The 43,811-nt window shown below is 65.7% G+C and carries 45 protein-coding genes (1 of these 45 cut by a window edge); 17 read left to right on the top strand and 28 right to left on the bottom strand.

Features of this window, described 5'->3' with window-relative positions:
* The 3 genes from FMZ75_RS11775 to htpG form a co-directional block, all read right to left on the bottom strand.
* Positions 1-805, bottom strand: partial view of a DUF4167 domain-containing protein gene (locus tag FMZ75_RS11775; protein WP_166142978.1) — the 5' portion only. 155 nt of this gene lie to the left of the window's left edge; the window shows 805 of its 960 coding nt (coding positions 1-805); it begins with the start codon at positions 803-805; its stop codon lies beyond the left edge, outside the window.
* 747 nt (positions 806-1,552) lie between these two features.
* On the bottom strand, positions 1,553-2,437 hold the full coding sequence (gene prmC / locus FMZ75_RS11780) for a peptide chain release factor N(5)-glutamine methyltransferase (protein ID WP_343219792.1): 885 nt from the start codon (positions 2,435-2,437) through the stop codon (positions 1,553-1,555).
* A complete protein-coding gene (htpG, locus tag FMZ75_RS11785) occupies positions 2,434-4,353 on the bottom strand; it encodes a molecular chaperone HtpG (RefSeq protein ID WP_142863039.1) in 1,920 nt (639 codons plus the stop codon). The genes prmC and htpG overlap by 4 nt, the downstream gene beginning before the upstream one ends.
* Positions 4,354-4,887: 534 nt before the next feature.
* Between htpG and FMZ75_RS11790 the strand changes: the two genes are divergently transcribed.
* Positions 4,888-5,301 carry a DUF2794 domain-containing protein gene (locus FMZ75_RS11790; protein ID WP_166142980.1) on the top strand — a complete coding sequence of 138 codons (414 nt, stop codon included), beginning with the start codon at positions 4,888-4,890 and terminating at the stop codon, positions 5,299-5,301.
* A 72-nt stretch (positions 5,302-5,373) separates the two neighbouring features.
* On the opposite strand, the gene FMZ75_RS11795 is transcribed toward FMZ75_RS11790, so the two are convergent.
* A complete protein-coding gene (locus FMZ75_RS11795; protein WP_142863037.1) occupies positions 5,374-6,147 on the bottom strand; it encodes a Bax inhibitor-1/YccA family protein in 774 nt (257 codons plus the stop codon).
* 374 nt (positions 6,148-6,521) lie between these two features.
* Between FMZ75_RS11795 and FMZ75_RS11800 the strand changes: the two genes are divergently transcribed.
* Positions 6,522-7,196: a hypothetical protein gene (locus FMZ75_RS11800; RefSeq protein WP_246659854.1), complete on the top strand. Its 675-nt coding sequence runs from the start codon at positions 6,522-6,524 to the stop codon at positions 7,194-7,196.
* A gap of 22 nt (positions 7,197-7,218) precedes the next feature.
* Here the strand turns inward: FMZ75_RS11800 and FMZ75_RS11805 are convergent, their stop codons facing one another.
* Positions 7,219-8,079 carry a lytic transglycosylase domain-containing protein gene (locus FMZ75_RS11805; protein ID WP_246728914.1) on the bottom strand — a complete coding sequence of 287 codons (861 nt, stop codon included), beginning with the start codon at positions 8,077-8,079 and terminating at the stop codon, positions 7,219-7,221.
* A gap of 257 nt (positions 8,080-8,336) precedes the next feature.
* On the opposite strand from FMZ75_RS11805, the gene FMZ75_RS11810 reads away from it, so the two are divergent.
* From FMZ75_RS11810 to FMZ75_RS11825, 4 genes are all read left to right on the top strand, one after another.
* Positions 8,337-9,875 carry a YifB family Mg chelatase-like AAA ATPase gene (locus tag FMZ75_RS11810; RefSeq protein ID WP_166142982.1) on the top strand — a complete coding sequence of 513 codons (1,539 nt, stop codon included), beginning with the start codon at positions 8,337-8,339 and terminating at the stop codon, positions 9,873-9,875.
* 149 nt (positions 9,876-10,024) lie between these two features.
* Positions 10,025-11,785: an ATP-binding protein gene (locus FMZ75_RS11815; RefSeq protein ID WP_166142985.1), complete on the top strand. Its 1,761-nt coding sequence runs from the start codon at positions 10,025-10,027 to the stop codon at positions 11,783-11,785.
* A gap of 166 nt (positions 11,786-11,951) precedes the next feature.
* A complete protein-coding gene (locus tag FMZ75_RS11820; protein ID WP_166142987.1) occupies positions 11,952-13,988 on the top strand; it encodes an OmpA family protein in 2,037 nt (678 codons plus the stop codon).
* Positions 13,989-14,176: 188 nt separating this feature from the next.
* Entirely contained in the window at positions 14,177-15,094 is a 918-nt protein-coding gene (locus FMZ75_RS11825) for a GNAT family N-acetyltransferase (protein ID WP_166142989.1), read from the top strand.
* Positions 15,095-15,135: 41 nt separating this feature from the next.
* Here the strand turns inward: FMZ75_RS11825 and FMZ75_RS11830 are convergent, their stop codons facing one another.
* On the bottom strand, positions 15,136-15,927 hold the full coding sequence (locus FMZ75_RS11830; RefSeq protein WP_166142991.1) for a class III extradiol ring-cleavage dioxygenase: 792 nt from the start codon (positions 15,925-15,927) through the stop codon (positions 15,136-15,138).
* Positions 15,928-16,052: 125 nt separating this feature from the next.
* Here FMZ75_RS11830 and FMZ75_RS11835 point away from each other — a divergent pair, with 125 nt between their 5' ends.
* The 5 genes from FMZ75_RS11835 to lpdA all read left to right on the top strand — a co-directional run bounded on the left by FMZ75_RS11835 (position 16,053) and on the right by lpdA (position 19,888).
* Positions 16,053-16,259 (top strand): hypothetical protein, encoded by a 207-nt coding sequence (locus FMZ75_RS11835; protein ID WP_246728916.1) that lies wholly within the window; start codon positions 16,053-16,055, stop codon positions 16,257-16,259.
* 190 nt (positions 16,260-16,449) lie between these two features.
* Positions 16,450-16,650, top strand: coding sequence for a 50S ribosomal protein L35 (gene rpmI, locus FMZ75_RS11840; RefSeq protein ID WP_018264712.1), 201 nt, complete (start codon positions 16,450-16,452; stop codon positions 16,648-16,650).
* Positions 16,651-16,696: 46 nt separating this feature from the next.
* Positions 16,697-17,062: a 50S ribosomal protein L20 gene (gene rplT / locus FMZ75_RS11845; RefSeq protein ID WP_018264711.1), complete on the top strand. Its 366-nt coding sequence runs from the start codon at positions 16,697-16,699 to the stop codon at positions 17,060-17,062.
* Between the two features lie 39 nt (positions 17,063-17,101).
* Positions 17,102-18,349 (top strand): hypothetical protein, encoded by a 1,248-nt coding sequence (locus FMZ75_RS11850; RefSeq protein ID WP_166142993.1) that lies wholly within the window; start codon positions 17,102-17,104, stop codon positions 18,347-18,349.
* 102 nt (positions 18,350-18,451) lie between these two features.
* Positions 18,452-19,888: a dihydrolipoyl dehydrogenase gene (gene lpdA / locus FMZ75_RS11855; protein WP_166142995.1), complete on the top strand. Its 1,437-nt coding sequence runs from the start codon at positions 18,452-18,454 to the stop codon at positions 19,886-19,888.
* Between the two features lie 261 nt (positions 19,889-20,149).
* On the opposite strand, the gene FMZ75_RS11860 is transcribed toward lpdA, so the two are convergent.
* The 4 genes from FMZ75_RS11860 to FMZ75_RS11875 form a co-directional block, all read right to left on the bottom strand.
* Positions 20,150-20,518 carry a PRC-barrel domain-containing protein gene (locus tag FMZ75_RS11860; RefSeq protein ID WP_166142997.1) on the bottom strand — a complete coding sequence of 123 codons (369 nt, stop codon included), beginning with the start codon at positions 20,516-20,518 and terminating at the stop codon, positions 20,150-20,152.
* A 74-nt stretch (positions 20,519-20,592) separates the two neighbouring features.
* Positions 20,593-21,951, bottom strand: a complete 1,359-nt coding sequence (locus FMZ75_RS11865) for an anion transporter (protein WP_246728917.1) — start codon at positions 21,949-21,951, stop codon at positions 20,593-20,595.
* A gap of 83 nt (positions 21,952-22,034) precedes the next feature.
* Complete coding sequence (locus FMZ75_RS11870; RefSeq protein ID WP_166142999.1) at positions 22,035-22,496, bottom strand: carboxymuconolactone decarboxylase family protein; 462 nt, start codon at positions 22,494-22,496, stop codon at positions 22,035-22,037.
* Positions 22,493-22,918, bottom strand: a complete 426-nt coding sequence (locus tag FMZ75_RS11875) for a cupin domain-containing protein (protein ID WP_166143001.1) — start codon at positions 22,916-22,918, stop codon at positions 22,493-22,495. Before FMZ75_RS11875 ends, FMZ75_RS11870 begins: the two co-directional genes overlap by 4 nt.
* 96 nt (positions 22,919-23,014) lie before the next feature.
* Between FMZ75_RS11875 and FMZ75_RS11880 the strand changes: the two genes are divergently transcribed.
* Positions 23,015-24,421 carry a PLP-dependent aminotransferase family protein gene (locus tag FMZ75_RS11880; protein WP_166143047.1) on the top strand — a complete coding sequence of 469 codons (1,407 nt, stop codon included), beginning with the start codon at positions 23,015-23,017 and terminating at the stop codon, positions 24,419-24,421.
* A gap of 6 nt (positions 24,422-24,427) precedes the next feature.
* Here FMZ75_RS11880 and coaA read toward each other — a convergent pair whose 3' ends face one another.
* The 11 genes from coaA to FMZ75_RS11935 all read right to left on the bottom strand — a co-directional run bounded on the left by coaA (position 24,428) and on the right by FMZ75_RS11935 (position 32,572).
* On the bottom strand, positions 24,428-25,393 hold the full coding sequence (gene coaA, locus FMZ75_RS11885) for a type I pantothenate kinase (RefSeq protein WP_166143003.1): 966 nt from the start codon (positions 25,391-25,393) through the stop codon (positions 24,428-24,430).
* A complete protein-coding gene (locus FMZ75_RS11890; protein ID WP_166143005.1) occupies positions 25,390-25,716 on the bottom strand; it encodes a phosphoribosyl-ATP diphosphatase in 327 nt (108 codons plus the stop codon). Before FMZ75_RS11890 ends, coaA begins: the two co-directional genes overlap by 4 nt.
* The gene (gene hisF, locus FMZ75_RS11895; RefSeq protein WP_018264699.1) at positions 25,713-26,486 is read right to left on the bottom strand and encodes an imidazole glycerol phosphate synthase subunit HisF; all 774 of its coding nucleotides are present in this window, start codon (positions 26,484-26,486) and stop codon (positions 25,713-25,715) included. The genes FMZ75_RS11890 and hisF overlap by 4 nt, the downstream gene beginning before the upstream one ends.
* A 368-nt stretch (positions 26,487-26,854) precedes the next feature.
* The gene (hisA, locus tag FMZ75_RS11900; protein ID WP_166143007.1) at positions 26,855-27,604 is read right to left on the bottom strand and encodes a 1-(5-phosphoribosyl)-5-[(5-phosphoribosylamino)methylideneamino]imidazole-4-carboxamide isomerase; all 750 of its coding nucleotides are present in this window, start codon (positions 27,602-27,604) and stop codon (positions 26,855-26,857) included.
* Positions 27,592-28,239 carry an imidazole glycerol phosphate synthase subunit HisH gene (gene hisH, locus FMZ75_RS11905; protein ID WP_166143009.1) on the bottom strand — a complete coding sequence of 216 codons (648 nt, stop codon included), beginning with the start codon at positions 28,237-28,239 and terminating at the stop codon, positions 27,592-27,594. The genes hisA and hisH overlap by 13 nt, the downstream gene beginning before the upstream one ends.
* Positions 28,236-28,709 (bottom strand): DUF2628 domain-containing protein, encoded by a 474-nt coding sequence (locus FMZ75_RS11910; protein ID WP_024880713.1) that lies wholly within the window; start codon positions 28,707-28,709, stop codon positions 28,236-28,238. The genes hisH and FMZ75_RS11910 overlap by 4 nt, the downstream gene beginning before the upstream one ends.
* A gap of 15 nt (positions 28,710-28,724) precedes the next feature.
* Positions 28,725-29,318 carry an imidazoleglycerol-phosphate dehydratase HisB gene (gene hisB / locus FMZ75_RS11915; RefSeq protein WP_142863019.1) on the bottom strand — a complete coding sequence of 198 codons (594 nt, stop codon included), beginning with the start codon at positions 29,316-29,318 and terminating at the stop codon, positions 28,725-28,727.
* A 123-nt stretch (positions 29,319-29,441) separates the two neighbouring features.
* Positions 29,442-29,885 carry a very short patch repair endonuclease gene (locus FMZ75_RS11920; protein ID WP_166143011.1) on the bottom strand — a complete coding sequence of 148 codons (444 nt, stop codon included), beginning with the start codon at positions 29,883-29,885 and terminating at the stop codon, positions 29,442-29,444.
* Entirely contained in the window at positions 29,882-31,057 is a 1,176-nt protein-coding gene (locus FMZ75_RS11925; protein ID WP_246728918.1) for a DNA cytosine methyltransferase, read from the bottom strand. Before FMZ75_RS11925 ends, FMZ75_RS11920 begins: the two co-directional genes overlap by 4 nt.
* A 104-nt stretch (positions 31,058-31,161) precedes the next feature.
* Positions 31,162-31,677: a hypothetical protein gene (locus FMZ75_RS11930; protein ID WP_166143013.1), complete on the bottom strand. Its 516-nt coding sequence runs from the start codon at positions 31,675-31,677 to the stop codon at positions 31,162-31,164.
* 301 nt (positions 31,678-31,978) lie between these two features.
* Positions 31,979-32,572, bottom strand: coding sequence for a prepilin peptidase (locus FMZ75_RS11935; RefSeq protein WP_370464708.1), 594 nt, complete (start codon positions 32,570-32,572; stop codon positions 31,979-31,981).
* 527 nt (positions 32,573-33,099) lie between these two features.
* Here FMZ75_RS11935 and FMZ75_RS11940 point away from each other — a divergent pair.
* Positions 33,100-33,906 carry an ABC transporter permease gene (locus FMZ75_RS11940; protein ID WP_166143017.1) on the top strand — a complete coding sequence of 269 codons (807 nt, stop codon included), beginning with the start codon at positions 33,100-33,102 and terminating at the stop codon, positions 33,904-33,906.
* Positions 33,907-34,166: 260 nt separating this feature from the next.
* On the opposite strand, the gene FMZ75_RS11945 is transcribed toward FMZ75_RS11940, so the two are convergent.
* From FMZ75_RS11945 to minC, 4 genes are all read right to left on the bottom strand, one after another.
* Positions 34,167-35,330: an SGNH/GDSL hydrolase family protein gene (locus FMZ75_RS11945; RefSeq protein ID WP_166143019.1), complete on the bottom strand. Its 1,164-nt coding sequence runs from the start codon at positions 35,328-35,330 to the stop codon at positions 34,167-34,169.
* Positions 35,331-35,506: 176 nt separating this feature from the next.
* Positions 35,507-35,788, bottom strand: coding sequence for a cell division topological specificity factor MinE (minE, locus tag FMZ75_RS11950; protein WP_108916740.1), 282 nt, complete (start codon positions 35,786-35,788; stop codon positions 35,507-35,509).
* Positions 35,785-36,600 carry a septum site-determining protein MinD gene (gene minD, locus FMZ75_RS11955; protein ID WP_108916739.1) on the bottom strand — a complete coding sequence of 272 codons (816 nt, stop codon included), beginning with the start codon at positions 36,598-36,600 and terminating at the stop codon, positions 35,785-35,787. The genes minE and minD overlap by 4 nt, the downstream gene beginning before the upstream one ends.
* A gap of 15 nt (positions 36,601-36,615) precedes the next feature.
* Positions 36,616-37,395: a septum site-determining protein MinC gene (gene minC / locus FMZ75_RS11960; protein ID WP_244594628.1), complete on the bottom strand. Its 780-nt coding sequence runs from the start codon at positions 37,393-37,395 to the stop codon at positions 36,616-36,618.
* Positions 37,396-37,882: 487 nt separating this feature from the next.
* Between minC and FMZ75_RS11965 the strand changes: the two genes are divergently transcribed.
* From FMZ75_RS11965 to FMZ75_RS11980, 4 genes are all read left to right on the top strand, one after another.
* Positions 37,883-38,350 (top strand): hypothetical protein, encoded by a 468-nt coding sequence (locus FMZ75_RS11965; RefSeq protein ID WP_146188359.1) that lies wholly within the window; start codon positions 37,883-37,885, stop codon positions 38,348-38,350.
* A gap of 236 nt (positions 38,351-38,586) precedes the next feature.
* On the top strand, positions 38,587-39,585 hold the full coding sequence (locus FMZ75_RS11970) for a glycosyltransferase (RefSeq protein WP_166143021.1): 999 nt from the start codon (positions 38,587-38,589) through the stop codon (positions 39,583-39,585).
* On the top strand, positions 39,582-41,171 hold the full coding sequence (locus FMZ75_RS11975) for a glycosyltransferase family 1 protein (RefSeq protein WP_166143023.1): 1,590 nt from the start codon (positions 39,582-39,584) through the stop codon (positions 41,169-41,171). Before FMZ75_RS11970 ends, FMZ75_RS11975 begins: the two co-directional genes overlap by 4 nt.
* Positions 41,168-42,496 (top strand): glycosyltransferase, encoded by a 1,329-nt coding sequence (locus FMZ75_RS11980; protein WP_166143025.1) that lies wholly within the window; start codon positions 41,168-41,170, stop codon positions 42,494-42,496. The genes FMZ75_RS11975 and FMZ75_RS11980 overlap by 4 nt, the downstream gene beginning before the upstream one ends.
* A 162-nt stretch (positions 42,497-42,658) precedes the next feature.
* Here FMZ75_RS11980 and FMZ75_RS11985 read toward each other — a convergent pair whose 3' ends face one another.
* From FMZ75_RS11985 to FMZ75_RS21325, 3 genes are all read right to left on the bottom strand, one after another.
* Positions 42,659-43,042, bottom strand: coding sequence for a biopolymer transporter ExbD (locus FMZ75_RS11985; protein WP_108916733.1), 384 nt, complete (start codon positions 43,040-43,042; stop codon positions 42,659-42,661).
* Positions 43,035-43,463: a TonB-system energizer ExbB gene (gene exbB / locus FMZ75_RS11990; RefSeq protein ID WP_142863008.1), complete on the bottom strand. Its 429-nt coding sequence runs from the start codon at positions 43,461-43,463 to the stop codon at positions 43,035-43,037. The genes FMZ75_RS11985 and exbB overlap by 8 nt, the downstream gene beginning before the upstream one ends.
* Positions 43,464-43,568: 105 nt before the next feature.
* Positions 43,569-43,811 (bottom strand): hypothetical protein (locus tag FMZ75_RS21325; protein ID WP_207783409.1); only part of this gene is annotated, 243 nt, incomplete at its 5' end.

Genomic DNA, 43,811 nt, shown 5'->3' on the forward strand with positions numbered 1-43,811 from the left:
GCTCGGTGCGCGCGAAGGCCTCGCTCTCATCAGCGCCGGCCGTGCGAATCGGCGCGGCGGTGATGAAGGACGGCAGCGCCGCGGCCGGCGCCTCGTCCTGCGCGGCCGGTTGCGCGCGCGGCGGGAAGCGACGCTCGCGATTGCGATCGAAATTCTGCCGATGCGGCCGCTCGCCGCCGCTCTCGGCGTTCTGCTCGCCGACATTGCGGTCGCGCTCGCGGCGATCGCGGAAGCCCCCACGATCCCCGCGATCCATCCCGCCACGATCCTGACGCGGCTGACGCTCATAGCGCGGCTGCTCATTGACCGGACGATCGCCGATCGGGCGTTCCTCGAAAGGCTGCGGCTGCGGCGCGAATTGCGGCTGCGGCGTCGGCTGCGCATAGGGCGCGGCCGCATAGGGCTGCTGCTGCGGCGGCTGATAGCCGGCGGTCTGCGGCAGGCGCTCGGAGAGCGGCGCGAAACGGTCCGAGACGCCGCTGAAATCGTCATCGTCGTCGACGTCGGAATCGGCGGCCTCATAAGGACGACCGCCATAGCCGCCCTGCGCCTGCTGCTGCGCGGCCTGAGCGGCCGCGATCAGACGGAAATAGTGCTCGGCGTGCTGAAGCAGGCTCTCGGCCATGATCGTGTCGCCGGAGGATTGCGCGTCTCGGGCGAGCTGAAGATATTTTTCGGCGACATGCTGAGCGGTGCCGCGAATCTTTACGTCGGGACCGTTCGATTCGTAGGAGCGTGTGAGGGGATTGGGTCCTTTTCGGCCGCCATTGCGGCCGCGGATGCGTTTATTCTGTCCTGGTCTCATCGAATATCCCCAGAGAAGGTCCTTACGCTTTGCCGGCTCGGCGCGTCGTGCTTCGGCCGAACGCGCCGAAAGAGACAAACGCTCGAAACTGCGTCAGAGGCGGAAGCCGGGCGCGGCCATCGTCGCAAAGCCCGATCCAACGGAGCCGATCCGCTCGGTCTCGAGCGGCGTTTGTCCGTTCTGTCGCTTGCACGATCCCGGCATGGATCGCACGCACGGCGCCGCGTCCTATGGACGAACCGCGCCGAATTCATAATTTCGCTCGAGCGCCGCCAACGCTCGAAAGCTTCGCCGAACGAGAGCACGCTCGGCTGCTCGTCTCGGCCCGTAGCAAGACAGGCTCGAAGTCGTCGACTCGACGCGAGCGCCGCCTGCGCTTCGCCTCACGCCATTAACCACAGCCGAACGAAATCGCCGTCGGTCGAACCGAGGCCCAGTGGCCGAAACCGCCGCTCACGCTCGCCCGTCGATTGCTCGCATCTCGCGGGACGAGCCCGACCATGCAACGTCTTTTCGGGTTCGAACGGCGGCGCCGGACGCCGGCCCTTGCGGCGCGGGATGCGCGCCATCGGCAAAAATTCGGGGACCGGCCGTATCCCCCTACATCCGCGCTCGGCGTCGCTCACGACGATCAGCGTGTTTTCGCAGGCGACTATAGTCTACCCGGGCAGGCTCGCCAAGGGCGCGGTTGTTACGTCGCTCATATAAATAGGAGGTGTAGCCAATATGTCACGACCGGAGCGCGCGTCAGTCTCGGCGCCGCGCGGCGACGGCGCGCTCGCGTCCGCCGGCGTCCTTGCGAATTCCGGCCGGAGCGAGGCCTTTCTCGGCCAAGAGCGCGACGAGGCTGCGCGCCTGGCCGTCGCCCGCCTCGAGCACAGCGGCGCCCGATGGCGCGAGCAGACGCGGCAATTGCTCGGCGATCTCGCGATAGCAGTCCAATCCATCCGCGCCGCCGTCGAGCGCGAGGCGCGGATCGTGAAGACGCACCTCCGGCTCGAGCCCATCCAGTTCGCCGCTGGCGATATAGGGCGGATTGGAGACGATGAGATCGAAACGCGCCGCGAGCGCATCCGCCCAACGTCCGCGCAGAATCGAAGCGCGCCGCGCGAAGCCGCAGCGCGACAGATTGACCGCGGCGGCGGCGCAGGCCGCGGCGGAAAGATCGACGCCGATCGCGCCCGCCTCGGGGAGCTCGGCGAGCAGAGCGCAGAGAATGGCGCCCGAGCCGACGCCGAGATCGAGAATGCGCAAAGGCTCGCGCCGCCGCTCGCCTATGAGCTCGAGCGAAAGCTCGATCAGCGTTTCCGTATCGGGGCGCGGATCGAGCACGCGCGGCGCGACGAGGAGATCCTGCGTCCAGAAGCCGCGCTCGCCGAGAATACGCGACACCGGCTCGCGCGCCGCGCGGCGCTGCGCATAATCGCGCAGCCGCGCGCAGGCCGCCGCGCCGAGCTTCGCCGCAGGATCGAGCAGCAGCTCCGCCGCAGTGAAGCCGCCGGCGGCGAGCAAAAGCGCGCGCGCGTCGCGGCGCGCATCCTCGACGCCGCAGCGCGCGAGCAAAGCCGCGACCGCGTCGAGCGCCGCGGCGCGCGTCGCGTCCTCGAGCGCGAGAGCCGCGATCTGCGTCACGCTCTGGCGAGCAGAGCGGCGACGCGCTTGGCGAAAGCAGCCGCATCGAGCGGCGCCTCGCCATCGGCGATGCGGGCGGTGTCGAACAGCAGCCAGAAGCCGTCCTCCGCGCCGGCGCGATCGGCCTTGGCCTTTTGCGCGAGCGCGAGCACCGCCTCGTGACGCGGATTGATCTCCAGCACGGGCTTGCCGAAGACGCCCTTATTGCCGCTCTCCTGCAACATGCGCGCGAGCTGGAGATCGAAGCCGTGATCGGCGGCGATGAGACAGGCGGGGCTCTCGCGAAGACGCGTCGAGACGCGCACATCCTCGACCTCTCCGCCGAGCGTCTCCTTCAACATTGCGGTGAGCAGCGCGACCTCCGCGCTCGCTTCCGCCGGCGGCGTGTCGGCGGCGCCTTCCGGCGTCGGCACGGCGTCGATGTCGGCTGCGCCCTGCGTCACCGATTTGAACGGCTTGCCGTCATAGCCGACGGCGCTCGTCACCCAGAAGGAGTCGACCGGATCGTCGAGCAGCAGCACGTCTATGCCCTTGGCGCGATAGCCCTCGAGCTGCGGGCTGGCGGCGAGCCGCTTCTTGTCGTCGCCGGCGATGTAATAGATCGCGGTCTGATTGGGCCGCAGATTTTCGACATAGTCCTTCAGGCTGCGCCCGCCGTCCGGATGCTGCGCCGTCGAAAATCGCGCAATGGCGAAAATCTCGTCGCGGCGCACGGGGTCCTCGTGCAGGCCCTCCTTGATGACGGCTCCGAAATTCTTCCACAGGGCGGCGAACTTCTCCGAATCATTGGCGGCGAGATCGGAAAGCTCCTTGAGCACGCGCGTGCCGATCGCCTTGCGGATGGCGCCAATGATCGGATTGTTCTGCACCATCTCGCGCGAGACGTTGAGCGGCAGATCGGCGCTGTCGACGACGATGCGCATGAAGCGCAGCCATGGCGGCAGAAGATCGGCCTCGCGCGAGATCAGCACGCGGCGCACATAGAGCTTGGAGCGGCTCTTGCGCTGCGGATCGAAGAGATCATAGGGCCGCGAGCCGGGCGCGAAGGCGAGCACCGTATACTCGGTGCGCCCCTCGGCGCGCCAATGAATGGTGAGCGCCGGCTCATCGAACTGGCCGGAAATCTGCTGATAGAAATCCTTATAGTCTTGTTCGCTGATCTCCGATTTCGGCCGCGTCCACAGCGCCGAGCCGTCGGTGAGGCGGCGCGGCTCCTTGCCCTTCTCCTCGACGAGGTCGATCGGTATCGCTATGGCGCCCGAATGCTCGCGCAAGATCTGCTCGATGCGATAAGGCTCGAGGAACTCCTCGGATTCCGCATTGAGATGCAGCGTCACCTTCGTGCCGACCGCGGGCGCGTCCGCCACGGCGAGCGGCGCGATCTGAAACGAGCCCTTTCCTTCCGACGTCCAGAGAAATGCGTCCGCAGAGCCGGCGCGGCGGGTCGCCACTTCGATGCGATCTGCGACCATGAAGGCGGAATAAAAGCCGATGCCGAAACGTCCGATCAGAGTTCCGCCCTTCTCGCCGCCCTGCTCATCGCCGCCCTTGGCCGCGAGCTCATCGAGAAAGGCGCGCGTGCCGGAACTCGCTATGGTGCCGAGCGCGGCGACGAGATCCTCGCGCGACATGCCGACGCCATTATCGGCGACGCTCAGCGTGCGGGCCTCCTTGTCGAGCGCAATGGTGACGAGCGGCGCGCCGGCCTGCGCCGCCAGCGCTTCGTTCGCCACCGATTCGAAGCGCAGCTTCTCGATCGCATCCGCCGCATTGGACACGAGCTCGCGCAGAAAAATGTCGCGCTCCGAATAGACCGAATGAGTCATCAGCTCCAGGAGCCGCGCGACATCGGCCTGGAAGCCGTAATCGCTGCGCTCGGCTGCGTCGATCGTATGTGTTTCGGCGTGATCGTTCACGGGCGTCGTCTCCGCTTGTCTGTCGGCCTCGCCCCGCGCCGCTTCCCGCAAAATGGAAGCATGGCCGACGGCGCGCGGGCGCTGGCCGGGATATAGAGATCGTCATTGATCGGCAATGCCCCTGCCCGAGCCGCCTCGAGCGGAGCGCGCGGCTGATATCGGGGATCGTCGGCGAAGTTGCAAGATCGCTCGCCGCGATGAGCGGCGCGCGAGAACGAAAGGCGCGCGCGCAAAACAAGACGGGCCGCCCGAGCGTGCTCGGCCGGCCCGTCCATCGCCACGAACTCACGCTGCTCGAAAAGCGCCCTTCCGGGGGGCTGGGGGGCTGACGAAATCCGGAAAAACCACTTCTCGAGCCTGTCGAGGCAATAGGCTAGATATTGGTCGCCTCCTTTGGCGGACAAGGGGCTCGATATTGGCGAAAATGTGAAATCTCGTCTTTTGCGCGCAGGACCGATCGTCGCCGGATTGTCATCTTTGTCTTGCCCTCCCGCATTTGCCGCGCGATCATGCGCGAGAAATGGGGACAGCGGCATGAGCGAGACGGAGACGACCGAACCCAGCAGGCGGCGCGGCCTGCTCGCCGTCGTGGCAGGCCGCGGGACCAACGACAAGGATCGCCCGAAAGCCGCGCCCGAGAAAAGCGCTCCGCTCGTGTCCTTCGACCGGCGCGAATTGCGGCTCTTGCTCGATCTCTACGGCGCCAAGGTCGCCGCCGGCGAATGGCGCGATTATGCGATCGATTTTTCTCCCGGCAAGGCCATGTTCTCGATCTTTCGCCGCGCCAGCGAGGCGCCGCTCTATCGCATCGAGAAAAACCCCGAGCTCGCCCGCCGCCAGGGCGCCTTCTGCGTCGTCGCCGCCGGCGGGCTGGTGATGCGCCGCGGCCACGATCTCGCGCGCGTCGTCGCCGTGCTGCAGAAAAAGCTGGAATTGGTGCGCGATTGAACTTTCGCCGAAGCAAAAAAGGCCCCGCCGGAGCGGGGCCTTCTCATTCTCTGTCGCTCGCGCGTCGCGCGATCAGTCGTTGCGCTCGCCGAAGAGGTAGAGCAGCGACTGGAACATGTTGATGAAGTCGAGATAGAGCGACAGCGCGCCGAAGATGCTCTGCTTCGCCACCACCTCGTGACCATAGCCGGCGCTCTGATAATAGCCGTCCTTGATCGACTGCGTGTCCCAGGCGGTGAGGCCCGCGAAGATGAGCACCGACAGGATCGACAGAGCGAACTGCATCACGGTGCTCTGGAAGAACAGATTGACGAGGCTCGCGAGCACCAAGCCGATCAGGCCCATCACCAGGAAAGAGCCGAAGGCCGAGAGATCGCGCTTCGTGGTGTAGCCATAAAGGCTGAGACCGCCGAAGGCCGCAGCAGTGATGAAGAACACCTTGGCGATCGACGCGCCGGTGAACACGATCATGATCGACGACATCGACAGGCCCATCACCGCCGAGAAGGCGAGGAACAGGTTGCGAGCCGTCGCAGCGGAGACGCGGTCGGCGCGAAAGCCGAGAAAGAACACGAACGCCAAGGGCGCGAGCATCACCGCCCATTTCAGCGGGCTCGTGTAGAGCATCTGGCCGAAGGGGGTGAGCGCGATCTGCCGGCCGCCTTCCTTGGCGACGGCGAGCATATGCGTGCCGAGCGCCACCAGGCCGGTGACGCCGAGACCCAGCACCATGTAATTGTAGACGCCGAGCATGTAGGCGCGCAGGCCCTGGTCGATCTCGGCCGTGCCGGCTCGGGAGACGCCGCCCCGATAGCCGAAGCTCGTGTTGCGGTCGAAATTGGACATAGCATCCTCTCGTAAAAGGCCGCGCGGCCGGTCATCCGGCCAATCGGCGCGGTCCTCGCCGCCGAATATGGCGTGCGAGCGGAGGAAAAACAAGAGTCCGCGCGGCAAATCCGGCGAAGTCCGCGCCTCGTCCAACAAGCTTCAAGAAAAACATGCAGTATTGATCGCCCGCCGCGTTCGAAAACTATCGCGGGCGATGGGAAGAGCGCAGATCGCTCCACTCGCCGCTCGCGCCGCCCGCTCGCGCTCTTGCCGCTCCCGGAGAATGCGCTAACATGCCGCATTGTCGCGGGCGGCGAGCGACCGGGTCTCGCGATCCGGCTCTCGTTTCGTCGTCGGAGCGAGCCTGTCCGGGGAAACGAGGCGCGCACAAAATGCTCCATGGGGGAATCATCATGCCCGACAGCGGTCTTGCCCCGTTCTGGCGGTCGATCGATGGGTTTCTACGCTCTGCGACTCGTTTCTCTCCGCCCGCTCTCCTCGTCCTGCTGCTGACGCTGCTCGCCGCGGCGTCGCCCGCCTCGGCGCATGGCCGGCTCGGCTCCGCCGAAGGGCGATGCCGCCTGTTCGTCGGCCCCGACATCATGAATTTCACCGGCTATCTTCCCGACGCCTCGAAAAACGAGTTCTGCGAGGATATTCCGGCGACCGGCCACACCATCATCGCGCTCGACGCCGAGCAGGACGAGCTGCGCGACATGGCGGTGGAGATCCGAATCGTCAAAGACGTCGGCGGCGAGGAGAAGGAGAATGCCGATATCGACGCGGTCACTGTCGCCTATCGCGGTCCGCGCCTCTATCCGACCGGCACGATCAATTTCGAGCACTATTTTCCCGACGCGGGCTATTTCGTCGGCATCGTCACCGTGACCGGCGAGCATGGCGAGCGATGGGTGTCGCGCTTTCCCTTCTCTGTGGGAATGAGCTTCATGCGCACGCTCCCCCTCTATCTGCTGATGGGCATAGGCGTCGTCGCCATGTTCTTCGTCTATCTGCGGCATCGGCCGATACATCCGCTGAAGACGGCGGACGCCGAGCCGGCGGAATAATCCGCCGAGCCGCGAAGGCCGCTCAGTCGCCGGCGCCTCCGATCTTCTCGGCGAGCAGCGCGATGGTCTTGGAATAGACCTTCGCCTTGTTCCATTCGAGCAGCGCGGGGAAATTGGGCTCGCCCTCGTTCCAGCCGGCGCCCGGCTTCCAGCCGGAGCCCTGCAGGAAATTGGCGGTGGAGGCGAGCACATCCGCCGTGTTGTGAACGAGATCGCGCTTGCCGTCGCCGTCGAAATCGACGGCGAATTTCAAATAGGACGAGGGCATGAACTGCGTCTGGCCGATTTCGCCGGCCCAGGCGCCGCGCATTTGCGCGGGATCGAGATCGCCGCGCTGGACGATGCGCAGAGCGTCGAGCAATTCGCCGCGGAATTTTTCCGAACGCCGGCAATCATAAGCGAGCGTCGCCAGCGCCCGAATCGTCGCGAAATCGCCGAGATAAGCGCCGAAATCCGTCTCCAGCCCCCATATGGCGACGAGAACCGGCCCCGGCACGCCATATTTCTGCTCGATGCGCTTGAACAGCGCCGCATGTTTCTGCAGCAGCGAGCGCCCCTTGCGGACGCGAAACGAATTGGCCATGCGCGCCGAAAATTGCTCGAAAGTCTGGCGAAACACCTTCTGCCCGCGGTCGTGCGAGATCACCGAGCGATCATAGAAGACGTCGCCGAGCGCCGCATCGATCGTCGGCTTTGAAATTCCCGCCGCCGCGGCCTCTCGCTCGAAGCCGCCGAGCCAAGCCTCGAACCCCTCGCCATTGCGCCCGCATTCGGCCGCTCGCGCGCTCGCCGCGCCCAAGCCCGGCGCGAAGCCCAAAACCGAGGCGCAGGCCACGACAGCCGCAACGCCAAAGACCGACGTCTTTCGTTTTTTCCGAGCCATTTCGCCTACCCGCGTTCAGGGAAATTCGCGCTCTTTAGGTCACGCGAGCGCGGCCGCACGATGGCGTCGTTTCGCAAATCCTCAAAAAACCCATCCTGCTCGTCCGGCCGGCGAGACTAGCTCTCGCCGGTTAGCGGGCCGTTGCCGAAGCGCGGCAAAATTTCGTTCTCATATTGTTCTTGCCGAGGCGGGGCGGCGCGTCTACTATGGCGACGTTTGCGTCTGAGCGATTGGAAAACGGGTTCGGAGCTGTCGCCATGGTGGTCAGGGTCTCGACGGTCGCCTTCGAAGGGATCGAAGCCAAGCCGGTCGACGTTCAAGTGCAGATCGCCAGCGGCAATGTGGTGTTCACGCTCGTCGGCCTCGCCGACAAGGCCGTCGCCGAATCGCGGGAGCGGGTGCGGGCGGCGCTCGTCGCCTCCGGACTCGCGCTGCCGGCCAAGCGTATCACCGTCAATCTCGCGCCGGCGGACATGCCCAAGGAAGGCAGCCATTACGATCTGCCGATCGCGCTCGGCGTGATGGCGGCGATCGGCGCCATTCCGTCGGACGCGCTGGACGGCTTCACCGTGCTCGGGGAATTGGGACTCGACGGCGCCATCGCGCCGGTCGCCGGCGTTCTGCCCGCCGCGGTCGCCGCCAATATGCGCGGCCAAGGGCTCATCTGCCCGCGTCAATGCGGGCCGGAGGCCGCCTGGGCGTCCAACGAAATGGAAGTGGTCGCGCCGCGGTCGCTGATCCAGCTCGTCAATCATCTGAAAGGAACGCAGGTTCTCTCCCGGCCCGCGCCGGCGGTGCGCGCCATTGCGGCGGGCCTGCCGGACCTCGCCGACATCAAGGGCCAGGAGAGCGCCAAGCGGGCGCTGGAAATCGCGGCGGCCGGCGGCCACAATCTGCTGATGAACGGCCCGCCCGGCGCCGGCAAATCCATGCTGGCGGCGCGGCTTCCGTCCATATTGCCGCCGCTGTCGCCGCGGGAGCTGCTGGAAGTCTCGATGATCCATTCCGTCGCCGGCGAGATCGCCGGCGGCGAGCTCACCGATCGGCGGCCGTTTCGCGCGCCGCATCATTCGGCCTCCATGGCGGCGCTCGCCGGCGGCGGCTCCCATGCGCGGCCGGGCGAGATATCGCTCGCCCATAATGGCGTTCTGTTCCTCGACGAATTGCCGGAGTTTCAGGCGCAGGCGCTCGACAGCCTGCGGCAGCCGCTGGAGACCGGCGAAATCCTCGTCTCGCGGGCCAATCACCGCGCCGTCTATCCGGCCCGTTTCCAACTCGTCGCGGCGATGAATCCGTGCCGCTGCGGCCATGCGCTCGACCCCGGCTTCGCCTGCCGCCGCCAGCCCAATGAGCGCTGCGTCGCGCAATATCAGGCGCGGCTCTCGGGCCCGCTGATCGACCGTTTCGATCTTCGGATCGAGGTTCCGGCGGTCTCGGCGGCCGATCTCGTGCTGCCGCCTCCGGCCGAGGGCTCGGCCGAGGTCGCGGCCCGCGTCGCCGCCGCGCGCGACCGCCAGCGACGACGTTACGAGAAGCTCGGCCTTCCGGGCGACGCCACCAACGCCAGCGCTCCGGCGAGCGCGATCGAGAAAATCGCGGCGCTCGACGCCTCTGGGACGGCGCTGATCCGCGATGCGGCCGAACGTCTGGCGCTCTCGGCGCGCGGCTTCCATCGCGCGCTGAAGCTCGCCCGCACCATCGCCGATCTCGACGGCTCCGAGGCCGTGACGCGTCGCCATCTCGCCGAAGCGCTCGCCTATCGCGGCGGCTCCGCCCGCGCACGGGTCGCCGCCTGAGCCGGAAAAAGTCCGGCTTTTTCGAGAGCCTGCGCAAGCCTTCATTAGCGAAGCGCCGAGGTTCGGCTCGCGCTTCCCCCGCCAATTCATACTTTCTCTCGATTGTCGTGAAACAACGAGGTCGATCGAAAAGGTTCTGGACCGCCCGAATGCCTGCTGTTCCCTCTTGCGTTCTCATCGCGCTCGCTTCTCTCGCGGCCTTCGCCGCGGCGGGCTGGCTGTGGCTCGCGCGCGCGCGCCGAACGCGCCGGCGCCGAGCGGTGGAGACCGAGCTCGAGGGATTGCGCGACGAAATCTGGGAGCTGCGCGCCGCCGCCGCCGCGCGCGACCGCGCCGAAGCCGCGAGCCAGGCCAAATCGCGCTTCCTCGCCACGGTGAGCCATGAAATCCGCACGCCGCTCAATGGCGTGCTCGGCCTCGCGCAATTGCTGGCGGCGACGCGGCTCGACGCCGAACAGGCGAGCTATGTGGAGGCGATCGCCGCCTCCGGCCGCTCGCTCGCCCAGCTCATCGACGATATTCTCGACTTCTCCAAAATCGAGGCCGGCAAGATCGAGCTCGAGGTCGAGCCTTTCGCGCTCGCGCCGCTGGTCGAGGGCGTCGTCGAGCTGCTGGCGCCGCGCGCCCAGGCCAAGCATCTCGAAATCGCGAGCTATATCGCGCCGGACGCGCCGGAGACGGTCGCCGGCGACGCCGCGCGCGTGCGCCAGGTGCTGGTCAATCTCGCCGGCAACGCCGTCAATTTCACCGCGAGCGGCGGCGTCGGCCTGCGTGTCGAGCGCGACGCCGAGGGCGCGCTCGTGTTCCGCGTCGCCGACACCGGCCCCGGGGTCGCGCCGGCGGCGCGCGACATTATTTTCGAGGAGTTCGAGCAGGGCGACGGCTCCTCGACGCGCCGGCACGGCGGCACCGGCCTCGGCCTCGCCATTTCGCGCCATCTCGCCGCGCTGATGGGCGGCCGACTGGAGATAGAAGAAAGTTCGGGCCGCGGCGCCGTCTTCGCCTTCACTTTGCCGCGCGGCCCGCACGCGCTCTTCGACGACCGCGCGCGCGAGCGCAAGCGGCCGCTCGCCGGAGCGCGCGCATTGATCGTCTCGCCGACGATTTTCGAAGGGCCCTTCATGGCCGAGATTTTGCGCGGCGCCGGCGCGCAGGCCGAGATCGCCGACGACGAGACGCGAGCCGCGCGCCGCCTCGGCGAGGAGCCGGATGGCCGCTTCGACACGGTCGTCGTCGATTGCGCCTTCGGCGAGGCGGCGACCGAACGTCTCGCCGACGAGGCGCGACGCGCTGGCGCCGGCCGCGTCTTCCTGATGTTCTCGCCCATGGAGCGGCGCGCCTTCGGCGAGGCGGCGCTGCGCCATTTCGACGGATGGCTGGTGAAGCCGGTGCGCGCGGCCTCGCTCGTCGAGCGCCTGTCCACAGCGCCGCCGCCGACCCGCAACGACGCGGATTTCGTCGCGCCGCCGCCGACGCTCTCGGGACGCCGGGTGCTCGTCGCCGAGGACAATGACGTCAATGCGCTGATCGTCTGCCGCCATCTCGAGAAGCTCGGCGCGCTGGTCACGCGCGCGGAAGACGGCGCCCGCGCCGTCGAGCTGGCGCGATCGGCGATCGGCGGACGCATCCGGCCTTTCGACGTCATTTTGATGGATGTGTTCATGCCCGAGCTCGACGGCCTCGAGGCGACGCGCCTGATTCGCGCGGAGGAAGCCCGCATGGGCGCGCGGCGCCGCCCGATCGTCGCGCTCACCGCCAGCGCGCTCGAGGAGGACGAGCGCGCCGCGCGCGGGGCCGGAGTCGATTTCCTGCTGACCAAGCCCGTCGAATTCGACGCGCTGTCGGCGGCGATCCTCCAGGCGATCGAGGACGCGCGCCGCCCGTCGGCCGGCGCGCGCGAGGCGATCTGACTTTCCCGCCCCACGCTTCGCCGCAGCCACAAAAAAGAAAAAATTTCGCCCTGCGCCCGCGCCACAACCACAGCGCGGGGATTGCGACGACGGACGCCCGACTCGTCGAGAACGACGATCGTGGCGCACGGCAAATCGTGGAGAATGGCGAATCTTGGAGAACCGAATGTCGAAACGAAAAAATTTGCTGCTCGCGGGGCTGATGACGCCGTCATTGGCGCTCGGCCCGCAGGCCGGCGTCGCGCCGGCCGCGGCGGCGCAAGGCCTCGTGCTCGCGCAGGCCGCGCCGCAAGGCTTCGATCCCGCTCACGAGAAGCGCTCGCCGCCGCAATCGCCTCGGCCGCCGGCAGCCCGGCCTGCCCCCACGGCTCCGCCGGCGGCGCCGTTCCATCCCGCGCCGATCCAGCATTCTCCCGCCGCGCCGCCGCCCGAACCGCGCCCGGCGCCGCAGCCCGCCCCCTATCCGGGAGCCGGCGTCCCGCCGATGGCGCATCCGCAAATGCGGGCGGCGCCCCCACGAGAGCCGCGCGCGCCGGCGATCATCCAGGCGCCGCAGCAGGCCGCGCCGATCCAGCGAGCTCCGCCGCCTCATGCGGCGCCCATGCCGGCCGTCGTCCCGACGCCGCGTCCTTCCGCAGAGCGCCCTCCCGCGCCCGTGGTCGCGCCACCCGCCGCGCAGCGGCCCTCTGTTTCGCCATCGGCGCCCCCTGCCCCCAGGGCGCCGTCCCATCCCACGGCCCCGCCCGCCAATGGCGCCGATAACCTCCCTCCGACCGGACCCGCCGGCGCGCCGGCGCATCTCGGCGGACCGCATTCGGCGGCCCCGCCCGTAGGAAACCAGGGCGGCAATTTCCTGCCCTCCGCCGCTCCGCCCGGCGGAGGCGCGCCGCAGCCCAACGGCCCGCCGCCCGGAGGCCCGGCCGATCATGCGGGCGCCGGCGGACGCTTCCTGCCCCCGGGGGGCTCCGGCGCCGTTCCGCCCGCCACACCATCCGCCGCAGCCCCGACCGGCATGGTTCCCAGTGCGGCAGTCCCCGGCGCCGCGGGCGCGGCTCATATTCCGCCCCAGGCCGGCGGCGCTCATGGAGCCGCCGCCCCGGCTCCGCCTCTCGTCTCACAACCGACTCCGCCTCTCGTCTCACAACCGACTCCGCCTCTCGCCTCACAACCGGCTCCGCCTCTCGGCCCACCGCCGGCTCCGCCTCACGGCGGCGGGCCACGCGTGTCGCCGGCGGCTGCGGCGGCGATCGGCGCGGCGGCCGGCCTCGTCGGCGGCTTCGTGTTGAGCCAGCCCGGCGCGCATCGGCTCGACGATGTCCATGCCCGTCGCCAGCAATTCGAGCGTGACGGCGTGCTCGTCGTGCAGGAGCCCGGCCGCACCATCGTGCGCGAAGGCGGCGGCGCCTTCATCCGTCACGACGAGAACGAGCGCTTCCGCGAGCTCGGCGGCAATTTGCGCAGCGAGCGTCACGGCGAGGAGTTTGTGAGCGTCTACGCCCGCCGCGATGGCGGCGAGGTGCTGACCTACACCGACGCCAATGGCGTGCTGCTGCGCCGCCTGCGCCGCTTCCCCGACGGCCGCGAGATCATTCTCATCGACAATGGCTTCCGCGGTCCGCCGCGCGGCTTTGCGGAGGAGGTGGTCGTGCTGCCGCCGCCGCCGGTGGAAATCGCGCCGGACGCCTATGTCGTCGATTACGGCGCCGCCGACGAGCGTCTGATCTATGAGACGCTGACGGCGCCGCCGCTCGCGCCCATGCCGCGCCGCTACACGCTGGACGAGATTCGCTACAGCCCGTCCGTGCGCGCCTATACGCGCAGCGTCGATATAGACACGATCAATTTCGACACGGGCTCCTGGGCGATCACGCCGGATCAGGCGCAACGTCTCGTATTGGTCGCGGAGGCGCTCAACGAGGCGATCAAGCGCAATCCCGCCGAAGTGTTCCTGATCGAAGGCCATACGGATGCGGTGGGCTCGGACGTCGACAATCTGTCGCTCTCCGATCGCCGAGCGCAGGCGGTGGCGACGATATTGTCGCGCGACTTCGGCGTGCCGCCGGAAAATCTGACGACGCAAGGCTATGGCGAGCAATATCTCAAAGTGCGGACGCGAGGCCCCTCGCGCGAGAATCGCCGCGTGACCGTGCGTCGAATCACGCCGCTGCTCTCCGGCCCGCAGGCCGAGACGCACCGACGCTGAGGAAAGACGAAAGAGACGGCGCGCATCTTTGCGCGCCGTCTCGATGAGCCGCCCGCGCGATGCGAGCCCGAAGGCTCGCGGTCCAAACGCCGCACGTCGTCACAAAAGCTTCGCCCGCTCGTGATCTAACGCGCTGATCCGAAGCGCTCGAAAGCGCGAGCGCGACACGAGCGGAGACGATACGCGAAATGTGGGCGATCCACGCCGACGCCGGCCGCAAGATCATCGCCGGCGCTTTTCCCCTGCTGCAGCCGCAAAATCTCCTGAAGCCGAAAAAGAACAAGCATGACGGACTCGACGGCGCGCTCGCGCGGCTCGGCTCGCTCGAGGTGCGGCTCGCCAACGGAAAAAAAGAAATCCGCAAGGCGCAGCGGCTGCGCTTCAAAGTGTTCTTTCGCAAGGGCGGCGCAATTCCCGACGCCAAAGCCGCGATCACGCGGCGCGACGCCGATCGCTTCGACAAATTCTGCGATCATCTCATCGTCATCGATCATGCGGCGCGCACGCGCTTCGGCAAGATCAAGCCCAAAGTGGTCGGGGCCTATCGGCTGCTACGCGACGATGTCGCGCAGAAGAAGAGCGGCTTCTATTCCGCTGGCGAATACGACATTGCGCCGCTCCTCGCCCGCCACGGCGGAACGCGTTTTCTCGAGCTCGGCCGCTCCTGCGTGCTCGAGCAATATCGCAGCAAGCGCACGATCGAGCTCTTGTGGCGCGGCATTCTCGCTTATGTGCGGCATCATCGCATCGATGCGATGATCGGCTGCGCGAGTCTCGAGGGCGCCAATCCGCTCGCTCATGCGGCGGCGCTGAGCTTTCTCGCGCATCATGCGCGCGCCGACGAGGATTGGCGCGTGAGCGCGCGGCGCGAAATGCATGTGCCGATGGAGATTCTGGCGAAAGAGGCCGTCGATCCGCGCAAGGCGATGAGCGCGCTGCCGCCGCTGATAAAGGGCTATCTGCGCTGCGGGGCCAAATTCGGCGACGGCGCCGTCGTCGATCGCAAGTTCAACACGACGGATGTGTTCGTCGTCTTGCGCGTCGCCGAGATCGATGCGCGCTATCTCGATCATTTCGGACCGGCGGAAGCGCGCGACGCGGCGTGAACGGTCAGCGGCCCTTCCCGACGCGCGATCGGGAATGGCTCTCAGCCGAAGGCGAAGCCGGAAATCGCCTTGCTCATGACCGCGTCGCGAAAGACGCGGCGTCCGGCGTCCGCTCCAGCGGAGCCGGCGACGACCATCAGCGGCAGAAGATGCTCCTCGCGCGGATGGCACGCGCGCGCAAAAGGCGCCGCGCTCCACTGCGCGAGCAGCGCATTGCGCGCCTCCGCGCTCGGCTTCGTCGCGGCCTCGGTCAGCCAGGCGTCGAAGCCGGCGGCGGCCTTCGCCTCGCCGTCGAAGAAAGTGTGCAGATTGTGGAAGCTGTTGCCGCTACCGAGAATGAGAACGCCCTCATCGCGCAGAGGCTCTAGCGCCGCGCCGACGCCGATGTGAAAGGCGGGATCGAGATCGTCGCGCAAAGACAGAGTGAGAATCGGGATCGTCGCGCCGGGATCGACGATCAGCATGGGCACGAAGACGCCATGGTCGAAGCCGCGCGCGGCGTCCAGCGCCGTCTCGACGCCGGCCGCGGCCAGCAGACCTCGCGCCCGCTCGGTGAGTTCCGGCGCGCCGGGCGCGGGATAGCTCAGGCGATAGGTGTGCTCGGGAAAGCCGTAGTAATCGAAGATCATGTTGGGCGCTCTCGCCGCGCCAAGAGTGACCCGCTTCTCCTCCCAATGCGCCGAGACGATGAGAATGGCGCGCGGACGCTCCGGCAGAGAGGCGAGCAGGCCGCTGAGATAGGCCTTCAGCCCCTCGAAAGCGCTAGCGATGGGGCCGTCGAGCCAGAAGCAGGGGCCGCCCCCGTGAGAGATGAAAATCGTCGGCTGCCGCATCCAAGCCTCCGCTGCATGTGACCTGCAGATAGGCCGAGCGAGGCGCCGCCGCAATGCGGCGCGCCCTTTTCCCCGCCGCGCACGCTTTTATATGAGCGCACCGAGGATTTCTGGAGGACGAAGCGATGCATTCACAGATCACCGGATTGAAAGTGGCGGCGGTCATCTTCGGCCTTATGGCGCTCGGACAGGCGGGGCGGCTGGCGACGCAGCCGGACATTCAGGTCGGCGGCGCCTCCATGCCGCTATGGCCGAGCGCGGTGGCGCTGATCGTTCTGCTCGGCTTGTGCCTGTGGCTGTGGCGGCTGGCCAAGCCGCAGCGCGGGGCGTAGACCGTCTCAGAACAGCCACGCCGAAGGGCTTTGGCGCGCGGGCTTGCCAACCTCCTGTCTTTCCGCTTATAAGCCGCGCTTCCGAACCGCCCGGCCAGTGATGGGCTGCCGTGGCGGTTCTTTTCGCTCGCGCGAATAAAGCGCCGGGAGACCGGCGCGCAGAACAGGGCCTCGAGCCCAGGAGAGCAAAATGCCCAAGCTGAAGACCAAATCGGGCGCCAAAAAGCGCTTCAAGATCACCGGCACCGGCAAGGTGGTCTACGCCCAGAAGGGCAAGCGCCACGGCATGATCAAGCGCACCAACAAGCAGATCCGAAATCTGCGCGGGACCTCCGTCCTGTTCAAGACGGACGGCGACAACGTCAAGAAGTATTTCCTGCCCAACGGCTGAGCTTCTCCCCTTCCCCCGATTTCGGATTTCCTGAAAGGATCATGTCATGGCTCGCGTCAAACGCGGCGTCACCTCGCACGCCAAGCACAAGAAGACCCTGGATGCCGCCAAAGGCTTCTACGGCCGTCGCAAGAACACCATCCGCGCCGCCAAGGCCGCGGTCGATCGCTCGATGCAATATGCGACGCGCGACCGCAAGGCCAAGAAGCGCGTCTTCCGCGCCCTGTGGATTCAGCGCCTCAACGCCGCCGTGCGTGAGCTGGGCCTGACCTACAGCCGCTTCATCGACGGCCTCGCCAAGGCCGGCGTCACGGTGGACCGCAAGGTTCTGTCGGAGCTCGCCATCACCCAGCCGGAAGCCTTCAAGGCCATCGTCGAGAAGGCCAAGGCCGCGCTGCCGCAGACGGCCTGATCCGTCGGCGCCGACGCTTCGACGCGGGAATCCTTTCGGATGAAATGGTATTCCTGCCTGAATGCGTCGGCTCTCGACCGCTACGCCGAGCATTTGCGCGTCGCCGCCCGCACGGCGATCGACATAGCGGGGCTCGAGCCGCATCTCGTCTTCGATGGCGAAGCGGACCGGCTCCGCGCCAGTCTCGGCCATGACGCGCCCGTCCATATCCATAGCCGGCGCTCCGGCCTCATCGAGGCCATAGAGGCGACGCCGGAGACGCCGGACTGGAGCCGCTCCATCGCCGCCGGCGCCTTTCTGCGGCTCGAAATTCCCCTTATCGAGACGAAGGACGAATTCGTCCTCTACACCGATTGCGACGTGCTGTTCGCCCGGCCGGTCGAGCTGTCGCCGCTGCGGCCGCGCTATTTCGCCGCCGCGCCCCAGCACGAGCCGCATGAGTGGTCGCAATTCTGCTCGGGCGTGCTGCTCCTCAACATCCCGGCCATGCGCGCCGAATATGACGCGCTGCTGCGGCGGGCGCGGGATTTTCTCGGTCTCCCGCATCATTACGATCAAGAAGTCCTCAATGCGCATTTCGCCGGGCGCTGGGACCATCTGCCGCTCGCAATGCATTGGAAGCCCTATTGGGGCGTCGAATGGAGCGCATCCATCGTGCATTTCCACGGCCCCAAGGCGAAGGATGCGCGCCGTCTCGCGGCGGCGCCGCCCGGCGACGATCTTCTCGGCCAGCTCTATCGGCGCGATCCGCGCGGCTATGCGCATTTTCTGCGCTTTCACGACATGGCCGCGCGCGCCCATGAGCACGGCGAGCGCATTGGCCCCGCGACGCTGGCGCCCTTGCGGCTCGAAGCGGCCATCGATTCCGGCGGCCGCGCTCTGCGCCGGCTCTGGTCCGGCCTGCGCGCTCTGGCGTCCGTAGCGCCGCACCACGGGGAGCCCACCCACAGGCTGCCTCCCGAAGCGACCTGCGCCGAAGTCGCGACGCTCGAGAATTTCGACGAGCGCGCCTATCTCTACGCCAATCCCGATGTGGCCGAATCGGTGCGGCGCGGCCGCATCCTCTCCGGTCGCGCGCATTTTGCGCGCTATGGCCGCATTGAAGGACGCGTGCAGATGATTCCGCACGACATCCTCGCGACGCCGGCGAATTTCGACGCCGAAGCCTATGTCGCGCGCAATCCCGATGTCGCTTTTCTGATCGCGCGCGGCCGCTATTCTTCCGCCCGCGCGCATTTCGAGCGGCGCGGGCGCGCCGAGCGGCGCCGGCAGCTGACGCGGCCCTGACGCCTCGCGCCTATGGCGCCCGGCGCGCGCATCGGCCACATATGAGAGCGCAGCGGCTCGAAGGGAATCATTCGAGCGGCGCTGGCGGTCGCGAGGGCTTCCATGGCCAACTCTTATGATCTCATCGTCATCGGCGGCGGACCGGGCGGCTATGTCGCCGCCATCCGCGCCGCGCAGCTCGGGCTGAGGACGGCCATTGTCGAGCGCGAGCATTTGGGCGGCATTTGCCTCAATTGGGGCTGCATTCCCACCAAGGCGCTGCTGCGCTCGGCCGATGTCTTTCGTCTCGCGAAACATGCGAAGGATTTCGGGTTGCGCATAGGCGGCGAGGTCTCCTTCGACGCCGAAGCGCTGGTGAAACGCTCGCGCGCGGTCGCCGGGCGGCTCAACGCCGGCGTCGAGTTCCTGTGCAAGAAGAACAAGATCGATGTGATCTGGGGCGAGGCCGCTCTCACCGCGCCGGGCGAGATTCGCGTCGCCGCGCCCAAGGGAACCGCGCGGCCTCAACTCCCCAAGCCGAAGAATATCCTCGGCGAAGGCGTCTATTCGGCCAAGCACATCATCGTCGCGACCGGCGCGCGGCCGCGCGCTCTGCCGGGCCTCGAGCCGGACGGCGAGCGTATCTGGACCTATTTCGAGGCGCTGCTGCCGCCCGCGATGCCGAAATCTCTGCTCGTCGTCGGCGGCGGCGCGATCGGCGTCGAATTCGCGTCCTTTTATTCGACCTTCGGGGCGCAGGTGACGCTGGTGGAGGCGCTGCCGCAAATCCTGCCCGCGGAGGACGCGGAGATCGCCGCGCTGGCGCGCAAATCATTCGAGAAGCAGGGGATAAAAATCATCACCAGCGCCAAGCTCGCGAAGCTCGACAAGAGCGACAATGGCGTCGTCGCGACGATCGCGGCCGAGAGCGGAGAGCAGCGCATAGAGGCCGAGCGCGTCATCTCGGCCGTCGGCGTCGTTCCCAATAGCGAAGGGCTGGGGCTGGAGGCTCTGGGCGTGAAGACCGATCGCGGAATCATTCTCACCGACGGTCTCGGCCGCACCAATATCGCGGGCGTCTATGCGATCGGCGATGTCGCCGGCCCGCCCATGCTCGCCCATAAGGCGGAGCATGAGGGCGTCGTCTGTGTGGAGGCGATCGCCGGCCTGTCGCCGCATCCGATCGAGCGCACGCGCATTCCCGCCTGCACCTATTGCCATCCGCAGATCGCCTCGGTCGGCCTCACGGAAGCGGCGGCGAAAGCGGCCGGACGTGAGCTGAAGATCGGACGCTTTCCCTATATCGCCAATGGCAAGGCCATCGCCATGGGCGAGACGGAGGGCCTGGTAAAGACCATTTTCGACGCCAAGAGCGGACGCCTGCTCGGCGCGCATCTCATCGGCGCGGAGGTGACGGAACTGATTCAAGGCTTCGTGATCGCGATGAATCTGGAGACGACAGAGGCGGAGCTGATGGAGACCATTTTCCCGCATCCGACGCTATCGGAGACGATGCATGAGAGCGCGCTCGACGCCTTCGGGCGGGCGATTCATATTTGATGAGAGCGTGTCATCGTTTCGAGCTGAAAATAAAACCCTCCTCGAACAAGCGTTTCAACCGAGGATGCAATCGAGGGGGACCCTCGAGCGCCGACATGAGCGCGTCCCGGCCTGCCGCATCCAAAAGGATGACCTGGCAATCCGGGACGGGTTCGCGATTCTCCGTCGAACGCTGCTTCTTCGTACAGGAGCGTTTAGCCGTTTTGCTCGGCTAACCCCGAAGACCGATATTGTCGAGGGTAGCGCCTGTGCGGCGCCTCGCTACCGCCCCGCGCCCTCCCAATAGGGCGCCGCGCCGTAATGAGCGTGGATGCGCGTCTCCCAGTCGCGATCGGCCCAGCTCGACTCGTCATATTCGGGCGCGTCCTCGAGCAGATGCTCGGTCACCGAGGTGACATAGCGGCGCTGATCGACGTCATAGCAGAGCGCATTCCAGGGCACGGCGTGATGACCCTTGCGCAGGCACATGAAGCCGCAGAAGTTGACGATGGCGTAGCGCGCCTGGCCGGTCGCAGGATCGATCATCAGATGATCGATTTCGCCGATCTCCTTGCCGCTCTGATCGAAGACCTTCGCGCCGACGATATGCTCGCTCGAGATCATGTGGAGCTTCGGGATTGCGGTCGCCATTTTCGACCTCCCCTCGTGAGCCCCCGGCCCGCTCTGCATAAAAAACGCGGCGCGAGACGAAAAGTTGCCTCGCGTCACAGAAACCATGCGCCGAAGGCGATGGTGACGAGCGTGAGCGGCGCGCCGATCCTGAAATAGGCCCAGAAGCCGATGGAGACGCCGGCGGCGCGGGCGCGCTCGGCGACGATGAGATTGGCGACCGAGCCGATGAGCGTCAGATTGCCGGCCAGAGTCGAGGCCATGGCGACGACGAGCCAGGCGTGCTGCGGATCGGCCGCGCCGGCGAGGAAAGGCTTCAGCGCCAGCACCGCCGGCACATTGCTGACGAGATTGGAGAGAACCGCCGACACCACCGCCAGAACGCCGGCGTTGGCGAGATCGAAGCGGCCGACGGAAGCGACCGCCTCCGGCGTCAGCACAGTGGTCTCGAGTCCCTCGACGACGATGAACAGGCCGACGAACATCAAGAGCAGCGGCCAGTCGATCTCGCGATAGACCTTCTCCGCCTTCACATGGCGCGTGACCAGCAGCAGCGCGCCGCCGACGATAGCGACCTTCGCCACCGGCTGGCCGGCGAAGAAAAGCGCCATCATGGCGAGCGTCACCAGCACCGATTTGACGACGAGAAAGCCGCGCGCACGCGCAGGCGCAGGCGCCGCAACGGGCAGTCTCTCGCGCGTGAGAAACTCGCCGCGGTAGAACAGCGCCACCAGCGCGAAAGTGGCGAGCAGGCCGAAGGCGGCGACCGGCCACAGCGCCGCGGCGAAGGCGCCATAGGGAATATGCGACAGGCCGCCGATAATCATGTTCTGCGGATTGCCGGTGATCGTCGCCACGCTGCCGACATTGGAGGCCATGGGCACGGCGAGGAGATAGGGCAGCGGATCGCGTTTCAGCCGGCGCGTCAGCTCGAGCGTCAGCGGCGTCATCACCAGGCAGATGGCGTCATTGACGAGAAAGGCCGAGAAGGCGCCCGTCACCAGCACGATGGCGGCGAGCAGAGCGAGCGGCGTCTTCGCGCGCGCGACGACGAAATTGCTCGCCAAGCGAAAAAATCCGGAGAGGCGCAGATTGGCGACGACGATCATCATGCCGAGCAGCAGCGTGATCGTGTCGAAATCAATGGCGCGATAGGCCTCGTCCAGCGGCAGCACGCCGAGCCCGACCATCAGGCTGGCGCCGAGCAGCGCAGCGCCGGCGCGATCGAGCCGCAGCCCCGGCGCCTCGCCGAGCGCGATGACGAAATAGGTCGCCGCGAAGACGATGACGGCGGCGACATGCGTCCCATCCGGCGCAGCCGCGAAGAACAGCACGGCGAGCCGGGCGAGCAGCGTCACGCCCGCGGCGGCCAAGAGCGCGCCGAGGAAGACGAGCGCCACCGCGACGAGCGCGGCGGTGAAGGACGAGCTTTTTTCGTCGCCTGAATCGAGCATGATATCGCAAGGCCGGAACGGAACGCCTCGCTGGGCTTAGCGCGTTGCTCCGTTCCGGGCCAGAGCGTATGTCGGCCGCGCCGTCACCCCTGCGCGGCGCGCTTCACCGCGGCGGGCGTCGCGCGAAAAGCGATGGCCATGCGGTTGTAGGCGTTCATCAGGCTGATCGCGAGAGTGAGATCGGCTAGCTCCTTCCCGGAGAATTGCGCCGAGACCGCCACGAATTCCGCGTCCGGCACGGTGGTCTCGGCGACCTTCGTCACCGTCTCCGCCCAGGCGAGAGCGGCCCGCTCACGCTCCGAGAACAGCGCCTCCGCCTCGCGCCAGACCGAGACCAGCGCGAGCTTTTCCACGGAAAAGCCTTCAGCCACGAGCGCGCGCGTATGCAGATCGAGACAATAGGCGCAGCCGTTGATCTGCGAGACGCGCAGATAGACGAGCTCGGCGAGCGCCTTGCCGAGGCTCGCGCCGACATAGCTATGCACGGCGCCGAGCGCCTTCATGCCCTCGGGCGCAGCGTGATTGTAATCGAGGCGGCTGGTCATTCTCTCTCTCCTGCATCGGGAAGGGTCAGAAGCGTCTCACTCGAATCGACCACGAAGATAGCGAGCAATCGCGCCGGCTCTGTGTCGCTCGCGTTCTCGCTCACCACATGGACCGCGCCCGGCGGCTCGAACCAACTCTGGCCGGCGCGGAAAAGTTCCGCCGCGCCCGCGCCCGCGCCCGTGGCGCTGCGCATCGCGCCAGAGAGCACATAGGCGTAGATGAACCCGGAAGCGGCGTGGCGATGCGGCGGCGATTTGCCGCCGGGCGGATAGACGACCAGCACGCTGACGAGGCTCTTGCCGGGCAGATTTGGAATTTCCGCGCGCGACAGAAGAGTGACCTGCGGGCCGGAGGCGTCATGCGCCGCGGCGGGCGGCGCGAGGGCGAGCAGACCGAAGAGAAAAAATGCGATATGGCGCATGGCCGGGCTCCATACATTCGGGGCGAGCGGACCATGCGCGCCAGTCGAGCCAGAAAAAAGCATCGAGACTTGCGCGAATTCTTGTACCATTCGCTCATGCAGCCGCTGCCGATCGACATAGACCGCGAGGCGAAGACGCCTCTCTCCGAACAGATATACGCCGCCATTCGCGCGGCCATCGTCGAGCGGCGGCTCGCGGCCGGCGCGCGCCTACCCTCCTGGACCGATCTCTCCGCTCAGCTCGGCGTCGCGCGCGGCACGACGCGAGCGGCCTATGAGCGGCTCGTCGACGAGCAATTGGCGGAGGCCGACGGAGCGCGCGGCACCCGCGTCGCCGAGCGCCCGCCTCTGGACCCGAGGCAGGCCGAGGCGCCCGCTGCGCCGCCCCAGTCATGGCCGTTTCAGGATTACGAGCGCGCGCCGCTGCTCTTCCGTCCCTGCCTTCCGGCGCATGACGCCTTTCCACATGCGCAGTGGTCGCGGCTCTCGGCGCAGGCCGCCCGCGCCGCCGCCGCCGCGCCGCTCGCCTATCCAGATCCGCGCGGCGAGATGGAACTGCGCCGCACGATCTGCGCCTATCTCGCCGTAGCGCGCGGACTCCATTGCGCGCCGGCGCAGGTGATCGTGACGACGGGCTATTTCGGCGCGCTCGGCCTCGCGCTGCGCGCTCTGCCGATCTCAGGGCGCGAGGCCTGGCTCGAGGATCCGGCCTTTCCCGTCACGCGCGAGGCGCTGCGTTTCGCCGGATTGAAGATCGTCCCCGTCCGGGTCGACGCGCAGGGCCTCGATGTCGCCGAGGCCGTCCGGCGAGCGCCGCGCGCCGCTCTCGCCGCGGTGACGCCGAGCCAGCAGGCGCCGCTCGGCATGGCCATGTCGCTTCCGCGCCGGCTCGCGCTGCTGCGCTGGGCGAGCAAGACGGGCGCTCATGTGATCGAGGACGACTATCTCGGCGAATTGCAGCTCGACGGCCGCGCCGCGCCGGCGCTCGCCTCGCTCGACCGCGACGGCCGCGTCGTCTACGCCGGCACATTCAGCAAGACGATGAGCCCCGCGCTGCGGCTCGGCTTCCTCGTCGCGCCGCCGGCGCTCGCCGCCCGCTTCGCGCAGATCGCCGCCTGCCTCGCGCCGGCGCCAGCCCCTGCGACGCAGCGCGCGGTCGCAGCCTTCATCGCCGAGGGGCATTTCCTGCGCCATTTGCGGCGCATGAAACGCCTCTATGCAGCGCGACGACATGCGTTGACGATCATGCTACGCGAAGCTGCGGGCGAAGACGCGAAGATTTCCGCCTGCGCCCTCTCATTGAAGCTCGATCTGCCGGAGGACGCCGACGATCTCGCCATCGCCGCGCGCGCCGTCGTCGCCGGATTGGCGCCGGCTCCGCTGTCGCCATGGTATGCGGAAGAGCCGCGGCCGCGCGGCCTGCTGCTCGGCGTCGCCAATATTCGCGAGGCCCGCCTCGCGGAAGATTGCCGACGGCTGCTCGCGCTCGCGCGCGACGGCTGACGCGCGTCACAGCTTGCGCAGCGCGACTTCCTCTATGCGATGGTCCGCGCCCTTGGTCAGCACCAGGCTGGCGCGCGGGCGCGTCGGCGAAATGTTGCGGCGCAGATTTTCGAGATTGATGCGCGTCCAAATATCCTTGGCGACGCGCATGGTCTCGTCATCGCCGAGATCCGCGTATTTCTTGAAATAGGAGAGTGGATCGCGGAAAGCCGTCTCGCGCAGGCGCTGGAAGCGCTCCACATACCATTGCTCGAGCACATTCTCCTCGGCGTGCAGATAGACCGAGAAGTCGAAGAAATCCGAGACGAAGGGAATTTCGCGCCCATCCTCGCGCGGACGGCTGGCGAGCAGGACGTTCACGCCTTCTACGATGAGAATGTCCGGCCGATCGACATAGAAGAATTCATCGGGCACGACGTCATAGGTCAGATGCGAATAGACCGGCGCCGCGACATTGCGCTGGCCGGCCTTCACATCGGAGAGAAAGCGCAGCAGCGCGCGATTGTCGTAGCTCTCGGGAAAGCCCTTCTTATCCATGAGGCCGTCGCGCTCGAGCACGGCGTTGGGATAGAGAAAGCCGTCGGTGGTGACGAGCTCGACCTTCGGCGTGTTGGGCCAGCGCGACAGCAGCGCCTTGAGAATGCGCGCCGTCGTCGATTTGCCGACAGCGACCGAGCCGGCGACGCCGATGATATAGGGCATCTTGCCGTCCTCGGCCCCCAGAAATCGCTGCGTCGCTTTGAACAGTCCCTGCGTCGCCGCGACATAGAGCGCGAGCAGGCGCGAAAGCGGCAAATAGATCTCGATGACCTCTTCCAGCGAAATCGGATCGTCGAGCGATTTGAGCCGCGTGAGATCGTCGATCGTGAGCGTGAGCGGCGTGTCGGCGCGCAGGCTCGCCCATTCGGCGCGGGTAAAGCGCCGATAGGGCGACAACGCGACGCCGGCCCCCAGATAAGCATCGGCGTTCATTTCCGCTCTCCGCGCGACGCTTTTTCCGCATGGCCGGATTGGACGGTGCGCGTCTCCAGCTCGGCGAGAACTTCCGCGAGCGAGACGCCGCCGGCCTCCAGCAGCACGAGCAGATGATAGAGCGTGTCGGCGGCCTCGCTCGTCAGATTCTTTCGGTCGCCCTCCATGGCGGCGATGACGGTCTCCACCGCCTCCTCGCCGAATTTCTTGGCGATGCGGTGCGTTCCGGCCTCGAACAAGCTCTTGGTGTAGGATTGCGCGGCGTCTGCGCCCCGCTTCGATGCGATGATCTTCGCGAGATCGGCGAGGGTGAAGTCGCTCATGAGGGCTCCAGGCCGTCGAGACGCATCGGTATGCCCGCTTTCGCCATATATCGCTTCGCCTGCGGGATGGTGAACTCGCCGAAGTGGAAAATAGACGCCGCGAGAACGGCGGAAGCATGGCCTTCGCGCACGCCTTCGACGAGATGATCCAGCGTCCCGACTCCGCCCGAGGCGATGACCGGCACATCGACGGCGTCCGCCACGGCGCGCGTCAGCTCTATGTCGAAGCCGATTTTCGCGCCGTCGCGGTCCATTGAGGTGAGCAATATCTCGCCGGCGCCGAGGCTCGTGACCTCCTTGGCGTATTCGACCGCGTCTATGCCCGTCGGGCGGCGGCCGCCATGAGTGAAGATTTCCCAATGATCGCCGACGCGCTTGGCGTCTATGGCGACGACGATGCATTGCGAGCCGAATTTCTCGGCCGCCTCGCGCACGAATTGCCGATCCGCCACGGCGGCGGAATTGATCGAGGCCTTGTCGGCGCCGGCGAGCAGGAGATTGCGAATATCGTCCTCGACGCGCACGCCGCCGCCGACGGTGAGCGGCATGAAGCAGGCCTCCGCCGTGCGCCGCACGACGTCGAGCATGATGCCGCGATTCTCGTGGCTCGCGGTGATGTCGAGAAAGCAGAGCTCGTCGGCGCCGGCGGCGTCATAGGCGATGGCGCATTCGACCGGATCGCCGGCGTCGCGCAGATCGACGAAATTGACGCCTTTGACGACGCGGCCCTCTTTCACGTCGAGGCAGGGGATGACGCGGGATTTGAGCATCAGGCGGCCGAGGATTCAGTGCATTCGAATTGAACGATGCGAAAAACCACGCGCAGTCGTCGTAGCCCGCCATCACCAGCGAATTTCATCGCGATACTCCTCGTGCGATCTAGGCGTCTACCATATCGTATGAAGACGATCTGGGTCACGGACTAGGAAGTACAGGTAAGACAGGAGCATGGCCAGAACGGGAAGCGCTCCCGCTGCGACGAGGACGTATTTCAGTATTACGTCATCTCGGAACAGATAGGCCGCGAACCAATGGGTGGGAGTCGCAATGGCGACAGCCCAAAGCAGCGGCTCCACTGCGCTGCGAACGCGCACCCGCTCAGCGCGCCGTTTCCAAGCCATTCGCTCCGCGTCCGGCCTCATGCCGCCTCCGTCGCCGCCCGGATCAGCGCCAGCGCTTCCGCCGGATCGAGCCGTCCGTCATAGAGCGCGCGGCCGGTGATCGCGCCTGCGAGCTTCTTGCAGTCGGGTTGCAGCAGCCGCTCTATGTCGGCGAGCGAGGCGAGGCCGCCCGAGGCGATGACCGGAATGCTCAGCGCATCGGCGAGCGCCAGCGTCGCCTCTATGTTGAGGCCCTTCAGCACGCCGTCGCGGGAGATGTCAGTGTAGACGATGGCGGCGACGCCGGCGTCCTCGAAGCTGCGGCCCAAATCCTGCGCCGAGACATGGGTGCGGCGCGCCCAGCCCTCGACGGCGACAAAGCCGTCCTTGGCGTCTATGCCCACCGCTATGCGGCCTGGATAGAGCCGCGCCGCCTCGCGTACCAGCGTCGGATCCCGCACCGCCGCCGTGCCGATGATGACGCGCGAAATCCCCTTGTCGAGCCAGCGCGCGATGGTGCGCATCTCGCGAATGCCGCCGCCGAGCTGCACCGGAATCTTTATGTTGGCGAGAATGCCCTCCACGGCGAGCGCGTTCATCGGCGCGCCGGCGAAAGCGCCGTCGAGATCGACGACATGCAGATATTCGAAGCCTTGGGCGGCGAAGGCCTGCGCCTGCGCGGTCGGATCGTCGTTGAACACGGTCGCCGAGGACATTTCGCCTTCGACGAGGCGCACGCATTGACCCTCTTTGAGATCGATCGCAGGAAACAGGATCACGGACGCCACCTCAGAAAATTCGCGATGAGCGCGAGGCCGAGCCTCTGGCTCTTCTCGGGATGGAATTGCGTGCCGACGAGATTGTCACGCGCCACCGCCGCGGTCAGCGGAGCGCCGTAATCGGTCGTCGCCACGATATGGTCGGGCGATGTAGGCAGGAATTGGTAGGAGTGCACGAAATAGGCGTGCAGCCCGTCCTTTCCGGTGGGGATGCCGGAAAAGAGCGCATGCGGGCGCGTCAGCTCCAGCGTGTTCCAGCCCATATGGGGGATTTTCAGACTCTTGTCCGCGGGCTCGATGACCGCGACATCGCCGGCGATCCAGCCGAGGCCGGCCGCCTCGCCATGCTCGAGGCCGCGCGTCGCCATCAGCTGCATGCCGACGCATATGCCGAGGAACGGCCGGCCGCGCTCGATCACCGCCTCGCGCAGCGCCTCGTCCAGCCCGGCGAGGGCGGAGAGGCCGCTGCGGCAATCGCGAAAGGCGCCGACGCCCGGCAGGCAGACGCGCTCGGCCCGGCGCACGACATCTGGATCATTGGTGACGGTGATCTCCGCCCCCTCCCCTTCCCGCGCGGCGCGCTCGAAGGCCTTGGCGGCGGAGTGCAGATTGCCCGACCCGTAATCGATGATCGCCGTCGTCACGCGCGCGGCTCCTCGAACAGGCCGCCGATGACGGAGCGCATCGCCGCCCGGCCGCCGCGCGGCGCCTTCGCTGTCGTCGGGAGGACGCCGGAGGGGCGCCAATTGGCGAAAAACACGTCCTCGGCCTCATCGATCCTAGCCGCGACCATTACGGCGCTCTCCGTGTAACCCTTGCGCTCGAGCGACCAGGCGACGAGACGCGGCCCCTCGAGGCCGAGCAGCAGGCCGAGCGCCAGCTGCAAGACCGAGGCCGCCGCGGGATTGATCCCCAGAGCCGCGCCGCCGCCGAGGATCAGCGCGAGCGCGGCTGTCCATAGGACGGCCGGCAGCCACGCACGCCGCCACAGCAGCCACAAAGGCCCGAAGAGAAAGGCCGGCGTCGAGAAGCCGTCGCGCAGAAAGACGATTCGCTCCGGCGGCGGAGCCTCGCCCGGCGCGGCCTTGGGTATAAGGACGGTGTAGACGGCCATAGGCCCGCCTCCCTTTCAGCCGGTGAGCGTGCCTTTGGTGGAGGGCACCACGCCGCCGCGGCGCGGATCGGGCGCTGTCGCCTTGCCCAAGGCGCGGGCGAAGCCCTTGAAGCAGCACTCCGCGATATGATGCGAATTGACGCCGCGCAGCGCCTCCACATGCAGGCCGATGCGCGCATTGGTGGCGAAAGCCTGGAAGAACTCGCGTACAAGCTCTGTGTCGAACTCGCCGATCTTGGCCGCGGGAAAGGCGACGTCGAAGACGAGGAAAGGCCGGCCGGAGACGTCCACCACGACGCGGGAGAGCGCCTCGTCCAGCGGCACATGGGCGTCGCCATAGCGGGCGATGCCCTTGCGGTCGCCGAGCGCCTGATCCACCGCCTTGCCGAGCGCAATGCCCACATCCTCGACCGTATGATGGCCGTCTATGTGCAGATCGCCCTTGGCGGCGACGGTGAGGTCGAGCGGCGCGTGGCGGGCGATCTGGTCGAGCATATGGTCGAAAAAGCCGATCCCGGTCGAAATATCGGATTTGCCCTCGCCGTCGAGATCGACGGCGACGGCGATACGGGTCTCTTTCGTGTCGCGCTCGTATTTGGCGCTGCGCATGGCTCGACTGGCTCGCGGTGAATCTCGAGGGGCTGGAACGGAATATAGACCGCTCCCTGCGCGGCTTGTAGCAATTCGACGGGCGCATGGCCAGAAGCGTGGGCGATCGGCGTGAACCGCCCTCTACCGCTTCTCGTCCAATTGTCCCCGCCCCCACAGACCGGCGAGCCGGGCGACGCGCGCTTTCAGGCGGGGCGGGTCCAGCGCCTCGCACTCCCACAGGATCGCGACGCGAAACCCGAGCGCCCTCAGAGCCTTGGCCTTGCGGGCGTCGCGGGCGCGATTGGCGGCGAATTTCTCCAGCCAGAAGCCGTTGTTTTGTTTCGGGATCGTGCCGCGGCGGCAATTCTTGTGATGGTGCCAGAAGCAGCCATTGACGAAGAGCGCCCAGCGCCGGCTGCGATTGGCGAAATCCGGCGCGCCGGGCAGGCCCTTGGCGTTGCGCCGATAATGGAGCCCGGCCAGCCGCAGCGCCGCGGCGACCGCCTCCTCCGCCCCGGTGCGGGCCTGCCGCACCCGCTTCATCAGCGCCGAGCGCGCCGGATCGCTGGCCGGCGGCGTCCTCATTGGGCGGCGGCGAGGCCGGGGCGGACGCGCATCGCCTCGAGATGGGCGGCCACCGCCTCCCGAAAGCCGGGCTCGAATCGCAGCTTCGCCCGCATGGCGCGGGCGAGGAAGCCGGCGCTGGCGCGCTCGGATAGCGGCTTGCCCTCATGCTTCAAGAATAGATGCAGAGGCTCGCGCTCGCGCCAGACGGGAAAGGCCGAAATTTCGACGCCGAGGCGCCGCTCGCCGTCATAGCGCGCGGCGCGGGGCCAGCGGGCGCCCTCCTCCAGAACCGGGCCGTCGCGGGCCGGATCATAGCGTCCCGGCGCCTCGAGCCGGCCGCCGACCCATTCGGCCACCGGCGCGCTCACCGCATTGCCGACGAGCGACCAGCGCCAGCCGGGACGGCCCAGCGCCTCGGCCGGCGCGGTCCAGTCCACCGGAAAACCCTGCAGCCGCTCGGCGTCACGAATATCGGGCGTCACCACCTCTCCTGAAGGCAGCAGAATCGCCGGCGGCGAGGCGATGCCGAGCGTCGAGCCGTTCTTCAATGTCGGCACGCAATCTTGCCCCCAGCCGAGGCCGCGCACGCCCTCCGTCCAATAAAAGCCATGGGCGTGCGTCGCCAGCGCCGTCGCGCGCGGGCGCGGCGTCGCCTCGTCCACCAGCAGAATATCGGCCGGGTCGGCGAGGCGCGAGGCCAGAAACAGCACGCGCTCGCGCCGCTGCGGCAGAAAGGCGAGCGTGTTGACGACGCGATAGGCCCAAAGATAGCCGCGCTCCTCGAAGGCGGAGACCAGCCGCGCCATGGCGCGTCCGCGATCGAGGCTCAACATGAAGGAGACATTCTCGAGCAGCGCATGGGGCGCGCGCGTCGCGTCGAGCAGACGGAACACGTGGCTTACCAGCGAGGACTTGCGCCCGCCGATGCCCTGCGTGCGGCCGGCCTGGCTCAAATCCTGGCAAGGGAAGCCGGCGGTGACGAGTTCCGTCTCGCCCGGCAGAGCGCGCAGCGCGGCGACGTCGCCCACATTGGGCGTCTCCGAAAAATGCGTCGCGAGCACGCGCGCGGCGAGCGGCCAATTTTCGGAGACCATGACGCATTCATGTCCGGCGCGGGCGAGACCGAGCTCGAGCCCGCCGACGCCGGCGAAGAGGCCGACGATTTTCATGGGCGGCGGAAGACGCGACAAATGGCGATTCGTCTGTGCATGAAACGGAGTTGACCGCCGAGGGCGAAGCGCTGTCAAGCCGTCCTCCGTCGCGACGGAAAGCCTGCCTCTCCTGTTTTTGCGCGTCACTCGACGAATGGCGCCGCACGCAGACGTCGGCGCCGCTCCGCCGACGACTCGCGCGTCATCGGCGGCGCCGGCGCGCGCATCGCCGCCGCATCGACGTCGACGATCGCCTCGTCGCGAGAGTGCGAAACTTCCGCCGGTCGCTCGGCCTTCGCCCGGAAGCGGCCGACCGGACCGATCGGCGCGAAGCCTTCTGAAACAGGCTTCGCCGGCTCGATCGCGCGGGAAATCGGCAGCGCCGCGAACATGCGCGGCGGCGTCTCGACCGCGAGTATGGGCGTGGCCGACGGCTCGCGGCCGCCGACGGCGATTTCGACGCCGAGCAATGTCGGCCGATAGGACTCCCCGGCGTCGGCGTCCTTCTCGCAGAGACGATATTTCGACTGGCATTTCCGACGCGTCGCGAAGCTTTGGACCTTCTCGCGCAATTCGGCCTGCGAATTGGCGAAAGCGTTCTTGCAGCCGTCTCGCGAGAAGCGCCCCGAAGCAATGCAGGCCCCCGGCGTGGCGAACAAATAGGACGCTCCCGCATTTGCCGCCGACGCGACGAGGTAAGCCGGCGCGACCGCTGCGAAAACGCATAAAATACGCGACCTGCGCCCCGCCCTCCCGAAGAGGCGGCGCCCCGGCCGGAACGACGCCGATGACATCACCGCTCGCTCATTCGCTATTCGGCGCCATCGCGCCCGGAACGACGCGAGGCTACCATTCGCCCCGGCGCTGCGCCAGAGCCTCGTTCGACTTCGCGGGGCCTTCGGCGCCGATGACGTTCTCCCGCTCGCCACGCATGGCGAGAGCAAGCATGGTGAGAGCATGTCAAAACCCGCTCTGAGCCGCCTCGAGCGGCCCGAGGCTCCAATCGAGCCAGAAGCCGAGCGCGAGATGCGGGCCGAAGGGAATTGGCTGCGCCATTTGCGCGAGCCCGCCGTTCCGCGCCGCGATGAGGGCCGAGAGGAACGCTGAAACGACCGCAATGAGCAGACATCCGGGCAGAGCCGCCGGCCCGAGCCACAAGCCGGCGAGGCCTAGCAGATGCGCATCGGCGAGGCCGAGCCCGGCGCGTCCTCGCAGCAGTCGATAGGCGGCGTCGATCGCCCGCAATGTCCCATAGCCGCCGGCCGCAGCCGCGAGACGCAGCGCGGCCTCGCCGCCATCGTAGGGCAGGATGGCGAGGCCCAGCAGCAGCAGGACGATCAGCGGCCCATCGGGAATGATGAGAAAACGCGCATCGAAAACGGCGGCGAGCGCCAGGGCGCCGAACAAGACCAGCGTCGGCGCCGCCCACCATCCGAGCTGCGCGAAATCGAAACAGGCGACGGCGAGACCGGCGAGCGCGAGCCAGCCGACATGCGTCAGCGCGCCCCCCTCTCCGCGCGCGATGACGATGGAGACCGCTGTTTCGGCGAGCACGGCGCGGCGACGCGCCGAAATATTCAAATATCGACGAATATCTCGCAGCCGAAGGCCGAGACCGGATGACGCGCTTGGTCGAGAATCTTGCTCCAGCATCGTCCGCGAGACAGGGCGCCGAAAGAGAGGGCGCAGCGCGACGTCATGCTCGCGGAGCGGCGCATCGAAACGACCCGTTCCGAGTCGATGTCGCCGACGCCGCGACGCCAGCGCGCAGCGAATTCTTTTTAAGAGAAAGCCGCCGCCCGATCAACGACGCTCTATCGACACGACGCTCTCTCGACAAAAAGCGCGCCATTCTGCGCCTCGCGGCCGGGCAATCGGCGATTTCGCCGCGCGACGAAGTCCCGCGGCGGAATTCGGGGCGCCGGAATCCGGGAGCGAAAGTCGAAGCTCGGCCCCGCACGATTTGCGCCGCACGAGCGCCACAATCGGAACCTATTCGAGGCCGAATCCAATTCGGGGCCAAGTCCTCGCCCCGGTCCGCCCGACCAGGGACATCGCCGAAACCGAGTGGAGCCTAGCCCATGTACGCCACGCAAAGCGCGACATCGGAGCTCATGGACGCCTTTCAGCGCCAGCGCCGCGTCATGTTCGCTGTCATTCTGCGCAATATTCGCACCCGGTTTTTCGGTCACGGCCTCGGCTATCTGATCGCGCTCGCCTGGCCGCTCGCGCATACTCTGCTGATCATTGCTTTATTCATATTCAACAGCCGCATGGCCCCTGTCGGAGAGAGCACGCTGCTGTTCATCGCGACCGGCGCCGTCCCATTCCAAGCGCAGGCCTATCTATCGACCTTCATGATGACTTCTGTCCTTCAGAATCGCGCCCTCTTCAGCCTGCCGGAAGTCAAGGTGATGGACGTCCTGCTCGCGAGCATCGTGCTGGAGGTTCTCTCCTCCTGCGCCGTCGTCCTGATCCTCCTCATCATCGGATGGTCCGTCGGCGAGAATCTGACGCCGCGCGACATTGAGCAAGCGGCTTACGCCTACGCCGCCTCTATCCTCCTCGGCATCGGCGTCGGCTTCTTCAACGGCACGCTGGCACTGGCCGTGCCCATGTGGTCGCTGGTCTATTCGCTCTTCCGTATCCTGCTATGGTTCGCTTCTGGAACCGTCTTTCTGCCGGACAATCTCCCGGAGCCCTATCGCACGATGCAATCCTATAATCCGATCGCGCAGTCGATCGAATGGATGCGTTTCGCCTATTACGACGGCGTGGGCGTAGGATTCTTGGACCGAGCCTATGTCATGGAGTTCGCGATCGGCGCGATCTTCATGAGCCTCTTGGTCGAGCGCATGACGCGCGGCCATCTTCTGGCCCTGCGCTGAGACCCCGGGGAAAAAAACAGCCGGCGCCGATCGTCATCGAACCGCATCAAAAGCCGCGATAAAAAAAGAATTGGCGTTTCGCGGCCTCGCGGTTCCGGCGCGACGGAAGCGGGAACGAAACTGGCGGGGCGATTTGGGTTGGGCGGCGCGAACGTTCAAACCGCGCATTCGGAAAGCTCGGCGCCGCGCGCGAAGCTGTTTGGATGGCGGATTTGGCCTCGGCGTCTCGCCCGAGGCCTCGCGTTCCGACGTCCGGGGTCTCATCGGCGGTATTGCGCGACGAGGTCATCCGCGAGGAGGCTGTTTCCACGATCGTTGAAATGCACGTCGGCCCAAAAGAACAGATCCCGCACATAGTCGGGATGCGTGTCCTTATATTGGAAAAAAGCCGGGAAATGATCGAAGAACCGGCGGCATTTTCCCGCGCACCAATCGCGCCAGATTTGCGCCTGGCGTGAATTTTCGACATCATAGAGCAGCTGGTGCGGCCAGGGATAGACGCCGACCGAAAGCGCGACGCCCTGCGCCGACAAAAGCGCGTGGAGACGGTCCATCTGCCGCAGCGCTTTGCGAACGCCGCCGGCGACGCCCGCCTCGCCATAACAGCTCGCCTGATCGTCGAAGGTCCAGACCGCGCGGCTCCAGTCGCGACTATACACGCGCCCCGGCTGCATCAGCTCTCGCAGGCTGGCGCCGGCGTTCGCCGCATTGGCCTTTTTCACGAATATGAGATTGGAAACGAATTCTGCGACGAAAGACCTTTTCTCGAGCCAGCCCGGCGGCGAGCGCGTCAGCAGCTGATAGGCGCTCGGCAGGCATTGCTCCGGATTTGGCGTGAAAACCCCGATTTCCAGCGCGCCATTCTGATCATAGCGATAGGAAATGCTCTCGTCTTGAATGTCCGAAATGTCGATGTAGACGATCGCCTCGTCGAACTTCAGGCCTTTGTCCAGATAGAATTTCAGCTTCTCGTAATAGACGGATGGCGCATAGCTCGAGACTCCGGCGTTCAGCACGTCGATCTCGGAAAACGCCTGCGCGAAGCGGCCGACGAAGGTCTGCTCATAGGGCAGCCCGACGCCTTCGGTGAAGGAATCGCCGATGAAGACGATCCGCTTACGATCCGAAATCGCGGGAACGCTGCGCGTCGCGCCATCCTTGAAGCCCAGCGAATTGGTAAAAATCCGCGGCGTGACCGGCCCCCAGACGTCATAGCCGTCGAAATTGGGCCGCAGCGTATGGGTGAACACGGGATCGCGCGACCGCAGCGCATTCTCGCCGTGATCGAGGAACGGATTGGTCCAATTATAGAGACGATGGAGGACGAATTCCGTCGCGGCGAGCAGAGCGATCGCGAGCGCCACATTGACGAGAATGACGCGTGCGAGACGCAACGCGCGCGCATTTCCGGCCGAGACCGCCATCGCTTCCTCCGCTCGACGAGGACGCCTTTTGACGTCGATGACGAGGAGGCTTAGGCGACGACGACGGCGAGCGTCAATCTGCGTAGATTACGCGAGGGCCATCGGGGGAAGGCCGCTGTCGCGGTCGAAGCGAGCGAGCGGCCGACGACCGCTCGCTCCAAATCACGCGGCCTGTCTCAAGCAGCGACTCCCGCGGGCGCGTCGCGCGCCGGCGCATTGGCCGATATCTCTATGTCGATCTCCAGCAGCGACACTGCGTCGCCTTCGCGCAGCTTGATCTCCACCTTGTCCGGATCGATCTCTATATGCTTCGAGACGGCCGCGAGCACTTCTTTGTGCAGCAGCGCGACGAGGTTGGAATTGGACACCGACGCGCGCTCATGCGCGAGAAGAATTTGCAGGCGCTCGCGGGCGACCGGCGCGGATGTGCGGCGATTGAAGAAATTGAACAGCTTCATGCCGCCCTCCGTCCAAAGAGTCTGACGAGAAGTCCCTTCTTGTCGGAAGGAATGTCCATCGGCACTTGCGCGCCGCACAAGCGCCGCGCGGCGTCGGCGTAGGCGCGCGACGGCGCGCTCGTGCCGCTGTGGATCGTGACCGGCGTTCCGACATTGGAAGCGCGCAGGACATCCTCGCTCTCGGGAATAATGCCGAGCAGCGGGATCGACAGAATCTCCAGCACATCATCGACATTCAGCATCTCGCCGCGCGCGGCGCGGCCGGCGTCGTAGCGCGTGAGCAGCAAATGCTTCTCCATGCGGCCGCCCTTCTCGGCGATCTCGGTCTTGGCGTCGAGAAGACCGATGATGCGATCGGAATCGCGCACGGAAGAGACTTCCGGATTGGCGACGACGACGGCCACATCGGCGAAGCGCATGGCGAGCGTCGCGCCGCGCTCTATGCCGGCCGGACTGTCGCAGACGATCCAGTCGAACCGCTCGCGCAACTCGTCGATGACGCGGCGTACGCCCTCTTCTGTCAGAGCGTCCTTGTCGCGCGTCTGGGACGCCGGCAGCAGATAGAGATTTTCGAGCCGCTTGTCGCGGATGAGCGCCTGATGCAGCTTGGCGTCGCCCTGCGCGACATTGATGAGATCATAGACGACCCGACGCTCCGCGCCCATGACGAGATCGAGATTGCGCAGGCCGACGTCGAAATCGACGACCGCGACCTTCTGATTCGACTGGGCCAGCGCCGCGCCGAGCGCGGCGGTCGACGTCGTTTTGCCGACGCCCCCTTTGCCGGAAGTGACGACCAATATCTTGGGCATTTTTTACCGTCCCTCTCAGTCGAGCTTGGTGATCTCGATCGTTTCGTCCTCGAGCCTTGCGTGAACCGCGCGTCCACGCACCTCGTCTCGAATTTCGTCGGCGGTCATATAAAAGCCGCCCACGGCGAGAAGCTCCGCCTCGAGGCGGCGACAGAAGATGCGGGCGCGGGAGTCGCCATAGGCGCCGGCCATGACACGGCCACGGACGGTTCCATAGACATGGACAGAGCCGCCCGCGATCACATCGGCGCCGGAGGAGACGGAGCCGATCACGATCACGTCGCCGTCCGGATGGAAGATCGACTGTCCCGAACGCACCGCCGTCTCGACGACGAGCGGGGCGGCGCTCCTCGCCGCCGGATCGGCCGGCTCCGTCCCGCCCGCCTGGCCGCCGCCGAGGGTCTGAGCGATCTCGTCGAAGGCGGCGCGCTCGTCCAGCGTCAGCGTCGCCGCGCCTTCGACGCCCTCGGCGGGCCCCTCGCCCGACGCGATGGCCCGGCCATTGGTGAGAATCGGAGGCAGATCGTCGCAAGCCCAGCCAGGATCGACGCCGGTCAATCCCATGATGCGGACGCCCCGCCCGGACAGCTGCTCGACGAACTCCGACACGCTGTCGCGATCGAGGCCGAGCCTCGAAACGTCGATGACGATCGCTTTTCGGGAGAAGAATGCCGGCGAATGTTCGAGGCAGGCGTCGAGCCGCTCGAACCAGCCGGCGATCGGCGCATCCGGCTCGAGCGCCAAGACGGGAAAGGATCGGCCGCGAAAACGAATATGGGTCGAAGGTCGGGTCACGGCGGACGGGGCTCCAGCTGCGCCGATATTTCGCGCCCGCATGGTTAACAATGCGTTAAATTACCTAAAGGTAAATTCGGACCCGCCCGGCGGGGCGCCTCGGGCGCCGGACGCTCGAGAAAGGCGCGCTCACGGGATCGATCGCCGCCGATCCTGCGCTGTCGATCTCGAGACGCGACGACACGGAGCATGACAATATGTCGGCGTCCCCGGCGCGGGCGAGCGCGCGCGTCCAATTTGCCTGGCGCGTTTGCCTGGCGCGCGGGCGCCGAGATGGCAAAAAAAGCGCTCTGCGCTCAATCCGACGGCGCCGTCTGCTCGCGATCCGAAACATCGCCAACGCCTCGCCCTCGAGCGTCGCGCCCGATATCTTCCGTGCGCGGAAGATTTGGTCTATCGCTATCGGCATAGAGCCGAACGCTCATTGACATATCGAGTGCGCACATTATACATCCGGCTGCAAGAGCAACGAAAATGGACTGCTCCAATGAATAAAGTAATGTCGGTGACGGAAAAGCGTCGACTGTCCGAATTCGCACATGCTCTGGTCACACGCGCGAGATCGCAACCACAGGGCGAAACATCGAGCGAGTTGCCGCCACTTACGTTCACCGGCGGCGTTTCGACAATGGACTCCCTGCTGCTTCATTTGACCGAGCAGAGAAATTACCTCCTCAAATTTTCCGCGCAGGTTTCGGCGCAGATCACGACCCTCTCGGCGACGATCGATCGCCTTTCGTCCGAAATCGCCAAGATCGGCGGCGAAGTGGATGGCCTGCGGCGAGAAAGAGAGACGCTGCAGCAGGCCGTCGAGGACGCCAAACAGGAAATGAACGACGTCGCCGAAGCGGTCGTCGCCGGAGTGACGCAACAGTTCGAGCAGCAGATGAAGGTTTTCGAACCTCTGGCGCGCTCCTCCTCCTCTTCGACGGCGCAGGAGACTTCCCGGCAGTGACGCGCCGTCACGTCGAGATGAACGACTCAAAATGCTTCGCCTCGTTCGAATACGTCCGGACTTCGAACGAGGCGCCGTCTCCATATCCTGGCGCCTCGATGTCGAAAATATCTTCTCAGTGAGGATGAATGTCACGTGTCGTTCAATATCATCCCTCGGTAATTAGCGCGGACGCAATCGGAGCCTCCATTTCTTCCCTGCATCAACTTCTTCGACAGCGGGGCGTTTTATCCTATGTGGCCTGCGCAGATTCCAATCTGGCCAAAAGTGATTATGCGACGCTCTCGCTCTCCATGTTGAAGCGCCTCGATTGGCGCGACACGGACCTGCTATTGCTGCATTATTCGTTTTTCAATGAAGAGCTCGAAAGCCTGCTGGACCTGCCTGTTCGCAAGATTCTGATCTATCACAACGTCACTCCCGGCCATTTTTTCCGCAACCAAGGCTCGATGAGCTGGCTCGGCGATATGTGCGACCACTCCCGCGCGCAGATGCGGCGCTTCGCGAGCGCTTTCGAGAAAGGCGTCGGCGATTCCGATTACAACACGGCGGAACTGAAAGAATTCGGCTTTCGCGCGCCGGAGACGATCCCGGTCTTCTTCAACGACGCTTTCTTCACGTCGCGCGAACTCGACAATCAATTATACTTCGACACAAAGGCCGCATCCGAGGTCAATATCGTATTCGTCGGACGCTTCGTTCCCAATAAACGGCACGACCTCCTGATCGACACTCTGGCGGCCTATAAGAAACTCTTCGGGCGGTCGGCGTCGCTGCATCTGGCCGGCAAAATCTGGGGCGACGAATATTTCCATGCTCTGCTCGCGCGGGCGGTGCAAGGCGGCGTCTTGTCCGATGTCAAAATCTATCAAAATGCGAGCGGACTCACGATCAAGACGCTGTTCGCCGCGGCCGACGCATTCCTTTCCATGAGCGAGCACGAAGGCTTCATGGTGCCGGTGCTCGAAGCCTTCGCCGTCGGTTGTCCCGTGCTCGCCTATGCGGGCACCGCCGTGGGCGAAACAATGGGGCCGGCCGGCGTCAAATTCGACGCGCTCGATCCTTCCATCCCCGCGGGCTATCTGGAGCTGTTGCGTCGCGACAAGACGTTGCGCAACGATATCGTTCGCGAGCAGGCCGACCGAGCGACCGATTTCTACTCTGAAGCGACGGCGAGAAAGTGGCTTTCTTTCTTGAAGGGGTTCGTCGATATCTCCGCGGGGTTGAACGCATGATCATCGCATATGACGCCGGAGCCTTTCAGCAGTCGATCAGCGGTGGAATTTTCAACGTATCCGTCGGCTTCTTGAACGCCGCCGCCAGAATCGCCCCCGATGTCGAATTTGTTTTTGTCGCCGATCCTTTTTTCGGAGAGGTGCGGCCGGAGGCGATGGCGGCGCTGACCTTCACGCCGCGGATCATCTATCGCAGCGTCCTGAAGCCCGCGGGCTCTTTTCCGCTCCTCACCGACAAGGAGCGCGTGCGCTTCGAGATCGACGGCGAGGCCAAGCGGACCACGGCGACGGCGACGCCGGACGGATTGTGGCATCACTACGAGGGCGCCACGCCTCGACAAGCGATGTATTTGTGCAGCCGGCAGGCGCGCCCCTGCGACACGCTGAATTTTCCGGACAGCCGCAATCTCGGCGTGGCGTTCGACAAAATCGTCATCGAATGGGAGAAGGGATCGCAGGAATATTCCTTCGATGACGCCCGTTTCGTGAAAGGCTATCACGATGCGGAAGCCGCCTGGCGCTGGACCGACGGACGCGCCGAAATCCCGTTCGAGCTTTTCCCGCGCGCCGATCGCATTCGCATCGGAGTGCACATCCGGCAGAAGCTCCGGTATCACTTGGCGGATGGACGTTTCGATCGTCGTTTCGACGCAGTCGCGCGCGCCGCTGCCGAGCAGCGGCGCGCGTCGAATTTGAACCTGCTGGGCCGCGAGCTTCGGGAAATGGGCGCGACCGTCTATTTTGCGAATCACTTCATTCCGGTCGCTATTCCCGGGCTCGCTCTGGCGAGCTGGGCGCATGACGTGATCCCGATCCTGTTTCCGAATTTCTTCGGCAAAGATGCGGTCGAGAATTTCACCAATGTCGTCGATGTCTTCAAGCGAGCCGATCACATTTTCTGCAATTCCGACACGACCCGCAATGACGTCATCGACAATGTCGGCGTCGCCGCGGAGCGTTTGACGACCACATGGATCGGCCCCGGCGCGATCGGGCCGCGTCCCTCGTCCACAGTCGACGCCGCGCTCTCGAAATTTCGCCTGCGCCGAAATTATATTCTCAACGTCGGAACGCTCGAACCGCGCAAGAATCATCTTCGTCTGGTTCAAGCCTATGATGAATTCCGCCGCAGGGTCGACGATGCGCCGACACTGGTCATCGTCGGCTCCCATGGATGGGGATACGACGAATTGATGAGATTGATCGCCAACCGGGGGCTTTCGGAACATGTGAAGGTGCTGAGCGGCGTCGACAATGAGGATCTGTCGGCGCTCTACTCGGGCGCGATGTTCGTCGCCTATCCCAGCGTCTACGAAGGCTTCGGCATGCCCGTGCTGGAGGCGCTGGCGTGCGGCGTTCCCGTCTTGACCTCGCAGGAAACCAGTATGCAGGATATTGCGCAGAACGCCGCCGTTCTCGTCGATCCCTTGTCGGTGAGCTCCATCGCAAATGGGCTTTTCTCGCTGACGACGGACTCGGCGCTGCGCGCGCGCCTCGCCGCGAATGCGCCCAAGGCCGCTTCTCGCTTCGATTGGGATCGCGTCGCAGGAACCGTCCTCGATGTGCTGAAAGGCGTGAGCCGATGAAAATCGTAGTCCTTTCCACATTCGACGTCACACCTATCCGCGATGGCGGACAAACACGCTACGTATCCGTCTACAAGAATATCGCCAAAGACCATGATGTTACGCTTCTCGCTTATGATTATCGCCAAAACGACAACATTCGGCGCTATAAGCTCGCCGATCGTTTCGACGTGATCTCCTTCCCCGCGACGACCGGCGATCAGCATCATTTCTGGCATATTTTGGAAAAGACGCGACGTCTCGCGCATGATGTTCTCTGTATTCGCGAGTATCACCTCTCGGACGAGTTCGTGCGCGACGCGCGGCGGATCATCGAAGCGGCGGACGTCGTGATTTCGTCGCACCCTTATCTCGCGCTCCTGGGCTTCGGCTTCGCGAAGCGGAATGCGATCAAAATCTACGAGTCGTTCAATGTCGAATTCGACGTGAAGGAACAGCATTTCCGTGGCGGGCTATGCGCGTCCCAACTCGCTTCCTTCATGGATTGGGTCTATTATGCTGAGAGAATGGCGTGCCGTGAGGCCCATTTCGTCACAGCTGTGAGCGAAAGCGACGCCGAGCGCATGGCCGAGCTCTACGATGTTCCGCGCAGCCTCATCACGGTCGCGCCAAACGGCGTCGACTGTTCGAAATATCCGCTCTGGGACAAGGCGAGCCGCGCCGAGCTTCGCAGCAAATTGCAAATCGGCGACAAGCCGTTGGCGGTCTTCCTGGGCAGCGGCTACGGCCCGAATGTCGAATCCTACTTCAAAGCGCGTCAATTGCTGTCCGAGGCCGGCTTCGACGGCGCTGTAGCCTTGATCGGCTCGATCGCGCAAGCCGACCGCACCGGCTGGCCCGAGGTTCCCTTCGATGAGTTCTGGTTCGATTTTGTCGATGAGGATCTGAAAATCGCGCTGTTGAGCTCCGCAGATTTCGCTTTGCAATTGGTGTTTTCGGGCGGCGGGACCAATTTGAAGCTTTTCGACTATATGGCGGCGGGATGTCTCATCGTCGCCAATGAATTCGGCGCGCGCGGGGTCGGCGCGGACGGATGGAGCGTCTCCGCGCAGAATGTAACCGAATTGCGCGCGTTGCTGCAGTCGCGCGTTTGGGAAACGGATCGAGGCGATGCGATACGCGCAAAGGCGCGGGCGATCGCCAACGAACAATTCGATTGGGCGATCGTAGCCGAGAAAATATCCTCGCTGTTCGAACCGATGCCTATGGAGGAGTCCGCGATCGCAGACGGGTCCGAGAGTTCTTCGAAAGAGGTGGCGCCGCCGCCCGCTCTCTCGGAGGAGCCGAGACTACCCGCCCCCCTCGACGCGCTGAGGAAAGCATAGCGAAGCAGAAGAGGAAATATATCCTGTCCAACTCGGTCGGCGATCACTCCGACGCCCGAGCCCCTCCTCATCCCTTCGCGGCGGCGGCGAAAGGCGCGCCGGACCTGCACGGGATCAGCGGCGCCGACGGCGAGCCGCGGCTCGAGGATAGGTTCGACGCCTCTACTTTTGGCCAGCTTTCGTCTGAACGGCGACTTTGGTGAAGTTCATCCGCTTTAGAATGTCTGCGACGTCTATGAAGCTCTGAAGAGCCACGGCGCGATCCGCGCGAATGAGGAAGGCGGTTTCGGGCGGCAGCCCCTCGAGGCGGCTCCGCAACTCCTCTTTCGCTGCAATTTGGCCGTCGAAATAAATATTGCCGTCGGCGGCGAGTTCGATCGTCTTGTCCTTCTGCTTTTCGACCTGTGTTTGAGAAGCGTGAGGCAGAGCGACTGGAATGCGCCCGGTCGCGATAAAATTCGCGGTCGTCAACACCATGGTGAGAAGCACCAGCATGACGTCGACGAGCGGAATCACATTGAGCGTCTCGAAAGGCCTCTCATCCATTGGCGATCTCCCATTTGAGCATCAGGACCTTCGTCCTGCGCAGCAGAATGTTGTAGGAGACCACCGCGAGAAGAGCGACGATCAGGCCGATGGCGGTGGCCTTGAGCGCGAGCGCCAGCCCAGCCATGATCTTGCCGGCGTCCGCCGAAGCGTCGAGGCCCAAATTATAGAAGGTCAGCATGATGCCGAGGACCGTGCCCAGCAGGCCGATATAGGGCGCATTGGAAGCGACCGAGGCGATGACGATCAGCCGCTTGGTCAATTCCAGCTCGAGCGCCTTGATGCTGGTGAAAGTCGCTATATCGATCGCGCGGTAGGCGAAATGCCGCTCGAGCGCCACAGCGACGACAATGACGCTGAGCGTCGCCAAAACTCCGATGACGCCGAAATCGATCGCCGTCGACAACCATTCCATCTGCATGGCGCAATTCTCCCGCTCGCAGCGGCAATTGTGTCGTTTCCGGCCACGACGGCGCAACGACATCAATATTTATCTTCGTTACATTGCGCAGCGCCTCAGACCGCGTCAATGGGAAAATTCGGCCTCCGCCGAGGATCGAAGAAAAGTGGACGCTACATGAGCAATTTTCCTGTCGTCGAGCAGCCGGACGACCAAAGCAGGGCTCCGAATCCGGGTTAACGGGCTGAAGCGCCCAAGGCTGTGGCGAGATAATCGTCTCTCCATCCGGCGATTTTTCTGCGGAGCTTGATGCTCGTGCGCCTGGGCTTGGTCGCCTTTCGTTGCGGCTTCATCGGCGGCGGACGCTCG

It is taken from the genome of Methylosinus sp. RM1, from assembly GCF_011378635.1.
Lineage (GTDB): Bacteria > Pseudomonadota > Alphaproteobacteria > Rhizobiales > Beijerinckiaceae > Methylosinus > Methylosinus sporium.

Excerpts from the sequence above, each read along its gene's own strand:
- FMZ75_RS11825 (WP_166142989.1), top strand. The coding sequence starts at position 14,177 with ATGTGGGCGATCCACGCCGACGCCGGCCGCAAGATCATCGCCGGCGCT.
- FMZ75_RS11865 (WP_246728917.1), bottom strand. The coding sequence starts at position 21,951 with ATGCTCGATTCAGGCGACGAAAAAAGCTCGTCCTTCACCGCCGCGCTC.
- FMZ75_RS11880 (WP_166143047.1), top strand. The coding sequence starts at position 23,015 with ATGCAGCCGCTGCCGATCGACATAGACCGCGAGGCGAAGACGCCTCTC.
- rplT (WP_018264711.1), top strand. The coding sequence starts at position 16,697 with ATGGCTCGCGTCAAACGCGGCGTCACCTCGCACGCCAAGCACAAGAAG.
- FMZ75_RS11975 (WP_166143023.1), top strand. The coding sequence starts at position 39,582 with ATGATCATCGCATATGACGCCGGAGCCTTTCAGCAGTCGATCAGCGGT.
- FMZ75_RS11850 (WP_166142993.1), top strand. The coding sequence starts at position 17,102 with ATGAAATGGTATTCCTGCCTGAATGCGTCGGCTCTCGACCGCTACGCC.
- lpdA (WP_166142995.1), top strand. The coding sequence starts at position 18,452 with ATGGCCAACTCTTATGATCTCATCGTCATCGGCGGCGGACCGGGCGGC.
- FMZ75_RS11985 (WP_108916733.1), bottom strand. The coding sequence starts at position 43,042 with ATGGATGAGAGGCCTTTCGAGACGCTCAATGTGATTCCGCTCGTCGAC.
- FMZ75_RS11980 (WP_166143025.1), top strand. The coding sequence starts at position 41,168 with ATGAAAATCGTAGTCCTTTCCACATTCGACGTCACACCTATCCGCGAT.
- FMZ75_RS11890 (WP_166143005.1), bottom strand. The coding sequence starts at position 25,716 with ATGAGCGACTTCACCCTCGCCGATCTCGCGAAGATCATCGCATCGAAG.
- FMZ75_RS11790 (WP_166142980.1), top strand. The coding sequence starts at position 4,888 with ATGAGCGAGACGGAGACGACCGAACCCAGCAGGCGGCGCGGCCTGCTC.
- FMZ75_RS11920 (WP_166143011.1), bottom strand. The coding sequence starts at position 29,885 with ATGAGGACGCCGCCGGCCAGCGATCCGGCGCGCTCGGCGCTGATGAAG.
- hisB (WP_142863019.1), bottom strand. The coding sequence starts at position 29,318 with ATGCGCAGCGCCAAATACGAGCGCGACACGAAAGAGACCCGTATCGCC.
- FMZ75_RS11800 (WP_246659854.1), top strand. The coding sequence starts at position 6,522 with ATGCTCCATGGGGGAATCATCATGCCCGACAGCGGTCTTGCCCCGTTC.
- FMZ75_RS11815 (WP_166142985.1), top strand. The coding sequence starts at position 10,025 with ATGCCTGCTGTTCCCTCTTGCGTTCTCATCGCGCTCGCTTCTCTCGCG.
- FMZ75_RS11945 (WP_166143019.1), bottom strand. The coding sequence starts at position 35,330 with ATGGCGGTCTCGGCCGGAAATGCGCGCGCGTTGCGTCTCGCACGCGTC.
- FMZ75_RS11805 (WP_246728914.1), bottom strand. The coding sequence starts at position 8,079 with ATGGCTCGGAAAAAACGAAAGACGTCGGTCTTTGGCGTTGCGGCTGTC.
- coaA (WP_166143003.1), bottom strand. The coding sequence starts at position 25,393 with ATGAACGCCGATGCTTATCTGGGGGCCGGCGTCGCGTTGTCGCCCTAT.
- rpmI (WP_018264712.1), top strand. The coding sequence starts at position 16,450 with ATGCCCAAGCTGAAGACCAAATCGGGCGCCAAAAAGCGCTTCAAGATC.
- minD (WP_108916739.1), bottom strand. The coding sequence starts at position 36,600 with ATGCCCAAGATATTGGTCGTCACTTCCGGCAAAGGGGGCGTCGGCAAA.
- exbB (WP_142863008.1), bottom strand. The coding sequence starts at position 43,463 with ATGCAGATGGAATGGTTGTCGACGGCGATCGATTTCGGCGTCATCGGA.
- FMZ75_RS11965 (WP_146188359.1), top strand. The coding sequence starts at position 37,883 with ATGAATAAAGTAATGTCGGTGACGGAAAAGCGTCGACTGTCCGAATTC.
- FMZ75_RS11820 (WP_166142987.1), top strand. The coding sequence starts at position 11,952 with ATGTCGAAACGAAAAAATTTGCTGCTCGCGGGGCTGATGACGCCGTCA.
- FMZ75_RS11860 (WP_166142997.1), bottom strand. The coding sequence starts at position 20,518 with ATGGCGACCGCAATCCCGAAGCTCCACATGATCTCGAGCGAGCATATC.
- FMZ75_RS11940 (WP_166143017.1), top strand. The coding sequence starts at position 33,100 with ATGTACGCCACGCAAAGCGCGACATCGGAGCTCATGGACGCCTTTCAG.
- FMZ75_RS11875 (WP_166143001.1), bottom strand. The coding sequence starts at position 22,918 with ATGCGCCATATCGCATTTTTTCTCTTCGGTCTGCTCGCCCTCGCGCCG.
- FMZ75_RS11830 (WP_166142991.1), bottom strand. The coding sequence starts at position 15,927 with ATGCGGCAGCCGACGATTTTCATCTCTCACGGGGGCGGCCCCTGCTTC.
- FMZ75_RS11870 (WP_166142999.1), bottom strand. The coding sequence starts at position 22,496 with ATGACCAGCCGCCTCGATTACAATCACGCTGCGCCCGAGGGCATGAAG.
- minE (WP_108916740.1), bottom strand. The coding sequence starts at position 35,788 with ATGAAGCTGTTCAATTTCTTCAATCGCCGCACATCCGCGCCGGTCGCC.
- hisF (WP_018264699.1), bottom strand. The coding sequence starts at position 26,486 with ATGCTCAAATCCCGCGTCATCCCCTGCCTCGACGTGAAAGAGGGCCGC.
- FMZ75_RS11835 (WP_246728916.1), top strand. The coding sequence starts at position 16,053 with ATGCATTCACAGATCACCGGATTGAAAGTGGCGGCGGTCATCTTCGGC.
- FMZ75_RS11910 (WP_024880713.1), bottom strand. The coding sequence starts at position 28,709 with ATGGCCGTCTACACCGTCCTTATACCCAAGGCCGCGCCGGGCGAGGCT.
- FMZ75_RS11810 (WP_166142982.1), top strand. The coding sequence starts at position 8,337 with ATGGTGGTCAGGGTCTCGACGGTCGCCTTCGAAGGGATCGAAGCCAAG.
- FMZ75_RS11795 (WP_142863037.1), bottom strand. The coding sequence starts at position 6,147 with ATGTCCAATTTCGACCGCAACACGAGCTTCGGCTATCGGGGCGGCGTC.